This is a genomic window from Vibrio sp. B1FIG11, from assembly GCF_905175335.1.
In the GTDB taxonomy this organism is placed as follows: Bacteria; Pseudomonadota; Gammaproteobacteria; order Enterobacterales; family Vibrionaceae; genus Vibrio; species Vibrio campbellii.
Window position 1 is genome coordinate 1557129 of record NZ_HG992751.1, and the last position, 57671, is coordinate 1614799.

At 45.5% G+C, this 57671-nt stretch carries 50 protein-coding genes and 4 pseudogenes (2 of these 54 cut by a window edge); 35 read left to right on the forward strand and 19 right to left on the reverse strand.

Annotation, left to right across the window (positions count from 1 at the left end):
- Window positions 1–966, forward strand: the 3' portion of a protein-coding gene (locus tag KHO06_RS07030) for a carboxynorspermidine synthase (protein WP_005430654.1). It extends 288 nt beyond the left edge of the window; only the last 966 of its 1254 coding nucleotides appear in the window; the start codon falls outside the window, past its left edge; it ends in the stop codon at window positions 964–966.
- Between the two features lie 334 nt (window positions 967–1300).
- Complete coding sequence (gene nspC / locus KHO06_RS07035; protein WP_045421447.1) at window positions 1301–2434, forward strand: carboxynorspermidine decarboxylase; 1134 nt, start codon at window positions 1301–1303, stop codon at window positions 2432–2434.
- A gap of 104 nt (window positions 2435–2538) precedes the next feature.
- Here the strand turns inward: nspC and KHO06_RS07040 are convergent, their stop codons facing one another.
- Together KHO06_RS07040 and KHO06_RS07045 are read right to left on the reverse strand one after the other, a co-directional pair.
- Window positions 2539–3051 carry an ACT domain-containing protein gene (locus tag KHO06_RS07040; RefSeq protein ID WP_212582307.1) on the reverse strand — a complete coding sequence of 171 codons (513 nt, stop codon included), beginning with the start codon at window positions 3049–3051 and terminating at the stop codon, window positions 2539–2541.
- 241 nt (window positions 3052–3292) lie between these two features.
- Complete coding sequence (locus KHO06_RS07045; protein WP_045369213.1) at window positions 3293–4195, reverse strand: DUF3943 domain-containing protein; 903 nt, start codon at window positions 4193–4195, stop codon at window positions 3293–3295.
- A 199-nt stretch (window positions 4196–4394) separates the two neighbouring features.
- Here KHO06_RS07045 and KHO06_RS07050 point away from each other — a divergent pair, with 199 nt between their 5' ends.
- A complete protein-coding gene (locus tag KHO06_RS07050; protein WP_212582308.1) occupies window positions 4395–5627 on the forward strand; it encodes a CinA family nicotinamide mononucleotide deamidase-related protein in 1233 nt (410 codons plus the stop codon).
- 149 nt (window positions 5628–5776) lie between these two features.
- Here the strand turns inward: KHO06_RS07050 and yfaE are convergent, their stop codons facing one another.
- The 4 genes from yfaE to ubiG all read right to left on the reverse strand — a co-directional run bounded on the left by yfaE (window position 5777) and on the right by ubiG (window position 10760).
- Entirely contained in the window at window positions 5777–6055 is a 279-nt protein-coding gene (gene yfaE / locus KHO06_RS07055) for a class I ribonucleotide reductase maintenance protein YfaE (RefSeq protein WP_212582309.1), read from the reverse strand.
- The gene (gene nrdB, locus KHO06_RS07060) at window positions 6055–7188 is read right to left on the reverse strand and encodes a class Ia ribonucleoside-diphosphate reductase subunit beta (protein WP_005431220.1); all 1134 of its coding nucleotides are present in this window, start codon (window positions 7186–7188) and stop codon (window positions 6055–6057) included. The genes yfaE and nrdB overlap by 1 nt, the downstream gene beginning before the upstream one ends.
- Window positions 7189–7269: 81 nt before the next feature.
- Window positions 7270–9552: a class 1a ribonucleoside-diphosphate reductase subunit alpha gene (gene nrdA / locus KHO06_RS07065; RefSeq protein WP_038889977.1), complete on the reverse strand. Its 2283-nt coding sequence runs from the start codon at window positions 9550–9552 to the stop codon at window positions 7270–7272.
- Between the two features lie 500 nt (window positions 9553–10052).
- Window positions 10053–10760 (reverse strand): bifunctional 2-polyprenyl-6-hydroxyphenol methylase/3-demethylubiquinol 3-O-methyltransferase UbiG, encoded by a 708-nt coding sequence (gene ubiG, locus KHO06_RS07070; protein ID WP_005430651.1) that lies wholly within the window; start codon window positions 10758–10760, stop codon window positions 10053–10055.
- Window positions 10761–11069: 309 nt separating this feature from the next.
- Here ubiG and gyrA point away from each other — a divergent pair, with 309 nt between their 5' ends.
- From gyrA to KHO06_RS07085, 3 genes are all read left to right on the forward strand, one after another.
- Window positions 11070–13709, forward strand: a complete 2640-nt coding sequence (gene gyrA / locus KHO06_RS07075) for a DNA gyrase subunit A (protein WP_038889979.1) — start codon at window positions 11070–11072, stop codon at window positions 13707–13709.
- A 122-nt stretch (window positions 13710–13831) separates the two neighbouring features.
- Complete coding sequence (locus tag KHO06_RS07080; protein ID WP_212582310.1) at window positions 13832–14467, forward strand: hypothetical protein; 636 nt, start codon at window positions 13832–13834, stop codon at window positions 14465–14467.
- A 29-nt stretch (window positions 14468–14496) separates the two neighbouring features.
- Window positions 14497–15051 (forward strand): hypothetical protein, encoded by a 555-nt coding sequence (locus tag KHO06_RS07085; RefSeq protein ID WP_212582311.1) that lies wholly within the window; start codon window positions 14497–14499, stop codon window positions 15049–15051.
- Between the two features lie 88 nt (window positions 15052–15139).
- Here KHO06_RS07085 and nrfA read toward each other — a convergent pair whose 3' ends face one another.
- Window positions 15140–16567: an ammonia-forming nitrite reductase cytochrome c552 subunit gene (nrfA, locus tag KHO06_RS07090; RefSeq protein ID WP_212582312.1), complete on the reverse strand. Its 1428-nt coding sequence runs from the start codon at window positions 16565–16567 to the stop codon at window positions 15140–15142.
- A 450-nt stretch (window positions 16568–17017) separates the two neighbouring features.
- Between nrfA and nrfB the strand changes: the two genes are divergently transcribed.
- From nrfB to KHO06_RS07165, 15 genes are all read left to right on the forward strand, one after another.
- On the forward strand, window positions 17018–17620 hold the full coding sequence (gene nrfB / locus KHO06_RS07095; RefSeq protein ID WP_212582313.1) for a cytochrome c nitrite reductase pentaheme subunit: 603 nt from the start codon (window positions 17018–17020) through the stop codon (window positions 17618–17620).
- A 1-nt stretch (window position 17621) separates the two neighbouring features.
- Entirely contained in the window at window positions 17622–18308 is a 687-nt protein-coding gene (gene nrfC / locus KHO06_RS07100) for a cytochrome c nitrite reductase Fe-S protein (RefSeq protein WP_005430643.1), read from the forward strand.
- Window positions 18305–19276, forward strand: coding sequence for a cytochrome c nitrite reductase subunit NrfD (gene nrfD / locus KHO06_RS07105; protein ID WP_212582314.1), 972 nt, complete (start codon window positions 18305–18307; stop codon window positions 19274–19276). The genes nrfC and nrfD overlap by 4 nt, the downstream gene beginning before the upstream one ends.
- A 10-nt stretch (window positions 19277–19286) precedes the next feature.
- On the forward strand, window positions 19287–21194 hold the full coding sequence (gene nrfE / locus KHO06_RS07110; protein WP_212582315.1) for a heme lyase NrfEFG subunit NrfE: 1908 nt from the start codon (window positions 19287–19289) through the stop codon (window positions 21192–21194).
- The gene (locus KHO06_RS07115) at window positions 21172–21705 is read left to right on the forward strand and encodes a DsbE family thiol:disulfide interchange protein (RefSeq protein ID WP_212582316.1); all 534 of its coding nucleotides are present in this window, start codon (window positions 21172–21174) and stop codon (window positions 21703–21705) included. The genes nrfE and KHO06_RS07115 overlap by 23 nt, the downstream gene beginning before the upstream one ends.
- Window positions 21692–22102: a cytochrome c-type biogenesis protein CcmH gene (locus KHO06_RS07120; protein WP_045369184.1), complete on the forward strand. Its 411-nt coding sequence runs from the start codon at window positions 21692–21694 to the stop codon at window positions 22100–22102. The genes KHO06_RS07115 and KHO06_RS07120 overlap by 14 nt, the downstream gene beginning before the upstream one ends.
- Window positions 22103–22247: 145 nt before the next feature.
- Window positions 22248–22424, forward strand: coding sequence for a hypothetical protein (locus KHO06_RS07125; protein ID WP_005430632.1), 177 nt, complete (start codon window positions 22248–22250; stop codon window positions 22422–22424).
- 225 nt (window positions 22425–22649) lie between these two features.
- Window positions 22650–23297: a GTP cyclohydrolase II gene (ribA, locus tag KHO06_RS07130; RefSeq protein ID WP_012128311.1), complete on the forward strand. Its 648-nt coding sequence runs from the start codon at window positions 22650–22652 to the stop codon at window positions 23295–23297.
- Window positions 23298–23472: 175 nt separating this feature from the next.
- The gene (locus KHO06_RS07135; protein WP_038889990.1) at window positions 23473–24735 is read left to right on the forward strand and encodes an imelysin family protein; all 1263 of its coding nucleotides are present in this window, start codon (window positions 23473–23475) and stop codon (window positions 24733–24735) included.
- A gap of 92 nt (window positions 24736–24827) precedes the next feature.
- On the forward strand, window positions 24828–26210 hold the full coding sequence (locus KHO06_RS07140; RefSeq protein ID WP_212582317.1) for a di-heme oxidoredictase family protein: 1383 nt from the start codon (window positions 24828–24830) through the stop codon (window positions 26208–26210).
- A 10-nt stretch (window positions 26211–26220) separates the two neighbouring features.
- Complete coding sequence (locus tag KHO06_RS07145) at window positions 26221–27258, forward strand: imelysin family protein (RefSeq protein ID WP_212582318.1); 1038 nt, start codon at window positions 26221–26223, stop codon at window positions 27256–27258.
- Window positions 27239–28321, forward strand: a complete 1083-nt coding sequence (locus KHO06_RS07150; protein ID WP_212582319.1) for a DUF1513 domain-containing protein — start codon at window positions 27239–27241, stop codon at window positions 28319–28321. Before KHO06_RS07145 ends, KHO06_RS07150 begins: the two co-directional genes overlap by 20 nt.
- A 105-nt stretch (window positions 28322–28426) precedes the next feature.
- Window positions 28427–30019 (forward strand): L,D-transpeptidase family protein, encoded by a 1593-nt coding sequence (locus tag KHO06_RS07155; protein ID WP_012128305.1) that lies wholly within the window; start codon window positions 28427–28429, stop codon window positions 30017–30019.
- 172 nt (window positions 30020–30191) lie between these two features.
- On the forward strand, window positions 30192–30740 hold the full coding sequence (locus KHO06_RS07160) for a DUF882 domain-containing protein (RefSeq protein WP_212582450.1): 549 nt from the start codon (window positions 30192–30194) through the stop codon (window positions 30738–30740).
- A 129-nt stretch (window positions 30741–30869) separates the two neighbouring features.
- Window positions 30870–31526 (forward strand): MBL fold metallo-hydrolase, encoded by a 657-nt coding sequence (locus tag KHO06_RS07165; protein WP_045369171.1) that lies wholly within the window; start codon window positions 30870–30872, stop codon window positions 31524–31526.
- 24 nt (window positions 31527–31550) lie between these two features.
- Here KHO06_RS07165 and KHO06_RS07170 read toward each other — a convergent pair whose 3' ends face one another.
- A complete protein-coding gene (locus tag KHO06_RS07170) occupies window positions 31551–32219 on the reverse strand; it encodes a DUF2982 domain-containing protein (RefSeq protein ID WP_212582320.1) in 669 nt (222 codons plus the stop codon).
- Window positions 32220–32490: 271 nt separating this feature from the next.
- Here KHO06_RS07170 and KHO06_RS07175 point away from each other — a divergent pair, with 271 nt between their 5' ends.
- The 6 genes and pseudogenes from KHO06_RS07175 (at window position 32491) to KHO06_RS07200 (ending at window position 38448) form a co-directional block, all read left to right on the forward strand.
- Complete coding sequence (locus tag KHO06_RS07175; protein WP_005530411.1) at window positions 32491–32853, forward strand: hypothetical protein; 363 nt, start codon at window positions 32491–32493, stop codon at window positions 32851–32853.
- Between the two features lie 413 nt (window positions 32854–33266).
- Window positions 33267–34361: a TRAP transporter substrate-binding protein gene (locus KHO06_RS07180; protein ID WP_047480729.1), complete on the forward strand. Its 1095-nt coding sequence runs from the start codon at window positions 33267–33269 to the stop codon at window positions 34359–34361.
- Window positions 34362–34490: 129 nt separating this feature from the next.
- Window positions 34491–35030, forward strand: a complete 540-nt coding sequence (locus KHO06_RS07185) for a TRAP transporter small permease subunit (RefSeq protein ID WP_010447628.1) — start codon at window positions 34491–34493, stop codon at window positions 35028–35030.
- Window positions 35031–35042: 12 nt separating this feature from the next.
- A complete protein-coding gene (locus KHO06_RS07190) occupies window positions 35043–36329 on the forward strand; it encodes a TRAP transporter large permease subunit (RefSeq protein ID WP_005429710.1) in 1287 nt (428 codons plus the stop codon).
- A gap of 133 nt (window positions 36330–36462) precedes the next feature.
- Window positions 36463–37817 (forward strand): annotated as a pseudogene (locus KHO06_RS07195) (cache domain-containing protein).
- The gene (locus KHO06_RS07200) at window positions 37810–38448 is read left to right on the forward strand and encodes a response regulator transcription factor (protein ID WP_038889999.1); all 639 of its coding nucleotides are present in this window, start codon (window positions 37810–37812) and stop codon (window positions 38446–38448) included. The pseudogene KHO06_RS07195 and the gene KHO06_RS07200 overlap by 8 nt, the downstream one beginning before the upstream one ends.
- Before the next feature lie 56 nt (window positions 38449–38504).
- Here KHO06_RS07200 and cosR read toward each other — a convergent pair whose 3' ends face one another.
- On the reverse strand, window positions 38505–38981 hold the full coding sequence (cosR, locus tag KHO06_RS07205) for a MarR family transcriptional regulator CosR (RefSeq protein WP_005429716.1): 477 nt from the start codon (window positions 38979–38981) through the stop codon (window positions 38505–38507).
- A gap of 395 nt (window positions 38982–39376) precedes the next feature.
- On the opposite strand from cosR, the gene KHO06_RS07210 reads away from it, so the two are divergent.
- Window positions 39377–40948, forward strand: coding sequence for a BCCT family transporter (locus KHO06_RS07210; protein WP_005429718.1), 1572 nt, complete (start codon window positions 39377–39379; stop codon window positions 40946–40948).
- A 227-nt stretch (window positions 40949–41175) separates the two neighbouring features.
- The gene (locus KHO06_RS07215) at window positions 41176–43059 is read left to right on the forward strand and encodes a methyl-accepting chemotaxis protein (RefSeq protein WP_212582321.1); all 1884 of its coding nucleotides are present in this window, start codon (window positions 41176–41178) and stop codon (window positions 43057–43059) included.
- Window positions 43060–43151: 92 nt separating this feature from the next.
- On the opposite strand, the gene KHO06_RS07220 is transcribed toward KHO06_RS07215, so the two are convergent.
- Window positions 43152–43871 carry a 3'-5' exonuclease gene (locus tag KHO06_RS07220; RefSeq protein ID WP_212582322.1) on the reverse strand — a complete coding sequence of 240 codons (720 nt, stop codon included), beginning with the start codon at window positions 43869–43871 and terminating at the stop codon, window positions 43152–43154.
- Window positions 43872–43879: 8 nt separating this feature from the next.
- The gene (locus KHO06_RS07225) at window positions 43880–45769 is read right to left on the reverse strand and encodes a DUF294 nucleotidyltransferase-like domain-containing protein (RefSeq protein ID WP_005429722.1); all 1890 of its coding nucleotides are present in this window, start codon (window positions 45767–45769) and stop codon (window positions 43880–43882) included.
- A gap of 219 nt (window positions 45770–45988) precedes the next feature.
- Between KHO06_RS07225 and KHO06_RS07230 the strand changes: the two genes are divergently transcribed.
- Entirely contained in the window at window positions 45989–46630 is a 642-nt protein-coding gene (locus tag KHO06_RS07230; RefSeq protein WP_005429724.1) for an outer membrane beta-barrel protein, read from the forward strand.
- Window positions 46631–46744: 114 nt separating this feature from the next.
- Here KHO06_RS07230 and KHO06_RS07235 read toward each other — a convergent pair.
- The 4 genes and pseudogenes from KHO06_RS07235 to KHO06_RS07250 form a co-directional block, all read right to left on the reverse strand.
- Window positions 46745–47936 (reverse strand): annotated as a pseudogene (locus tag KHO06_RS07235) (amino acid aminotransferase).
- A gap of 181 nt (window positions 47937–48117) precedes the next feature.
- Window positions 48118–48612 (reverse strand): annotated as a pseudogene (locus KHO06_RS07240) (HD domain-containing phosphohydrolase); the annotation flags it as partial.
- An 86-nt stretch (window positions 48613–48698) separates the two neighbouring features.
- Window positions 48699–48998: a hypothetical protein gene (locus tag KHO06_RS07245; RefSeq protein ID WP_005429731.1), complete on the reverse strand. Its 300-nt coding sequence runs from the start codon at window positions 48996–48998 to the stop codon at window positions 48699–48701.
- Between the two features lie 200 nt (window positions 48999–49198).
- A complete protein-coding gene (locus KHO06_RS07250; protein ID WP_005429733.1) occupies window positions 49199–49429 on the reverse strand; it encodes a hypothetical protein in 231 nt (76 codons plus the stop codon).
- 179 nt (window positions 49430–49608) lie between these two features.
- Here KHO06_RS07250 and KHO06_RS07255 point away from each other — a divergent pair, with 179 nt between their 5' ends.
- From KHO06_RS07255 to KHO06_RS07265, 3 genes are all read left to right on the forward strand, one after another.
- The gene (locus KHO06_RS07255; protein WP_212582323.1) at window positions 49609–51000 is read left to right on the forward strand and encodes a PLP-dependent aminotransferase family protein; all 1392 of its coding nucleotides are present in this window, start codon (window positions 49609–49611) and stop codon (window positions 50998–51000) included.
- A 98-nt stretch (window positions 51001–51098) separates the two neighbouring features.
- On the forward strand, window positions 51099–51320 hold the full coding sequence (locus KHO06_RS07260; RefSeq protein ID WP_045378801.1) for a hypothetical protein: 222 nt from the start codon (window positions 51099–51101) through the stop codon (window positions 51318–51320).
- A gap of 30 nt (window positions 51321–51350) precedes the next feature.
- Window positions 51351–51764, forward strand: coding sequence for a hypothetical protein (locus tag KHO06_RS07265; protein WP_167424672.1), 414 nt, complete (start codon window positions 51351–51353; stop codon window positions 51762–51764).
- 127 nt (window positions 51765–51891) lie between these two features.
- On the opposite strand, the gene asnS is transcribed toward KHO06_RS07265, so the two are convergent.
- Both asnS and KHO06_RS07275 read right to left on the reverse strand, forming a co-directional pair.
- Window positions 51892–53292, reverse strand: coding sequence for an asparagine--tRNA ligase (gene asnS, locus KHO06_RS07270; protein WP_005530375.1), 1401 nt, complete (start codon window positions 53290–53292; stop codon window positions 51892–51894).
- A gap of 186 nt (window positions 53293–53478) precedes the next feature.
- Window positions 53479–55105 (reverse strand): annotated as a pseudogene (locus tag KHO06_RS07275) (methyl-accepting chemotaxis protein).
- A 500-nt stretch (window positions 55106–55605) separates the two neighbouring features.
- Between KHO06_RS07275 and queD the strand changes: the two are divergent.
- On the forward strand, window positions 55606–55968 hold the full coding sequence (gene queD, locus KHO06_RS07280; protein WP_005376896.1) for a 6-carboxytetrahydropterin synthase QueD: 363 nt from the start codon (window positions 55606–55608) through the stop codon (window positions 55966–55968).
- A gap of 169 nt (window positions 55969–56137) precedes the next feature.
- Here queD and KHO06_RS07285 read toward each other — a convergent pair whose 3' ends face one another.
- Window positions 56138–56923, reverse strand: a complete 786-nt coding sequence (locus KHO06_RS07285; RefSeq protein ID WP_045403023.1) for a LuxR C-terminal-related transcriptional regulator — start codon at window positions 56921–56923, stop codon at window positions 56138–56140.
- Between the two features lie 257 nt (window positions 56924–57180).
- Here KHO06_RS07285 and KHO06_RS07290 point away from each other — a divergent pair, with 257 nt between their 5' ends.
- Window positions 57181–57318: a hypothetical protein gene (locus tag KHO06_RS07290; protein ID WP_005534756.1), complete on the forward strand. Its 138-nt coding sequence runs from the start codon at window positions 57181–57183 to the stop codon at window positions 57316–57318.
- 71 nt (window positions 57319–57389) lie between these two features.
- On the opposite strand, the gene KHO06_RS07295 is transcribed toward KHO06_RS07290, so the two are convergent.
- A protein-coding gene (locus KHO06_RS07295) for a GNAT family N-acetyltransferase (RefSeq protein ID WP_045369146.1) crosses the window boundary here: on the reverse strand, window positions 57390–57671 show its 3' portion. The gene runs 186 nt beyond the window's last position; the window shows 282 of its 468 coding nt (coding positions 187–468); its start codon lies off the right edge, out of view — the gene reads right to left on this strand; it ends in the stop codon at window positions 57390–57392.

A 57671-nucleotide genomic window follows, 5' to 3' on the forward strand; every position in this document is an offset into this window, starting at 1 on the left:
ATGGAAGCGTGTTACCGAGCAAAAGTTTCATACCTAGATACATCAGTGGCCGTTGACCTATGTTCTGAAGGTCAGCAGGTGCCTGAAGCTTACGACTGGCAATGGGGTTACCGTGAGAAGTTCGAAGAAGCGGGCATCACGGGCATTCTTGGCGCTGGTTTCGATCCAGGCGTGGTATCAGTATTCGCGGCTTACGCAGTGAAGCACCTGTTTGATGAAATCGATACGATTGATGTAATGGATGTAAACGCAGGCGACCACGGTAAGAAGTTTGCAACCAACTTTGACCCAGAAACGAACATGCTTGAAATCCAAGGCGACTCGTTCTACTGGGAAAACGGCGAATGGAAACAAGTGCCTTGCCACTCTCGTATGCTAGAGTTTGATTTTCCGAACTGTGGTTCACACAAAGTTTACTCAATGGCGCATGATGAAGTTCGCTCAATGAAAGAATTCATCCCTGCAAAACGCATTGAGTTCTGGATGGGTTTCGGTGACCGTTACCTAAACTACTTCAACGTAATGCGTGATATTGGCCTACTAAGTCCAGAACCACTAACGCTACACGACGGTACAGTCGTTCAACCTCTACACGTACTAAAAGCGATGTTGCCTGATCCAACCTCTCTAGCACCAGGCTACACTGGCCTAACGTGTATCGGTACTTGGGTTCAAGGTAAGAAAGACGGTAAAGAGCGTAGCGTGTTTATCTACAACAACGCAGACCATGAAGTCGCGTACGAAGATGTTGAACACCAAGCGATCTCTTACACGACAGGTGTTCCTGCAATTACTGCAGCACTGCAATTCTTCCGTGGCAAGTGGGCTGATAAAGGCGTGTTCAACATGGAACAGCTAGACCCAGATCCATTCCTAGAAACGATGCCAACGATCGGTCTAGATTGGCATGTTCAGGAGTTGGAAGCAGGCCAAGGCTTACCGCTGATTCACGAACTGAACAAATAAGTTTAATCATTAAACTTGTTTAGATAATTTGAGCAGTCATGGCGTAAAGTCGTGGCTGCTTTTGTCGTATTTGAGGTTAACCCCTCCCAGCCTCCCCTTAAAAAGGGGAGGAGCAAAGATAGGCCGAGCTTAGTTTCAAATCTTCCACTTTTAAAAGAGGGGAAGTTGAGGCAAACCGAGTACAGTTTCCACTTTCCTTTTTAAAGGGAGGAGCAAAAACAGACTGTTCGTGGCTTCAATCTTTCCACTTTTTGGCAAGAGTAGAGGTGGCTTGGTTTAATCCTCCTTTTTAAGGGGGAGTTAGAGGGGATTAATCGTTGATAAATGGTGAGTTATGAGCAAAGAACAACTTAAAACCCCGTACTTCATGATCAATGAAGACAAGTTGGTTGAGAACCTAGAAAAAGCAAAGCAGCTAAAAGACATTTCTGGTGTGAAGCTGGTATTGGCACTGAAGTGCTTCTCAACATGGGGCGTATTCGACATCATCAAGCCTTACTTAGATGGCACGACTAGCTCTGGCCCGTTTGAAGTGAAGCTTGGCTACGAAACTTTCGGTGGTGAGACTCACGCATACAGCGTTGGCTACAGCGAAGACGATGTGCGTGAAGTAGCGGATATCTGTGACAAGATGATTTTCAACTCGCAGTCACAGCTAGCAGCTTACCGTCATATCGTTGAGGGCAAAGCATCTATTGGTCTTCGCCTGAACCCTGGCGTAAGCTACGCAGGTCAAGACTTAGCGAATCCTGCTCGTCAGTTCTCTCGTCTTGGCGTACAAGCTGACCACATCAAGCCAGAAATTTTCGATGGCATTGATGGCGTGATGTTCCACATGAACTGTGAGAACAAAGACGTAGACGCATTTATTGGTTTGCTTGATTCGATTTCAGAACAGTTTGGCGAGTACCTAAACAAGCTAGACTGGGTAAGCATGGGCGGTGGTGTATTCTTCACATGGCCAGGCTACGACATCGAGAAATTAGGCCTAGCGCTGAAAGCCTTCTCTGAAAAACACGGCGTACAAATGTACTTAGAGCCAGGAGAGGCAATCATCACAAAAACGACCGACCTTGTCGTGACCGTGGTAGATATTGTTGAGAACGTGAAGAAGACGGCGATTGTTGACTCAGCAACAGAAGCGCACCGCTTGGATACCCTTATCTACAATGAGCCTGCGTCTATCCTAGAAGCATCAGAAAACGGCGAGCACGAATACGTGATTGGTTCTTGCTCTTGCTTAGCGGGTGATCAGTTCTGTGTGGCGAACTTCGAACAGCCATTAGAGATTGGCCAGCGTCTGCACATTCTGGACAGTGCGGGTTACACCATGGTGAAGCTAAACTGGTTTAACGGTCTGCGCATGCCATCTGTATACTGTGAGCGTTCAAGTGGCGAGATTCAAAAACTGAACGAGTTTGATTACTCAGATTTCAAACGCTCTTTATCTCAATGGTCAGTGAAGTAGTTATCTTTGCTTGACGTAAAAAGTGGTTGAACGTGAAAAGAGCAGCACAACGCTGCTCTTTTTTATTTGGGCATTGATATTGGAATGTGCATCGGGGGCGGAGGTTAGCCTTCCACAATCACACGGGTATCTTCACTGAGTGATTCCAGCTCGTTTGCCACATCATCGATTTCTAATTCACTAGGCAGCTTGATGGCCATCTTCGCACTGAATAGGCTAGAACTGACCCCACCACCGCCGGCAATGAACACACGTTGGCAGTCCATATCTAAGATTGAAATCCCTTGTCCATCGAGCACGTGAGTAATCTCGTTGACAATACCGGCGCGGTCATTGGCGTCGAGACGTAATTGGAAAACCGTATCTTCTCGATGAGAGTACGGTTCAGAATCGACGAACTTGACGATAAGAGTCTGGCAAGCGGAAAACGCGTCTTTTACTGTGTCGGCGTTTTCTTCAGGAAGCTCCACTTTGATTACGCCAGCGACTTGGTCTTCAATAAAGTTCACTTTACTGATGAGCCATTTTCCCTCGTTTTCATGTGTAACAGCAGCAAGTTGTTTGATGGTCGCTGGTGATGCCTGACCGACGAAATTAACGATAAACACAGTGTTCATAATGTCCCCTCCCGGAATAAGGTTTGGACGCGGCACGGGTAGACGTATCGCTATAGTTATTTGGGCTTAAGGTTCAAGAACTTAAGTTATTGGAATTTTTTCTTAATTTCAGTGTAGGTGCTGGGGGAGGGTTATGTTTGACAGAGGTCAATTTTTGACGCTAATTCGTGACGCAAATAATGAAAACTTTGCTTGGGGCACAAAAAAAGCAGCTCGTGAGCTGCTCTTTAACCGTTTGGTTTTAGAAGGTTACCTTCATTTCAAAACCGTAGAAGACATTGTCGTAGCTTGCGCCAGAGTCCATCGCGAATTTCGCGGCGTCCTGGTTACCGAACCAAGGCGATGAGCTGAATTGGAATTCTGCGCTACCACCCCAAGCATCGGATACCCAGTAATGGATATGGCCAACTGGGTTAAGGAAGAACAAAGATACGTCACCCATCGTCTCTGAACCCATTACTTCACCGCCGCCAGCAATAATGTCTTGCTCAGCAGTTAACATCATTTCACCGACCACAGCACCAAAAAATGGAGTAATAAACAAGTCTTGCCATGATGGGATTTCCGCAAATGCTTCTACGCCGTATTCCCAGAAGAACGTCGACATGGTCGCAGAGTACAGGAAGGATTCAAATTCGTTGTAGCCCGCGTGGCGTGCTGCTGTATAGTAAACACCACCGAAGTAAGGGTGCATGACGTAGTTTAGGAAGTGTTCGTCACGATCCCAAACCGGACCGCTAGAAACGTTGTCTTTCCACTTACTACCGAGTTTGCTCATGTCACGATCTTCGTCGTCCCACTTAGTGATGCTTTCAGGCAGCAATGTCATCAAACCCACAGTCGCCACACTCAAACCAAGAATGGTGTAAGTTTGACCCATAAGGTAGTCCCAATCTTTGTCTTTTGGAACGATAAGATGCTTTGGTTGAAGACCTGCGTCGAGATTTAAAGAATCATCGCTATCTAACCCCATCGCATAGCGAGGATTTTGTGGCTCGAAGCTATACAGAGTGGTTGTTTCGCAGTAACCTGACAGGCAATCAGGCGTGTAAGAAAACTCGATATGGTTACTCATATCGTACTGGCTCGCATTTGCCGCAGCAGACGCAGTCAGAACAAGACCACTTAGCGTTTTCTTGAACATGGATGATTTTGACACAGAGGTCTCCGAGTTATTGGTTTGATGATCGGGCTCACAATTATCCCTTAAAAGAACAGCCATTTAAATACTTGACCTAAATTTAATCTCAACAAATTCACTAAGAGATTAGTCTAATAAAATGAAAACGATATAGGCATAATGTCGAAAAAATGTGGATTTTGCCTATTTTCAGGAGTCAGTTGTGAAAATTGCTATGCTTAGTACCGGAGAAGAAGTCCTTCACGGTGACATTGTTGATACAAATGCAGCTTGGCTGTCGAGTTTGTTTTATCAGCATGGATTTGGCTTAACCAAGCGCTCGACCGTTGGTGACAAACAGTCGAGCCTTATCGAAGAATTCCTTATGCTCAGCTTCAATAACGATGTCGTGATCGTTAATGGTGGTTTGGGCCCAACTACAGACGACATGAGCGCCGCTGCAGCGGCAAAAGCTGCCGAATGTAAGCTAGTGCTATTCAAAGGCTGGCTAGAGCATCTGGAGGCGATGTACGCTCGTCGTGGTATCCCAATGCCGGATAATAACCTCAAGCAAGCGATGTTGCCAGAGACAGCCGAAATCGTGGATAACCCAATAGGCACGGCATGTGGCTTTAAAATGCTGATTAATGACGCGGTGTTCTACTTTACGCCGGGTGTGCCAAGCGAATTCAAACTGATGGCAGAAACGCAAATTCTGCCAGACTTGAAGAAGCTATTCCCTGAAGTTGAGAGCGCATCTTGCAGTCGTATTTATACCTTTGGCCTGTCAGAGTCTGGTATCTCAGACAAACTAGACCAAATGAAATTGCCACAGGGTTATGAGCTCGGTTACCGCTCTTACTTGCCGTTTATCGAGGTGAAGCTGTTTGGTCCTTCCAATCAGGTAGAACAGCGAATGAAGCTGATGCAACTGATTCACAAGCACCTTGAAACCAATACGGTGAGCGTAGACGTGCCGATGGTTGAGCATGTAGGCCAAATGCTGTCAGATAAAGGACTGACCTTGTCCGTTTCAGAGAAAAGCAGTGCAGGCCACTTAACCTATTGGCTTAACAGTGATGAGAACGTCGAAAAGCAGTTTGGTCATGGTTGGGTATTAGCAGGTCAAAGCCAAACCATTACCGACGAGGGAGACCCATTAGCAGCGACCTTTGCGCTGGCGGGTGCGACGCGTGAGAAGTGCGGCACGGATTTAGCGCTAGTGACCGGAAAGCTTGAAGAGGGAGTATTTTCCGTAGCCCTTTCTACCTCAACAGGCGAGTGGGGGGCGTTATATAAGTTATCGAGAAAATATCAGCGCGACGACCAAGTGAAAGTTATCAGTGCGGCCGCGTTAGACCTGTTACGCCGTTACCTAGAACGTAAACCAATGTCGGCTCAATATGCTTTCTTAGAGAAAGTGAAAGAGATGCATATCCCGAGCAGTGCGATTTGAAGCATGCTTTAACTGTTTTCGCCCTTAAACCGCAACATTATTGCGTAAATACATTTAAGGGCGAGATACCCATCTCAGGACGAGACGACAGATAGCAAAAAGCCAAGGCGGTTGCCTTGGCTTTATTGTATTTGCTTAGCTGGTTTGGACTAGGCGCGTTTTTCTTTCATCGCATAGTTCACACCGTTCAGGGAAACGTCTGATTTCGCCTTACAAATACAAGGCAGTATCTCATCAGGCTGAGTATAAGCCATGGCAAAACCAACGTACTCCACTTCACCCGACTCCAACTTACAACGACAAGCACCACAGTGGCCGTCGCGACAGTTGTATTCAGGTAATAAGCCTGCTTGTTCCATCGTCTCCAAAATCGTATTGGATGGGTTGGACTCAATGCTAACGAGTTTGTTGATTTTGATATTTGGCATTACAGCTCAAATCCTTCGAAGTCGTCTGCACTTACTTCATTGTCAATCTGACCAACAAGGTATGAAGAGATTTCTGCTTCTTGCGGTGCAACCTGAACGTTATCCGATGACAACCAAGCGTTGATCCATGGGATAGGGTTTGACGTTGCTTCAGGGTACGCTGCTGGTAGACCTACTGCTTGCATACGGATGTTAGTGATGTACTCAACGTATTGGCTCAGGATGTCTTTGTTCAGACCGATCATTGAACCGTCTTTGAATAGGTACTCAGCCCACTCTTTTTCTTGCTCAGCCGCTTCTTTGAATAGGTCAAAACACTCTTGTTTTGCTTCTTCAGCGATTTGCATGAATGAGAAGTCATCTTGACCGTTACGTAGCAGGTTGATCATGTGCTGCGTACCGTTCAAGTGAAGTGCTTCATCACGAGCGATCAGCTTGATGATTTTCGCGTTACCTTCCATTAGCTCACGTTCTGCGAACGCAAATGAACATGCGAAACTTACGTAGAAACGGATTGCTTCAAGCGCGTTTACCGACATCAGACAGATGTACAATTTCTTCTTCAGATCGTACAGGCTAACTTTAACCGTTTCACCATTCAGAACATGTTCACCTTCACCGTAACGGTGGTAGTCGTTTGTCGCTTGAATTAGGTCATCGTAGTAGTGTGCAATGTCTTTCGCACGCTTAAGGATGTGTTCGTTTTCAACGATATCGTCAAATACAACACTTGGATCATTCACGATGTTACGGATGATGTGTGTGTACGAACGAGAGTGAATCGTTTCAGAGAAAGACCATGTCTCAATCCATGTTTCTAGCTCAGGCAGAGAAACAAGTGGAAGCAGTGCAACGTTAGGGCTACGGCCTTGAATTGAGTCAAGCAGCGTTTGGTACTTCAGGTTTGAGATGAAGATGTGCTTCTCGTGCTCTGGTAGCTTGTTGTAATCGATACGATCGCTTGAAACGTCAACTTCTTCTGGGCGCCAGAAGAAAGACAGTTGCTTTTCGATTAGTTTTTCGAATATCTCGAATTTTTGTTGGTCGTAACGAGCAACGTTCACTGATTGACCTAGGAACATTGGTTCCTTTAGCTGGTCGTTTTTGTTCTGGTTAAAAGTACTGTAAGCCATAATGCCTCAATTCCTTTTAGACCTCCCCAAAAGGGGAGGTATTCGATTGTTTGTTTCTACGGATTGTTAGGGTGCGGGAGATTAAATCTTACAACCGCCGCCTGCACAATCGTCATCTTGTGGTTGAACTGCGTCTTTCTGGTCGTCTTTCGCGCCGTCACGAGTGTTATGGTAGTAAAGTGTCTTCACACCAAACTTGTACGCAGTTAGAAGGTCTTGAAGAAGTTTCTTCATTGGAACCTTACCGCTCTCGTAACCAGAAGGGTCATAGTTTGTGTTTGCAGAGATCGCTTGGTCAACGAATTTCTGCATGATGCCCACAAGGTGTAGGTAACCGTCGTTAGAACCGATGTTCCAAAGCAGTTCGTAGTTGTCTTTCAGCTCAGCAAAATCTGGCACAACTTGCTTCAAGATGCCGTCTTTCGACGCTTTAACAGACACGAAACCACGTGGTGGCTCAATACCGTTTGTTGCGTTAGAGATCTGAGAAGAAGTCTCAGATGGCATTAGCGCAGTCAGTGTTGAGTTACGTAGGCCGTGCTCCATGATTTCTTGACGTAGGCTGTCCCAGTCGTAGTGCAGCTCTTCTTCACAAATGAGGTCAACGTCTTTCTTGTAAGTGTCGATTGGCAGTAGACCTTTCGCGTAGTTCGTTTCGTGGAACGAAGGACACTTACCTTGCTCTTTCGCAAGCGCTACAGAGGCTTTCAATAGGTAGTACTGAATCGCTTCAAATGTACGGTGAGTTAGGCCGTTTGCGCTGCCGTCAGAGTACTTAACGCCATTCTTCGCTAGGTAGTACGCGAAGTTGATAACGCCAACACCCAGCGTACGACGGTTCATTGTCGACTTGTAAGCTGCTGGTAGTGGGTAATCTTGGTAATCAAGCAGAGCGTCTAGCGCACGAACTACAAGCTCAGATAGCTCTTCGAAATCATCTAGCGATTTGATAGCGCCAAGGTTAAACGCAGAAAGCGTACACAGTGCGATCTCACCTGAATCATCTTCAACGTTTTTCAGAGGCTTAGTTGGCAGAGCGATTTCCAAACATAGGTTTGATTGACGAACTGGCGCAACTTCTGAATCGAACGGGCTGTGAGTATTACAGTGGTCCACGTTCTGAATGTAGATACGGCCTGTTGATGCACGCTCTTGCATTAGCAGAGTGAACATCTCAATTGCTTTAACGGTCTCTTTCTTGATTGAAGGATCGTTTTCGTATTTCACGTATAGACGTTCGAATTCTTCTTGGTTTTCAAAGAATGCGTCGTATAGACCAGGTACGTCAGACGGTGAGAATAGCGTGATGTTGCCACCTTCCACTAGGCGTTGGTACATCAGTTTGTTCAACTGAACACCGTAGTCCATGTGACGAACACGATTCTCTTCTACACCACGGTTGTTCTTAAGCACCAATAGTGAGCGAGCTTCACCGTGCCATAGCGGGTAGAACACCGTTGCTGCGCCGCCACGAACACCACCTTGAGAACAACATTTCACTGCTGTTTGGAAGTATTTGTAGAATGGAATACAACCTGTGTGGAATGCTTCACCACCGCGGATTTCAGAACCTAGCGCACGGATACGACCTGCGTTGATACCGATACCTGCACGTTGAGAAACGTAACGCACGATAGAGCTTGCTGTTGCGTTGATAGAATCAAGGCTATCGCCACATTCGATCAGTACACATGAGCTGAACTGACGAGTAGGCGTACGTACACCAGACATGATCGGTGTAGGCAGAGAAATCTTAAATGTCGATGTCGCATCGTAGAAACGCTTGATGTAGTCAAGACGCGTTTCTCTCGGGTAGTTAGCGAACAGGCAAGCAGACACTAGAATGTAAAGGAACTGAGCACTTTCGTAGATCTCGCCTGATACACGGTTTTGTACAAAGTACTTACCTTCTAGCTGTTTTACGGCCGCGTAAGAGAAATCAAGGTCGCGCTTGTGGTCGATGTACGCATCAAGCTCGTCTAATTCCGCTTTTGTGTAGTCTTCTAGGATGTGCTTATCGTACTTACCCATATCAACAAGACGAGCTACGTGGTCATGCAGCGTTGGCGGCTCGTATTGGCCGTATGCTTTTTTACGTAGGTGGAATACCGCTAGGCGAGCAGCTAGGTATTGGTAGTCCGGTGTCTCTTCTGAAATCAGGTCTGCAGCAGACTTGATCATCGTCTCGTGGATATCTGACGTGGTGATGCCGTCATAAAACTGGATGTGAGCACGTAATTCTACTTGTGATACTGAAACGTTGTTAAGACCTTCGGCAGCCCAAGTAATAACGCGATGGATTTTCTCCAGATCGATAGTTTCTTTGCGGCCATCACGCTTAGTGACGGTAAGTTGTTGGTTCATTCTGCTTTATTTCCCTAAGAAAACTGATAAAAGCCGTGTTTTTGTTTGTTTATGTGCAAAATTTGTAAAACTTGCGGCGGCTTTGTGATCAAAGTCTATCTATATATTGTAGCTTAAACACAACATATAGGGGTTCATTTGTTTGCGAGTTACAAGATAGTGCTGTTACCCCAATTTTTCAAGGTACAGATTTGGGATGACTTGTGGATAACTAACAAAATTAAAAAAATCAGTAAGTGGACACTAACCGATGAGAAAAGGGCTGACTTGAATGGGGAAAATTACGTTTTTCAGATCGGTTCATAAATAACCGCATGTAAAAATATTTTCCTTGATCTTTGACAGTTTTTGTTTGTTAAAAATAGATTGGTCAAAATGGAATCTAGAGCACTTTTTTTCTACAGAAATTGACAAAAAAAGCGGCGCTCATGTGCTACCGCTTTCCCATAAATTTCATATCGAGTTTTGCCTAATCACGAACAACGCCGCGATCCAAAAAATCAATATTTAGTAGTGTGAACGATGTAGTTTACATCCACATTACGACCGAGCTTGTAGCTGTCGTTAAGAGGGTTGTAGTGCAAACCTGTGATGCCCATTTCGGTTAGGTCAGTTTGATCAATCATCTTCATCATTTCTGCTGGTTTGATGAACTTCTCATGGTCGTGTGTGCCTTCCGGAACGATTCTCAGCAGTTTCTCTGCGCCGACAATAGCAAACAGGTAAGATTTCATGTTGCGGTTTAAAGTTGAGAAGAAGACATGGCCGCCTGGTTTCACGAGCGCTGCACAAGAACGAATCACAGAAAGAGGATCTGGCACGTGCTCAAGCATCTCCATACAAGTCACCACATCATAGGTGCCAGCATTTTCAGCGGCGTGGTCTTCGATTGTGCTTTGGATGTAAGTCAGTTTAGTACCCGTCTCTAGTGCGTGCAGGCGCGCGACTTCTAGAGGTTCTTTACCCATATCTAGACCGGTAACGACCGCGCCTTCTTTTGCCATGCTTTCCGCAAGGATACCGCCGCCACAGCCAACATCGAGCACCTTTTTGCCAAATACACCGTCAGCTTTCTCTAGGACATAGTTCAAGCGAAGCGGGTTAATTTGGTGAAGTGGTTTGAATTCGCCTTCTAAATCCCACCAACGGGAAGCCATCTCTTCGAATTTCTTAATTTCACTTGGGTCGACGTTTTGTGCTTTTGTCATGATAGTAATATCGCTTCGCTAATAGTCCTTTGGAAGGCGTGATTATACTCCAATGGTACGATACGTTAAAACTGCTTCTTTTCTCACAATCGCTACAGGGGAGATTTTTGAGCGGTGTTGGTGGAAATGTAGTCAGTTTTCAGAAAGATATGGGATGAATGTGCAAATTCTCTTCATTTAACTCATAACGAAGCTCACAACCTGATAAAACGAGTGGGAAAGTGATGCCCCGTTGATGAATTGTGTGTTATATTTTTGCACCTTACACGTATCGTAATTACGATCAGATAATAGAGGGATAATGGCTCTATGAGCGATTTAGCTAAAGAGATCACGCCCGTAAACATTGAAGATGAGCTTAGAGGTTCATACCTAGACTACGCGATGTCAGTAATCGTGGGTCGTGCTCTTCCAGATGTGCGTGATGGCCTAAAACCAGTACACCGCCGCGTTTTATTCGCGATGAACGTACTAGGCAACGATTGGAACAAACCATATAAAAAATCAGCCCGTGTTGTCGGCGACGTAATCGGTAAATATCACCCACACGGTGATAGTGCTGTGTACGACACAATCGTACGTATGGCTCAGCCGTTCTCACTTCGTTACATGCTGGTCGATGGTCAAGGTAACTTTGGCTCGATCGATGGCGACTCTGCTGCGGCAATGCGTTATACCGAAGTACGTATGGCGAAAATTGCCCACGAACTTCTGGCTGACCTAGATAAAGAAACCGTGGACTACGTACCTAACTACGATGGTACGGAGCAAATCCCAGCGGTTCTTCCAACTAAAATTCCTAACCTATTGGTAAACGGTGCTTCTGGTATCGCGGTAGGTATGGCAACCAACATCCCACCGCACAACCTTGGCGAAGTGATCGATGGCTGTCTTGCATTCATCAATAATGAAGAAATCACGATTGATGAACTAATGGATTACATTCCTGGTCCTGATTTCCCAACGGCAGCGCTAATCAGCGGTCGTAAAGGCATCGTAGACGCGTACAAAACTGGTCGCGGCAAGATCTACATGCGTTCAAAAGCGGAAATCGAAGTGGAGAAGAATGGTAAAGAAACCATCATCGTCACTGAAATCCCTTACCAGGTAAACAAAGCTCGCTTGATCGAAAAGATCGCTGAGCTAGTTAAAGATAAGAAAGTAGAAGGCATCAGTGCGCTACGTGACGAGTCTGATAAAGACGGTATGCGTATCGTAATTGAATGTAAGCGCGACGCTGTGGGTGAAGTGGTTCTAAACAACCTTTACGCACAAACTCAGCTTCAAACGACTTTCGGTATCAACATGGTTGCGCTAAACAACGGCCAGCCACAGCTATTCAACCTAAAAGACATGTTGAAGTGCTTCGTTGACCACCGTCGTGAAGTTGTCACTCGTCGTACTATCTTCGAACTACGCAAAGCGCGTGAACGTGCTCATATCCTTGAAGCACTGTCTCTTGCTCTTGCAAACATCGATGAAGTTATTGAGCTAATCAAAAACGCACCAACACCAGCAGAAGCAAAAGTTGGCTTGGTATCGCGTGGTTGGGATCTTGGTAACGTAGCATCAATGCTTGAGCGTGCTGGTACTGATGCAGCTCGTCCTGAATGGCTAGAAGATCAATACGGTATCCGTGATGGTCTGTACTACCTAACTGAGACTCAAGCGCAAGCTATTCTAGAACTTCGTCTACACCGTCTAACCGGTCTAGAGCACGAGAAGATTCTTGATGAATACAAAGCACTTCTAGATGAAATCGCAGAGCTAATGCACATCCTTGCAAGCACTGAGCGTCTAATGGAAGTGATCCGCGAAGAGCTTGAAGCAGTTCGCGATGGTTACGGCGATGCTCGTCGTACCGAAATCACAGCAGCTACCCATGACATCGACATGGAAGAGCTGATTGCTCGTGAAGACGTAGTAGTAACTCTGTCTCACGAAGGTTACGTTAAGTACCAAATTCTAAGCGACTACGAAGCTCAGCGCCGTGGTGGTAAAGGTAAGAGTGCAACTAAGATGAAAGATGAAGACTTCATCGAACGTCTACTTGTTGCAAATACTCACGATAACATTCTGTGTTTCTCTACTCGTGGTAAGACTTACCGTCTGAAAGTTTACCAGTTGCCTCATGCAACTCGTACTGCACGTGGTAAGCCAATCGTAAACATCCTTCCTCTAGAGGAAGGTGAACGTATCACTGCAATTCTTCCTGTTGATGAGTTCTCACCAGAGAAATTTATCTTCATGGCGACAGGCGATGGTACGGTTAAGAAGACCCCACTGAACCAGTTTGCAAACGTACGTTCAAACGGTCTAATCGCTGTGAACTTACGTGACGATGACTCACTAATTGGTGTTGATATCACAAACGGCGATAGCGACATCATGCTGTTCTCTAAAGCAGGTAAAGTGGTTCGCTTCAGCGAAGACAAAGTACGTGCAATGGGTCGTACAGCGGCAGGTGTTCGCGGTATGAAACTAGCAGACGAAGACCAAGTTGTTTCTCTAATCGTTCCGTCTAACGAAGGCGATATCCTAACGGTTACACAAAACGGCTACGGTAAGCGTACTGAACTAGCGGAATACCCAACGAAAGGTCGTGCAACTCAGGGCGTTGTGTCTATCAAGGTTTCTGAGCGTAACGGTCCAGTTGTTGGCGCAGTACAAGTAGAAGAAGGCGACGAGATGATGATGATCACCGACGCTGGTACTCTAGTTCGTACTCGTGTTGCGGAAGTGAGCCAAGTTGGTCGTAACACCCAAGGTGTGACACTTATCCGTACAGCTGAAGACGAATCAGTGGTTGGCCTACAACGTATCGATGAAGTTGAAGAAGTTGAATTGCCAGAAGGCGAAGAAGCAGAAGCAACAGAGGCGAACGCAGAAGGTCAAGCTCCTGAAGTGCCAGCAGCAGACGATGCAGCTGAAGGTTCAGAAGAAGAGTAAGCTTCTTCTTAATCGCTAAATTTGAAAGCCGAGCATAACGCTCGGCTTTTTTTGTATCTGTATCAACGCAATCGAGACAAGAAATGCGTACACTGGCGTTATCTTTATTGAAAGGATGCGTTATGTCTGTTTGGTTCTTTGTTGCCATCTCCTTGATGGGGTTGTTCATTGTTCTCTTGTCTTTGAGTGCATCAAAAGTGAAACCTGCTCAGTGGTTTGGCTTTTGTTTGTTGGTACTCGTCGTGACCAGCGCAAGTTTCTTATTGCTGCGTCAGACACCGCCTCAACCAATCCAAGCGGAAATGTCTCGAATGATGACTGCTCGCGACATAATGCAGGAAATCCAAGATCAACTGAGTGAAGACCCAAACAACGCTAAGTTATGGTTTCAGTTAGGGCAGGGCTATCTGCTAGAAGGTGAGTTGGATGGTGCGTTGATTTGTTTTGATTACGCGATCCAACTTACTGAACCTGTCAGTGCCACGCAACTTGCTGCGAAGGCGACCACTTTATACTACATCCACCAACAATCTATGACGCAAGAAGTCAGCCTGCTTCTGGAACAAGCTCTACAGATAGAACCGCACAATGAAGCAGCTTTGTCTTTGATCGCAAATGACCATTTTCTGTCATTCCGCTTTCAGGAAGCCATTGATACTTGGGTACTATTATTAGATTCTAATGATCCAAATTTAGATAGAGTGCAAATCATTAACTCTATCAACAAGCAAAAGAGCTGTTGTAAGCGTACAATTTAATAAGCAGTAGAGGGAAAGGTGGGCAACGAATGAAAAATAAGGCACTAAGCATATTGGTTTTGCTGTGCGGCTCTGTATTGGCGGGTTGTAGCTCTTCCGATCATTCTGGTTCTTCCTCTTCGGTTTATTATTCTTCAGGTTATTACGATCCTTGGTGGTACGATCATGACGACTACTGGATTTATTACTATCCGGGTTGTTGCGACAACGATGACGAATACAAAGAGAAGCTGGAAGAATGGTGGAATGGCTTGGATGAAGACCAACAGCAGTCCATCAAAGACAAAGTCGAAAATTGGAAGGACGATGATATGTCCGCCAACATCGATAACATGAAGCGCCAACTTGATGATCATTGGCAATCACTGCCTGAAGAGCAAAAGCAAGAGATTCAAACTAAGTGGGAGAATCGTCCAGAACGTATTGAGCCAGCGGCTTTACAAGACAAAGCGGTGAAAGAAAAGCTGCAACAAAGAAAAGCACTGCCTGAGACTCAAATCCAACGTCCTGCTACAAGACCTAATGTGCAAATGCCTAAAACGCGGCCAAATATTCAGCCTAGACCGAGGCTGCCTCGTCGCTAGTTTATTTTTTCTATCTCTTTATTAAAAGAAAAGGGCGCCTTCTGCGCCCTTTGTTTTATCTGTGTAACCTTACTGCAATCGATACTGATCAGTATGTAGCTTCGCGTTCGGCCGCGGCTTTATCCCAGTCCGGAACGACAGTCTCTAGGAAGTGTTTCTTATCTTTGTTCATTTTTTCCATATCCATACCAAGTGCTTCTTGTGCTTTCGCTTTGGTCGAGATATCTGGAATTTGTACTGGTTCAGTAATGCCCTTGGTTGCCAGTAAACGAACTAGCTTGGTTCGGGCATCTGCTGCACGGTCAACTGCAGTACCCAGTACTTCAAGTGCCACCTCAGGTGCATGCATGTGGACACCGTGAGAAGCAATTGCGTAGTCCCAACGCCATTGGGCATGACGAATATCTTGTAGGATTGGCTGCATTTCATCTTCTGTAGCACCTGCTTTCCACGCTGCGCCTGCTTCAAAGTGTGCCGCTACGATTTGCTTCTCGGCGGTTAGCTTCATGTTCAGTACTTGCGCTTTGCGAGTCGAAACGATGCCTTGTAGCTGCTCTTTAGTTTGGGTATGACATTGTGCACAAGTGTCTTCGAAGCGGTCAAATGGGTTACCCACTTTGTGGTCTGTGTACACAGTGCCGTCTTCTTTGGTCACTTTAGGCATATGACAGTCCACACACACCACTTTGTTTTTACCATGGATGCCATCACGCCACGTTTCGTAACCTGGGTGTTGTGCTTTTAGCATCGGAGCTTTAGATACTGCATGCGTCCAATCTTTGAAATTCAACGCGTCGTAGTATTTCTCCATGTCATTAACGGTGGTGCCCATATCCCATGGGAATTTGACCGCTTTAGTCGGGCCGGTGAAGTAGTATTCAACGTGACATTGAGCGCAGACCGATGCTTGCTTATCTAGGCGAGATTGTTCATCAAAGTTTTTACCAATAGTATCAAAAGCACGCTCGACATAAGGGCGAGTTACCGCCAGTGCTGGTTCGCCTTTCTTAAATTCTTCAGAGCGAGTGTCGTGACAGTCAGAACAACCAATAGGGTTGACGATTTCTGAGCCCAATCGTGCCCATTTACCTTCGAAATAACCGTCTTCACCACGTTCATCAATCACGCGAGCAACGTCAGGGCTTTTACAGCTCCAACAGGCCATTGGCATAGGGCCAGATTTTTCATCAGTCGGTGCGCCAGTGCGTAAGGTTTGGCGAACATCGTCAAGTGCGTAAAAGTGACCGCGTGCTTTGTTGTAGTCTTTAGCAAAGCCGTAGCCTGCCCACAAGATCACCATGTTTGGATCTTCACTTAGAGCATCTTCAATGTGTTCGCTTTCAGAGGTTGCTTTCCAAGAGTGGTATTGATCAGGGTGGTTCTGTTCAAAGACGTCATTTCGAGGGTCGACGAGGCCTTTATCTTCTGCTGCCAACGGAGCGCCGACCAAAAATAATTGGCTGGCGAATAAGGTCGCAACCGCGATGGGTGCGCTCATCCAGTGTTTTATGCTCACGGTGTTATCTCCATATTCGTTTTTATTAGCAGCGTTGTGAGGAGCTATTCCAAATAAGAACTGGAGATCTGTATTTAATATTATTGTTTATTCCAATGGATGAAATAGTGAGCAGAACTTGTCTTGTTTTAGATCAATTTACACCAGTGATCTCAATCATGTTTAAGTTTTTATACCTCTAAAGGGGTAGTAGTTAATGTCTTTGATTGCAAGATGTTAGGATTTAACCACTTCAAAAATAGGGTGATTTGGTTCGCTTTTTAAGCAGTTGTTTCTACCTCTTATGAATAATAGAGGTATTATAAATATAGGTTTAGCGTTGTGGCTTTCCGAAATAAGAATTGATGTCATTTGAAGATTTGGAAAAATATCTTCAGAGGAAATTAATTGTCGCTCAAATAAATAATTGAGAATAGTTATCAATTATTGTCGAGCTAAGGAAAGAAAAATATGGGCAATATAAAATTGACCATAGAGACAATGCTGAAATTTCTCTTCGTCTTTGCCATCTATGGTTTCTCCATCGCCGCCCATGCGACTTCTTCAGAGCCGATTGAAGGTGCTCAAGCTGAGCGTCATCAAGTCGAGTTAATCCGAGACAGAGACTACAAATGTCTCCAATGTCATGAGGATGCCAAAGAGACTCTGAACCTTTCGCATGATCCGCAAGCGTTACTCAGCAAAGGTAAGCAGCTTAATTGCACCAACTGCCACAGTAACATCGGTCCTGATCACCGTGAAGGTGCACCGGATGTGATTAAGTTTTCTGCCGCGCAATCGAAAGAGGTACACGACAAAGTGTTCCTTGAGCCAAGCATGATTCTTAAAGCCAACAGCAAGTGTGTGGATTGCCATGCCCCTACCAAGCTCAGAGAAAAACACTGGACGCATGATGTTCATGCAAAGAATCTTACTTGCGCAAATTGTCATGATGTTCATGCTGCAAAAACCAAAGCCCTCTCTTACGACAGAAAACAGTTGATCAAGCAGTGTGTGGATTGTCACTCTGAGTTTGCCATCGAACCTGAACTTGCAAAAGAAGAGGAGAGATAGCATGAAATGTTCTAGAAGAAACTTCCTCGCCGGCAGCGGCGCGTTGATATTGACCACAGGCGTTGCAGGCACTTCCGTTGTTAGCTCCTCTCTTTATGCCAGTGATAGTCAGCAAGCAAAGCGTATGGGAATGGTTCACGATGAAAACGCCTGCATTGGCTGTACTGCTTGTACCGATGCTTGCCGTGAAGTGAACAACGTTCCTGAAGGCGTTACCCGTCTTAAAATTCATCGTAGTGAACCGATTGGCGAATTCCCAGATGTGGAATACCAGTTTACTCGCGAATCCTGTCAGCACTGTGACAACCCACCATGTGTGTACGTTTGCCCAACAGGTGCAGCATACAAAGATGAAGCGACAGGCATCGTGGATGTTCACAAAGAGAAATGTGTAGGATGTGGTTATTGCTTAGCTGCTTGCCCTTACCAAGTGCGTTTCTTTAATCCGGTCGATCATTCTGCGGATAAATGTAACTTCTGTCGTGATACCAATCTAGCGCAAGGTAAGCAGCCGGCTTGCGTGGAATCTTGCCCAACGAAAGCACTCATCTTTGGTGATTTAAATGATCCAACTAGCGAGGTGAGCAAAGCTATCGAAAGTCATGTTGTCTATCGCGATAAATCGCATTTAGGTACGCAACCTAAACTGTACAAAATTCCGCATAGCAAAGGGGAGGTGTCATCATGAACGGCTTCGAAAGTGCATTCCACTTTGACTCGTTAGTTTGGGATTGGATCATCGCAATCTATTTGTTTTTGGCGGGAATGTCCGCTGGGGCGGTAATGATCTCCATTTATTTAAAACGCAAAGTTATCGAGGGTGACCCAGCAAACAATGGCATCATGAAAGCAATGGCTTGGCTAGCACCGTTTGGCATCATTGCCGGCCTCGTAATTTTGATTTTTCACTTAACTAAACCGCTCGAGTTTTGGAAGATCATGATTTACTACAATCCGACTTCCGTGATGTCGATGGGCGTTATTTTGTTCCAAGTGTACATGGTCGTGTTGTTTGTCTGGATCGGCGTCATCTTCCGTCATCAAATCATCAGTTTCTGTGAAGGAAAGCTTCCGAGCAAACTGTTGGATTTTGTTGATAGCATCTTAATCAAGGCGGGGAAAACGAACAACGCCATTGAGTTGTTCTTGGGTTTCTTAGCCATCGTGCTTGCGGCATACACTGGCTTTCTATTGTCTGCGTTGAAGACTTACCCAATGCTAAACAATCCAGTACTGCCAATCTTGTTCCTGTTCTCTAGTTTGTCCTCGGGCGCAGCTGCTTGTTTGATGTTTGGCATCTTGGTGTTTAAAGAGTCGACCAGCAGTCCAAGTGTGTCTTGGGTACATGGGTTTGAACGTCCAGTAGTATTGTTCGAGCTGTTTGTCTTAGTGACCTTCTTTACTGGGCTTATCTTTAGTGGTGGTCAAAATGAAGTCGCGGCTTGGAATGCCATTTCTAGCGGGTTTTGGGCTCAGTGGTTCTGGGGTGGGGTAGTGCTCATCGGTATGCTCACACCGTTAACGCTGAACTGGTTCACGCCTTCTGAAGTTCGCCACAAGGGAAGCTACGTGTTTGTGGTGACGACGCTAAGCCTTGTTGGCGTCTTAATGCTGCGTACTTTCATTCTCTATGCCGGTCAAATGACCGTAGTATAAGGGGGCAAAAATGGAGGCTGAGCTAGGATTCTTCTTAATGATATTGGTGGCTGTAACATCCACTTGTGCATCGCTGCTACATTGGATACGTCGCGCCCTAGGTAAGAAGGCGACATTGCCGCATCAAGTCGCGATGTCCCACATCATTAGTTTAGCTTCCATCATTTGTTTAATACTTCTGATCGTCTGTTTTGTGCAAGACAACTTCGCGCTGGAATATGTTGTGACACATTCCAACAGTCAACTTCCGGTGGCGTTCAAAATTGCTGCCGCTTGGGGCGGACATCAAGGCTCCATGTTGTTTTGGGTCGTCACATTGAGTTTTTGGGCGTCGTTTATTGCATATAAGTCTCCGCTCAACGCCCAATATACTTGTGACTGTTTAGGAATCATGAACGTTCTGATTGCGACGTTTGCATGGTTTACGTTAATGACCTCTAACCCGTTCGAATATGCCCAAGTATTGGCGTCGGAAGGGCGAGATCTAAACCCAATGTTGCAGGATGTTGGGCTTATCATTCATCCTCCGTTGCTTTATTTAGGTTATGTCGGCTACTCGGCTATATTAGCTTTTGCGTTAGCGGCTCTTTTAAGTAAACAACCGATGAGCGATTGGTATACGGTTGCTCGTGGCGCTGCGTTTTTTGCATGGGGAATGCTCACTGTTGGGATCTTAGTTGGCTCTTGGTGGGCCTACAATGAACTCGGTTGGGGCGGCTGGTGGTTCTGGGATCCTGTCGAAAATGCTTCTTTGCTTCCTTGGCTTACCGGTACTGCTTTGTTGCACAGCGGTGTTGTCGCAACACGTAACAGAGGCGCAATTTGGAGCACCTATGCACTAGCGTTTGCTACGTTCAGCCTAAGCATTTTAGGGACATTTGTTGTGCGCTCTGGTGTGCTGACTTCAGTGCATGCGTTTGCGGTTGATCCGACTAAAGGTCTTGTATTACTTGGCGTGTTGAGCCTGCTTGTCATTATCACTTTTGGCGTATTGATAGTGCGAGGAGAGCAACTTCCCCGTTTCAAACTTCAATCTTTAGCCAGTCGAGCTTATACCGCATACATCGCTATTGGCTTGCTCGCTATTGCAACTGCCATCGTTTTTCTTGGCACTTTTTATCCTATGGTTTATCAACTGCTCGGCTTAGGGAACATTTCAGTTGGCGCACCTTACTTTAATAGTCTGATCTTCCCATTGAGCATAATGGCTCTGATTGCCTTAGCTTTGATGCCGGTGCTGAAATGGACAAAAGGCACAGTTCCGAGTCTAAGCGGTGATATCGCCATCAGTATTGCGTTATCACTAGTCTCTGGGAGCGGGTTTATGTTCTCAGTGAACGTACTGCATTTCGAAGTATTGCTAACCATAACGTTGGCTACTTGGGTGATTGTGGCGCATCTCGTTATGCTGTTTCGCTGCGCCAATAAGAGCAAATTCATGCCAATCGTGATGGCACATATCGGTTTTGCACTGGCGGTGAGTGGGGCTGTATTCAATAGTCACTACTCTTATGAATACAATTTACGTGTCGAACCCGGTAGCTCGCTCCATAGGGCGGGGATCACCATCGATTATCATGGTATCGAGTGGCTATTAGGTCCTAACTACACCTCTGAGCAAGGGCAAGTCACCTTACGCTTGCAAGATGGGAGCGCCCTCAATTTCAAACCAGAAAAGCGCCACTATCCTGTGCGGGTAATGAACATGACGGAGCCTGCGATTCGTTCATTATGGCATGGTGATTACTACGTTACATTGGGTGATAAAGTGGAAACCCATGCTTATGCAATCAAGGTTCAGTACCGTGCTGGTATTTGGTGGATATGGTCAGGCGGAATATTAGCAGTGTTTGGTGTGCTTATGATAGGTGTAAAGAGAAGGAGAGAAGCTATCCATGAGATCGAGAAATTCGCTTAAACTCGCAGGTCTCGTTACGGCTGTCGCTGTGTTTTCGGCTGTGACCGCGATTGGGTTATCTGAGCGACCAAATGTAGAATTGTCCCAACAGCGAAATTTAGAGATTCCTAATTTTAGTTCAGAATCTTTGATGTCTGGTGAGATGATTTCGCAACAGTTACTTAAAAGTGACGGATATAAATTATTGAATGTTTGGGCATCTTGGTGCGGAGTATGCAAACGAGAGCACGAGGAGCTATTGCAGCTATCAGAACTCGGTATACCTATCGTTGGACTTAATTACAGAGACCAAAAACAAGCTGCACGCGAATATTTGAGCTCTAAACGAAATCCATATATTGAAGTGATCAGTGATCCAAATGGAAAGCTCGCTGTTGAACTTGGTGTGATTGGAACACCTGAAACCTACTTGATTGATCAAAATGGTCGTGTGTTGATCAAATATCGTGGGGAGTTAACAGCAGATAAATGGAACGATATATTTTCAGGATATTTGAATGTTTCGATTTAATTATCTTCTCTTGGGTTTAATGGTGTTTTTGTTATTTTCTCCGCTTACAAAGGCGGGAGATTTACAACAGAATGTTGATCTGTTTGAGTTTCATTCTATTGAAGTGCAACAGCGCGCAACCTCGCTAGCCAAGACTTTACGCTGTCCTCAATGCCAGAACCAAAACTTGGTTGAATCCAACGCACAGGCGGCAAAAGACCTGCGCTTAAAGGTGTATACGATGGCGAATGAGGGCAGTTCAAACCAAGAAATAAAGGACTATCTCGTTGCTCGTTATGGGAATATTGTTCTATATCAGCCGCCATTTAATTATTCCACTGCGCTACTGTGGATCTTTCCGCTGCTATTTTTGATCTTTTTTTTCTTATATTCGATCCGAATGGTAAAGCGTAATTAATGTGACCACTATTCCACTATTAGAAATAAATTGTGCACATAACAAGCAGAATGTTATCATTTTCCCGAATTTATGAAGGCTTCAGTGAATATCAGACCATAAAAATTGAGCTGGAGAAGTAATAAAGAACGAATAGGTGTACGCAGTGGATTCAGTTATATCGCAATTAAAAAAGGACTTTTATTCGCAGATTCGTGCGTTCCAGTCACCGAAGCTGCCACAAGTCACTTCGACTCTCGCCGTTTTAACCGACGAGGAAATTCAAGAACTCGAAGCCGTTTGGATTGAGCTTGCCGTTTGGAAGCGCAGTCAAACGCATTAAAATCAAACGCTTTATCGACTCATTCGAAACCCCAGGCAAATTTGTCTGGGGTTTTTTATTGTAGTTAGTTTTAAATGTTATATTATAACAATTGTAGAGTCGGCCAGCGGGTTTCATCCTCTAGGATTTCCAGCTTGTCACAATAAGAATAGGGCTCGTTGTGATCTCAACATTGAAAAATGCGGTATCAATCCCCATAGTTGAAGAGCAAATGAGAGCAATCCCATGAATGCGATAACGAAAATGCATCAAGCAATAAATCGAGTGAGTGTAGATATGGCGGAAGTACGAGCCAGAGTAGATTTTAAAGTCGGGGCAAAAAGTAACATTGATGCCGAAATCCTGTCTTTCCATGGTCTAAAGACAGATAAAGAGCATGTTGCGATTATCTTCAAACAAGCGGACCAGACACAGGAAATGCCTTTAGTCCGTATGCACTCTGAGTGTTTGACTGGCGATGTTTTCCACTCTTCACGCTGTGACTGCGGCGAACAATTAGAAGAGACCATCAACCGCATGGGCGAGTCTGGCGGCATTATCCTTTATCTTCGTCAAGAAGGCCGTGGTATCGGGCTTTACAACAAGATCGACGCGTACCGTTTACAAAGCCAAGGCATGAACACGTACGAAGCAAACAATCATTTGGGCTTCGACGACGACCTACGTGATTTCACGGAAGCGGCGCAAATGTTAGAAGCATTGGGTGTGAATAAGATCCGCCTTGTGACAAACAACCCTAAGAAAATCCGCGAGCTGTCGGAATACGGGATTGAAATCTCAGAAGTTGTCAATACGTCTGCCCACATCAAAGATGGTAACGAAAGCTATCTTAAGGCGAAAGTTTCTCACGGGAAACATCACCTAAAGGTTTAATCCTAAAGATAAAACTGACAATAAGACATTCTAAAAGCTCATTTTTATGAGGCTTTTTTTGTATCTGGAGTTGCAAATAAATTGTAAATTTGTATTATCTCGGGACTAAAAGTGCAAATAAGAATAATTAGCACTACTAATACGATAATTAAATTGCTCAACAAGGATGCTTCAGATGAATGCAAAAACAGTTTTAGTCCAATCTATTGCTGCATCACTTCTCATTGCCAGTGGTTCTACGGTTGCTGCTACAGTAACTAAACAACAAGTTGTCGAACATTATGCAGACGTGGCGCACGCTGTGTTTGCCGATTCTTTAACGACTGCTCAAACGCTCGACGTAAAAATTGACGAATTCCTAAAATCGCCATCAGCGAAGAAGCTTGAAGAAGTAAAACAAGCTTGGCTAGATTCTCGCGTGCCTTACCAACAGTCTGAAGTTTTCCGTTTTGGTAACGCGATTGTTGACGATTGGGAAGGCCAGTTAAACGCGTGGCCACTTGATGAAGGTCTGATCGACTACGTAGCGGCTGATTACCAATACGAACTAGGTAACGAAGGTGCGGCTGCAAACATCGTAGCAAACACTAGCTTACAGATTGGTGCTTCTAAGCTCGATGTTTCAAAAATTACGCCAGAGCTCATTGCAGACTTGAATGAAGTGGGCGGCTCTGAGGCAAACGTAGCCTCTGGTTACCACGCAATTGAATTCTTGCTTTGGGGTCAAGATCTTAACGGCACAAACGCAGGTGCAGGTCAGCGCGCTTACACAGACTTCGTTGTCGGTTCTGAGTGTACGAATGGTCACTGTGACCGTCGTGGTGAGTACCTGAAAGCGGCAGCCGATCTACTGGTTCAAGACCTAGAGTGGATGGAAAAGCAGTGGTCTGCAGACGTGAAAGGTAACTACCGTGAAGAGCTACTAAATGACTCAGCGGATAACGGTTTGCGTAAGATGCTATTTGGTATGGGTTCTCTTTCTCTAGGTGAGCTAGCGGGTGAACGTATGAAAGTAGCACTAGAAGCGAACTCTACAGAAGATGAGCACGATTGTTTCTCAGACAACACGCACAACTCTCACTACTACAATGAGCAAGGCATCTACAATGTTTACACCGGTACTTACAAAGGCGTAAGCGGTAAAGAACTGTCTGGCCCAAGTATTGCTGACCTTGTAGCTCAAAAAGACAAGAAAGCAGCGGAAGAGATTCAAAAGCAGTTTGATACGACACGTAGCCAAGTCGGTGAGCTAGTGACTTCAGCAGAGAAGAACAACCAGCATTTCGACCAGCTAATTGCGGCGGGTAACGCACAAGGTAACGCACTAGTTAACGACACTATCATGTCGCTGGTAGCGCAAACTGGTGCTATTGAGCGTGCGGCGAACATTGTCGGTATCGACAGCCTAAGCCCAGATACTGCTGACCACGAGTTTTAATAAGAAAACCATAATAAATAAGGGCTCTTTGTGAGCCCTTTTAACGTTTGAGCTCGTTGTTATCACCCTTGTTGTATATGTAGAGCAATGATATGAAGCCATACCTAATTTCAGCGCTAGCCGCGCTCCTTTCTTCTTCTGCCATGGCTTATGATGTTAAGTCTGGTGGCAAAACCAGTGTTAAAAAAGACGGCGCAAACGCCTATTCTCTTCCCGCTGCTAACTTACCAATGAGTAAGCGCCTTGATTTCAGCGTGGGCAACAGTTTTTTCCGTAATCCTTGGGTGCAAGCGCCAGCATCGACAGATGCTCGTGATGGCCTAGGCCCATTGTTCAACACCAATGGTTGCCAGAACTGTCACATCAAAGATGGCCGTGGTCATCCACCTGAAAAAGACGATTTACATGCGGTGTCTATGCTAGTGCGCTTGAGTATCCCCGCAATGACGCCAGAACAAAAGACAGCGTTCATCAAAGATGGTGGCATACCTGAGCCAACTTATGGTGGCCAGCTTCAAGACTTCGCCCTGCAAGACCAAACGCCAGAGGGCAAAATCGAAATCACTTATACCGATGTGCCAGTGACATTTAAAGATGGCACGACAGTGACGCTGAGAAAGCCGCACCTAAACATTACCGATTTAGGGTATGGCGACATGCATCCGGATACTGAATTTTCAGCGCGTGTGGCGCCACCAATGATCGGCCTTGGCTTGTTAGAGAGCATTCCAGACGAAACACTGTTGGATTGGGCTGATGAACACGATGCCAACAAAGACGGCATCTCAGGCAAAGCAAACAAGGTTTGGGATATTGAGAAGGACGACTTCTCGATTGGCCGTTTTGGGTGGAAAGCCGGACAGCCGACGCTAATGCAACAAAATGCCGCGGCATTCAATGGCGATGTCGGTTTGACGAGCCATTTATTCCCGAATGAAAACTGCACCTCGAATCAAAGCATTTGTGACGACATGCCAAATGGCGGTAAGCCGGAAGTGAGTGAGAACATTCTCGACTTTGTGGAGTTTTACAGCCAGCACCTGGCAGTGCCAATTCGTCGTAATGTGGACGATCCTAGCGTGAAACTTGGTCAGAAAATCTTTGCGACTTCTGGTTGTGAAAGCTGCCACAAGACCAATGTGAAAACGGCCAAGCGACCAGAGTTGCCAGCGCTTTCTGAGCAGTTAATCCACCCATACACCGACATGCTTCTGCATGACATGGGAGAAGGCTTAGCCGATAACCGTCCAGAATACTTAGCAAACGGCCGTGAATGGCGAACGGCGCCGCTATGGGGTATTGGTTATACCGAAGAAGTTAACGGACACACTTACTTCTTGCATGATGGTCGCGCTCGTAACTTGATGGAAGCGGTATTGTGGCACGGCGGTGAAGCGGAAACCGCTAAACAAAATGTTTTAGCTCTGAACAAAAAAGAGCGTGACGCTCTCATTGCGTTTCTGAACTCTCAATAAGGATCCAACCATGAAAAATACACTGTTAGTGAGTGCGATTGCCTCAGCGTTAAGTTTGGTTGGTTGCCAATCGACAACGGGAACAACCCCGACCAAGCCGGAGAGTAGCAGCCATATTTCGCAAAATGTTTACGAAGTGGAGTTTAACGCTGCACAGGCATTTTTAGCGCAGACAGGTGAGTTAGAGCAGAGCTTTGCAGATTACTGCGCTTCAGAAACGAAAGAAGATACACAAGTAAAACAGCAGTGGCATCAAACCATGCTTGCATGGATGGCATTGCAAGGGCAAGAGCGTGGTCCTGCGACGGCATTAGAGCAAAGTTGGAATGTTCAGTTCTGGCCAGATAAAAAGAACACCACTGGTCGTAAAATGTCTGCACTAACGAAATCTGCCCAAACTTGGAGTGCGGAAGATATCTCTACGCAAAGTGTTACCGTACAAGGTTTAGGCGCATTGGAATGGCTGCTTTACGATCAGGCATCGACTTTATCTAGCAACAGTAATACCTGTGCGACGGGGGTTGCGATTGCAGAAAACCTCGATAACAAAGCGCAGATCATCGCGGATTCTTGGGCAGAAAACCCGTGGAAATCGTTAGAGATGACGGAATGGGAATCTGAGTACATTTCACTGCTTTCTAATCAGCTTGAATACAGCATGAAGAAGTTGAGTCGCCCATTGGCGAAGATTGGCAAGCCTCGCCCTTATTTCTCAGAATCGTGGCGTTCAGAGACGTCGCTTTCGAACTTGAAAGCGAACCTTACCGCAATGGAAGCACTCTATTTTGCCGACGGTAACGGGCTAGATGCGCTATTAAGAGAACAAGGTCATGCGGATTTAGCTGATCGTGTTGTTCATCAGTTCGAGATGGCGTTAGATACATGGCCGGAAGATAAGAGCTTGTTTGCCGCACTGCAAACAAAAGAAGGCTATCGGATGGTGCTAGCGCAATACAACAAACTAGAGCAATTGAAGTACTTGATCCACGAAGAAGTGGCTATCGAGCTTGGTGTGGTTATAGGATTTAATGCAACTGATGGTGACTGATCAAACCCGCCGAACCTTACTGAAAGCCGCTCTTTTCGGAGCGGCGGTTCCTGCTATGCCATTTGGTTGTGCTTCCACAAGCTCTCGTGAGCCAGCGTTGATCGGCTGTTCTATTATCGGCCGAGACAAATACGCGGCGGTGGTGGCCGATGAGCATGGCATGCCGCTCTCTTTGCTGCCTATTCCCGCGCGGGGTCATGGCGTGGCGACAAACCAGCAAGGCCATGCCGTGGTTTTTGGTCGACGACCTGGCACCTTCTTTATGGTGTTTGATTATCGCTCAGAGCAAATGATCAAGCTGCAACTGGCAAAACCGAATCGCCATTTCTATGGCCATGGTGTTTACTCTCATGACGGCACGTTGCTATTTGCGACAGAAGGAGAGAGGGGAACAAGCCGGGGGATCATTGGTGTTTATGATGTGCAAAAGCAATATCAAAAAATCGATGAGTTAACCGGTTTTGGTCTAGGGCCTCATGAAGTGATCATGATGCCTGATGGTGCACTTGCCATTGGCGTTGGCGGCGTACATACCAATGGTCGTCAACCGCTCAACCTTGATACGATGAAGCCAAGTTTGAGTTACTTGTCTCAACAAGGTGAGTTATTGGATCAAGTCTCTCTACCGGATCATAAGCTGAGCATTCGTCACTTAGCTCACGACGGTACGGAGACGGTACTTTGTGGTCAGCAATATCGTGGAGAACCGGATGAGTATCCAGCATTGATCGCCATGCACACCCGCGGTGGTGAGATGCAAGATCTACAAGCAGAGCCTGAAGAGTGGGCGCGATTCAATCATTATGTAGCGAGTATTGCTGCAACCGATGAATGGATCCTAGCCACTTCGCCACCGGGCAGTTGTTACGGGATTTGGTCCAAATCAACGGGCAAATTGGTCGAACTAAGTGCCTTACCAGACGCTTCAGGTGTGGTGATCTACGGTGACGAGTTTCGAGTCAGTTCTGGGGCAGGTAAAGTGGTTGAACAAAGGCCTACGGAGTCCAAAAATACCTTTGCTAGTGGTGTGCAGTGGGACAACCATTGGTCCAGAATTATTTAGAAAGATCATTGAGTAATCGTTTATTGAGAGTATTGTTGTCGTTTTCGTCTGCAGATTCTTAATTTTAAAGCTGCAACACGTGAGATATTTGCCATACTTTTTTTAATGGCATGTGACGGAAGGATCGTTTCAGTGATTGCTAGATTTCTTATGATAACGGCACTTTTGGTGCCGTTTTGCAGCTTTTCAACCGTAGTTTCTCTTGATGCGTCTGCACAAACAGAGCAAGAGGGCGCGGTCGAAAAGCTCTCTGTTGAGAAGATGATCCATTACCCAGAGGTCATCGATCAACTCTATCAAAGCACAAATTATCGTCTAAATTGGGAAAATGAAGATGATGTTGCGCAGCTTATTTTCCAAATGGAGCTGGTGACATTAGCAGATGTAACCCAAGAGTTTGACAATCAATTGCGTCGTATAGAACAAGTCCGTGAACAAGGTGATCAGCTCGATTTTGATCTTGTCATGACCGATTCTTTGCTTATGTACCTTTCCTATCTTGAGCAAGTACCGGAAGAAGGCATCAACTGGTTATTTGCCAACAAGGTTCACGTTAAGTTTCCTGCACCAAGTATTGAAACCTTGTCGTTGTTAAGCAATGAAATTACGGTCGGTAAACTGGATCAGTTTCTTACCGATCTACGCTCTCCATTGCAGATGGACGAATCATTCAATACCGCTTTTTCTTCACTATCTACTTACGCGAAATTTGAGTTTCCTCTTTATCAGCAAGATCAAAGGCTAGCGCGTGTAGGTGATGAGCTGTTTGATAAGTCTAGCTTGATCGCTCGGATGCAAATTGTTGGTGTTGAAGTTGGACATTTGGATACTGAAACCACGCTTTATGATGAAAACCTAGAGCTGGCTGTGATGGAGTTTCAGCGTATTCATGGTTTGAAACAAGATGGTATTATCGGCCCAAATACTTTGCGTTGGATTAACTTCTCACCGCAGCAGCGCTTACATTCATTAGCATTAAACGCCGAGCGATCTCGTATCTGGTCTAAAGAGCGTGACAATGTGGTATTTGTCAATGTACCTGGATATGAAGTGACGTATTGGCACGATGGCCAACCACTGTTTGAATCTAAAGTTGTGGTAGGGAAGGCGTCACGCAAAACCCCAATCATGACCGGTACTATGGATTCTGTCATTCTAAACCCAACTTGGAATGTGCCTTGGAAGATCATGGTGAAAGACATTATCCCCAAGGTAAAACGCAACCCAATGTACCTGATGGAGCATAACATCCAGATCATTCGCTCTTGGACATCACGAGAGATCATAGATCCAACGACTATCAACTGGGCTACGGTAAACCCAAGAACATTCCCTTATCGAATGAGACAGTCTTCTGGGTCCCACAATGCGTTGGGTCTGTATAAATTCAACATGCCGAATCCACAAGCGATCTACTTGCATGACACGCCAAGTAAAAATCTGTTCAATCAGGATCGTCGAGCGTTTAGCTCAGGCTGTGTACGTGTTGAGCATGCCGATCAATTAGCGGAGCTACTGTTTAAGACGCAAGGTCTTGAAGAGCGGTTGGCGAAGAAACGTCAAAGTGGCCGCCGCTCAAATACTTCTGTACCACTGACTGAACGTATTCAAGTGCACATTATTTATCAAACCGCTTGGTTAGAAGAGGGTACCTTGTACTACCGTGATGATATTTATCAATATGATCATCAAGGGTGAGGTTCGTCCTTAATTTAAAAAAATTTACAATTCATAAAATCTGGTTCCTGTTCAATAAGTAAACAGAAAATCCAGCCTAAAAGCGACAAGCCGGACCGATTTATGCATTTGACGCATCAAATTGGTTTCGGTAATGTCCGCTGCTCGTACAGTAATTGAGCAGTATTTTCTAATGGTAAGTCGTAATTTTTCTCGTCGTGATTTTCTTAAAATGACCGCTGGTGGTGTTGTGGTTGCTTCAACCATGCCGTCGGTGTCTTGGGCGTCATTACCCGACGAGCCTCGTGTACTTGCGATGAATAACCTCAATACTGGTGAATTACTTGAATCGTGTTATTTCAACGGTTCGAGCTACGTCGATGAAGAGCTAAAGCGTCTTGATAAGTTCTGCCGTGATCATCGCCGTAATGAAGTTCATCCAATGGATCGACGTTTGTTCGACCAAATCAGCCAAATTCAAAAACTGATCGGTACGGAAGCTGAAGTGATTGTGATTTCAGGCTACCGCTCACCGTTAACCAACGCGTCCTTGCGAAACAGCTCTTCCGGTGTTGCAAAGAAAAGCATGCACATGGAAGGAAAGGCGATCGATTTCCGTTTAGATGGCGTAAAGCTGTCGACTGTCCGTGAGGCGGCACTGAGCTTAAAAGCGGGTGGGGTAGGTTATTACCCGCGCAGTAACTTCGTCCATATCGATACCGGTGCCGTTCGCTCTTGGTAACCGCGCTCTAAGCGGTTGTTTTTCCCTTTAGACAGCCGCTATTCCCCGATGTGCAAAGCTTGAAGTCGCTAGGGCTTAGTGTCATAGTTGCGGCAGTTTTCATGCAAATTTATTCGGTATAGGTTATCTATGGCTCTGAAATACCAAGTTGTTCCAGTAACATCTTTCTCTCAAAACTGTTCTATCGTCTGGTGTGATGAAACCATGAAAGGCATTGTGGTTGATCCAGGCGGTGATGAAAAACAGCTTGCGATGCTTATCAAAGAGCTCGGTGTTGAAGTCGTGAACTTAGTACTAACACATGGTCATTTGGATCACGTGGGTGGCACTGAGCCGCTGTCTACACTGCTTGGTGGTACTGAGATTGTTGGCCCTCATAAAGCGGATAACTTTTGGTTACAGGGCCTAGAAGGTCAGAGCCAAATGTTCGGCTTTCCACTAACAGAAGCGTTTGAACCGCATCAATGGCTGAATGAAGGTGACAAGGTCACTTTTGGCAATCAAACTCTGAATGTTATTCACACTCCGGGACATACTCCGGGTCACGTTGTGCTTTACAGTGAAGAAGCGCGTTTGGCGTTTGTTGGTGATGTTTTGTTTAACGGCAGCGTTGGTCGTACAGACTTCCCACAAGGTGATTTCAACACGCTTATTAGCTCTATCAAAGAGAAGCTATGGCCACTAGGTAATGATGTTACTTTTGTCCCAGGCCATGGCCCGCAATCGACGTTTGGCCACGAACGAAAAACGAACCCATTCGTTGCTGACGAAATGCCGCTTTACTAAGCCACTAGCAAAGGCATCGATGTATTAAACATCCGGCTCGGCGGCCGCTAAGTAACGTCGAGCCAATCCCACAAACTCTTCCGCTTCTCTATCTAAGTCACTGGCTGAGATAAATACGTCATAGCCGTAAAATTGTCTCTGATATTTCATCCTGTTTGCTAACATCGCTAACAAGCCGTCGTAATGAATGCCTTTTTGATTAATGTACGGCGCGGGATCGAGCACCATATCCTCAAACTTTGTTTCGCAGTTATTTTGTCTTGCGCCCAAGTAGAGTAAAGCCCTTTGCCCAAGCAAGATTTCTGTGGCGATGCGTGGACAAATCGCATTTAAGTAAGGAGAGTAGTGCTTTAATCGAATGCCTATCCAAGGTAAAGGCTGGTGCCAACCTTCTTGTTCGTAGGTACAAATACCAATGGAGTCAATATCTTGCCATCGAACTACCCAACCGCCTTTAAAGAGGTGTTGTTGAAAGTGGGAGGAGGTCAGGGTAAAGGACACCTGGCTCTTTTTGATCATTACGATGGAAAAGCCGACAATGATGGCCATCAAGACCACTGATAACATGGCTTGTTTCCACCCAGGAGCAATCAGTACAAGAAACAAAGTGATCAGCACGACCAAGAGCATAATCAATTTGTTAATGGGCGAGTCAGATTTGAAGTGTGAGTTAGTCAGATGCAGCGTTTCCATGCTTTCAGCCTCAATGAATATTGGGTAGGAGGTATCGCTTTCTTAATATTCACCAATGTGCTTATTAAGTATTTAAAACCTCTGTTTTTATACCCAGTATTCAATAAATCCGTTCACAATTTATCTGATTAAATAGTAGACGTTCTATGCAGTCAGCGCATTTTTCATCGCGTTTCGCCGCTAAAACCTACAAATCGCTAATGAATTTTGGTATAAAACGCGCTTCAAATTTTCATCCCTGCTGAGATGCAGTGAACTGGAGAAATATTCAATGAGACTTGCTCATAAGCGTAAAGTGCAGATGAAACTGCAAAAACGCATTAAAGCGACAGTAGCAAATGTAGCTGCGGCACCTAAAGCAGAAAAACCTGTTGCTGAGAAAGCAGTAGCTGAGAAGAAAGTAGCTGCAGCGAAAACTGTTGAGGTTGCACTTACTCCTAAGCAACAACAAGTATTAGATATCGTTGTTGCTAATGCTGAAGGTATCAACCCTAAAGGTATTGGTCTAGCTGCTGGTCAAGAAGAAGCTAAAGCGGCATCATGGGCTACTGGCGCACTGAAGAAGCTTCTGGAAGAAAACCTAGTTCAAAAAGAGCAGTTAGCAGGTAACAAAGTTATCTATAAAGCAGTTTAATTACCGCTGTAATTCTGTTTCTTAATTGAATACCTCGACTTCGGTCGGGGTATTTTTTTGCCTGTACTCTGTCTTTTCTCGATTTCTAATTGAGAATTCTAATGATACAAAGCCGTCATTTGTCACATTTTATTAAATACTGTGTAAATTCTTCCGCAGTCAACTACTTAAGTAGTTCCTCAACCTTACTGTTCTTGTTGCTTGTCTAACTGCCTGATTTATCGTTTATTCAAAATATACTCATCATATAGACTACGTATTAGTACGTAATACCAATGGCTAACATTCGCTTAAAAGCGCAAATTTGTGCGTGTTCATGCCCATTTCTTACTTCCATCTAATGTCCCATCTTCTATAGCGAATCCTTATGTAATGGATGACAACAATAACCTTGGTGACAAAGGACGTGAACGATGAGTCTTATCCAAAAATCTTTGAAACGAGTGCTCAAAGCGACAGCGATGGTTGCGACCATGGCATTCGTAGCGACTTCTGCTAACGCTGCTGACGATAAAGTATATCGCTTGAAACTGGCGGAAACGTGGGGACCTAACTTCCCGATCTTCGGTGATGCGACAAAGAACATGGCAAAAATGGCAGAGGAAATGTCAAATGGCCGTCTGCAAATCCGTATTGATTCTGCAAACAAACACAAAGCGCCACTTGGCGTGTTTGATATGGTGAAGTCCGGTCAATACGACATGGGCCACTCTGCTTCTTATTACTGGAAAGGCAAAGTGCCAAACACCCTTTACTTTACCTCTATGCCTTTCGGTATGCTGCCTACCGAGCAATACGCTTGGTTCTATTACGGTGGTGGTATGGAGTTGATGGAAAAGGTTTACTCGCCACACAATTTATTGTCATTCCCAGGTGGTAATACTGATACGCAGATGGGCGGTTGGTTCCAGAAGGAAATCAAATCAGTCGACGATCTGCAAGGTCTGAAAATGCGTATCCCGGGCTTTGCAGGTGAAATCCTTGCTGAGCTAGGTGCGAAACCGACCAACATCGCACCGGGCGAGCTATACACTTCGCTTGAGCGTCGTACGATCGATGCGTTGGAATGGGTAGGTCCATCTCTGGATTTGCGTATGGGCTTCCACAAAATTGCACCTTACTACTACACAGGTTGGCATGAGCCAGGCACTGAGCTGCAATTCCTCGTCAACAAGCGTACTTGGGAGCGTCTACCGGATGATCTGAAAGCGATTCTTCAAGTGGCGATGAAAGCAGCAGCGTACGACATGTACACGCAATCTAAGCATGAGAGTGGTAAAAACTGGGCGTCTATCCAATCAGAGTACCCAGACGTTCAAGTGAAAGACTTCCCACCAGAGGTGATTGCTGCACTGCGCGAAGCAAACGTTCGTCTCCTAAAACAGCATGCAGAAAAAGATGCTTTAGCAAAAGAAATTCAAGAATCGCAAGCTAACTACATCGAGCAAGTACGTCCTTGGTCTGATATTTCACACCGAGCTTACCTAAATAGCCAAGCTCAACAATAACTTCATCAAGTGGGTGATATCGAGAGATTGAGCCTACAAATGAAGCCCAAGAAAAACTTCTCTTAGAGAAGACCATAAAAGTGCTCCGCGAACCAGCGGAGCCAATCCACACGTTCCATGGAGTACGGAATGAGAAGCCTTATTTATATTGAGCGAATCTTTAACCGCTTCGGTGATTTTTTGGGGTGGTTATCTAGCATCCTATTCATTTTGTTATTAGCGAACGTGGTGTACGACGTTGTCATGCGTTACGTGTTTAATGACGTGTCTATTGCCTTTCAAGAGATGGAATGGCATTTATTCTCCGCTGTATTTCTACTCGGTGTCCCTTACGCAATCAAATCGGGCGGCCATGTACGAGTGGATATTTTCTACGAGCGCTTGTCCTACAAAGCGCAATCCATCATCGACATCCTGGGCACTTTACTTTTCTTATTCCCGTTCTGCCTATTGGTTGCTTGGTTTGGTATCGACTTTGCCAAAGAGAGCTATGCCCTTGGTGAAACGTCCGGTGACCCGGGAGGCTTACCTTATCGATGGATCATTAAAGGCATGATCCCGCTGTCATTCTTATTTATGGCGGTCAGCGGTGTTGGTTTGCTGCTTCATTCCATCAATAAAATTGTTAACCCTCATCTTATCTATGCCGGTAACAACGGTAAGTCGTAAAAGGAAGTCAGTATGATCGGTATAGTGATGTTTTTTGTAGCTCTGTTTGCGCTACTGCTTGGTTTTCCTGTTGCCTTTACCTTTGGTGGCATTGCATTAATTTTCGGCGTATGGGCAGAAGGCATTGAGATGTTTGCATTCATGCCATATCGCATTCAATCCATCATGGAGAACACGGTGCTGATGGCAGTACCGCTGTTTGTATTCATGGGGCTGGTATTACAAAAGACCCGATTGGCTGAGCAACTGCTTGAGTCGATGGGACGTTTGTTTGGTGGTATTCGTGGCGGTATCGCTATCTCTACCGTTTTAGTGGGCGCGCTGCTTGCGGCATCGACGGGCGTGGTCGGTGCATCGGTTGTTGCGATGGGCCTAATCTCTTTGCCGGTGATGCTTAAGTACAACTACGACAAAGGATTGGCCTGTGGCACCATTTGTGCGTCCGGCACGCTAGGCCAAATCATCCCGCCTTCAATAGTCTTAATTTTGCTCGGTGATGTATTAGGCGTACCCGTAGGTGACTTATTCCAAGCGGCTGTATGGCCGGGCTTAATGCTGGTGGGGGCTTACGTTGTCTACATTCTGATCTATGCCAAGCTTAACCCGGAGGCCGCTCAACCTATCGAGCGTGATGAATCCATCAGCCGCCAACAAGAAGTGATAACCGCGCTTAAAGCCGTATTGCCACCACTTGCACTGATTATTGTGGTTCTAGGTTCTATCTTTGCGGGTATTGCTACTCCGACCGAATCTGCGGCGTTGGGTGGCGCAGGTGCGATAGTGCTTTCTCTGCTTTACAGACAGTTCAGCTGGTCGATGGTGTATGAGGCGTCTAAAGAGACCGTAAAAGTGACCGCGATGGTGTTTGCAATCTTGCTTGGTGCGACGGCATTCTCAATGGCATTTACCTACACGGGCGGTGACTACCTTGTTGAAGAGTGGATGCTTCAACTTCCGGGTGAGAAGTGGGGCTTCTTGATCATTACCATGTTGGTGATTCTGATCCTCGGTTTTTTCATCGACTTTGTAGAAATCTGTTTCATCATCGTTCCTATTATTGCACCAGTGGCAGAGCTTATGGGGATCAACATGACGTGGTTTGCGATCCTGATTGCCATGAACCTTCAGACGTCATTCCTCACACCACCATTTGGTTTTAGCTTGTTCTATTTGAAGGGCGTGGCTCCTGCGGGTGTAACAACGCGAGATATCTACCGTGGTGTGATGCCATTCATTGCGATTCAAATTGTTGTGCTTGCTTCATTGTTACTCTTTCCGGGCTTCTACGGCATGTCGTAATTCGACTAGTCTAATGTGATGTGCGTAATGTAAGTGGGAGTGGCGAATTTGTGAGCTGAGAGTTTTTACCTTTTGAGACAAGTTGTTAAGCTGGTTATCAATTGTGCTAGGCAGCGTTTCATGGAGGGAAGGGATGCCTCTAAAAGCTAAACTCATCTTGCTGGCGTTGATCCCTGTGTTGTTGGTGTCAGCAAGCATCAGTTGGATTTCCATTTACCAAGCAAAGACGTTAGGTCAGCGTGAAGTGGAAATCTTTCATAAAAGCCTGATCAAGTCTAAAGAAGTCGCATTGAAAGATACCGTTGATCTGGCTTTCGATGCGATTTCCCATATCTACAACGATCCCTCGATAGAAGAGCATGTGGCTAAAGCGCGCGTGAAAGCGATTCTCAATCGGCTTCGCTATGGCTCCGATGGTTACTTCTTTGCTTACGATAAACATGGTACCAACTTAGTTCATCCCATTCTTCCTGATTTAGTTGGGCAAAACCTGCTGCATATTCAAGATGAAAACGGTGACCATCTTATTGAAGCGCTGCTCTATCAAGCCCAATTGGTGGTGGCTTCCATCAATACCTTTGGCAAAAGCCTTCTACTGGAGAAGTTGTCCCCAAATTGAGCTACGCCGCCTGGCTCGATAAATGGGAATGGATGATTGGTACTGGCTTGTATATTGAAGACGTAAGTCACGAGGTCGCCAATATGCGCGCCGCCGTTAACCAGAATATCGAGACGACCTTTTTTACTGTTGTCGTGATTCTTGTTGTGACGGTTGCGGTGATCATCGTTTTAACGTTGGCAATCAATTTACACGAACATCGCTTAGCGGATAAAAACCTCAAGGAGCTTGCCCACAAAACCGTGATGTTCCAAGAAGACGAGAAGAAGCACCTTGCTCGCGAATTGCATGATGGTATTAACCAACTGCTTGTATCGAGCAAATGTCATTTAGATTTGATGGGGCATCGAATCGAGGATGAAAAGCTCAAATCCCACCTTGATAAATCTCAACGCTCGTTGATCACCGCAATTAATGAAGTACGACATATCTCGCACCAGCTACGTCCAAGTGCCTTGGATGACATCGGCCTAGAAGCGGCGCTTTCGACCTTGCTGCAAGACTTTCATTCTCACTCAGGTATGGATATCGATAGCCATTTTGATACGGCACAGCTCAAGCTGAAATCGGAAGTCGCGACCACGTTGTACCGTGTGGCACAGGAGTCTTTGAATAATATCGAGAAACACGCCAAGGCAAAAAAGGTCACGGTAATTTTGCAAAAGATGGGCAATATGCTGCAATTGATCATACGTGACGATGGCATTGGCTTTATGGTCAATCAATCTGTACACCGCCAAGGCATCGGTTTGCGTAACATGCGTGAGCGTGTTGAGTTTATTGGTGGTGAGTTTGAATTGATGAGTGAACCGGGGCTTGGGACAGAAATCACCGTATTGTTAGATTTGGATGGATTAGTTTATGGATAAACCAATTAGTGTGGTGATAGTGGATGATCATCAGGTCGTGCTTGATGGGTTTATGGCGCGTCTAGAGTTGGAGCCTGATATTGATGTTATTGGTACCGCGAGCAATGGCCTTGAGGCGATTGAGGTATCCAAATTGCTCAATCCCGATGTGATTCTTATGGACATCAGTATGCCCATCATGAATGGCATCGAAGCCACGGGTGTGATTAAGGAAGAGCGTCCAGAAAGCAAAATTTTGATGTTAACCATGCATGATAACCGTGAGTACATCATGAAGGTGATGCAAGCTGGCGCTGTGGGCTACATGCTGAAAGAAATCTCAGCCGAGAAGATGGTGCAAGCAATTAAAACCGTTAATCAAGGTTCGACTTACTTTTGTGAATCGGTCACTCAAACCTTGTTTACGCAAGATGTGGTACCTGCGGCACAAAAGCCCAACCCACTGAGCCGTCGTGAAGAAGCAGTATTAAAATTGGTCGCGCAAGGGCATAGCAGTAAAAAGATTGCTACGCTTTTGGATATCAGTTATCGAACGGTAGAGACGCATCGTCATAACATCAAACACAAATTGGATTTGCACTCGACAGCTGAGTTGGCGAAATACGCGTTTGAAACGGGATTAACGGAGTAGGGAAGGGATAACAAAGCGCTCATCGGGGAAAGAGTGATAAGCGCTAAAGAAGAAGCTTATTCTGGCTTGGTGATACTTCCAAGCTCGAGCATTGGCGCAACATCAATGTCTTCGGCATTCATCATAGTCGAGATACGCTGAACAGAAGAGAGCAGTAAGCTCTGTTCCCACTCTTCCAGCTTCTGGAAGCGATTGATGAAGTGCTCTTGCAGCGGTGTCGGTGCTTGTTTTAGTGCCTCTTGGCCTTTCTCAGTCAGTAAAGCATGCACTTTACGTTTGTCTTCTACGCTACGGCGGCGTTCGACAAACTGGTTGCGTTCTAGGCGGTCCAGAATGGTCGTTGCAGTTGCCTGACTCATATTGGTATGGCTAGACAATTGCTTAATCGTGACATTGTCTAATTCACTTATGGCACGCATCAGAATTAGCTGAGGAGCCGTCAAACCAGACTCTTTGCTTAACTTCTTTGAGTGTAAATCAATAGCGCGGATGATCTGACGAATCGAGACCAAGACTTCTTCGTACTTTTCCAATTTCGTAATCCAGTCATTAAGGGATCATATAACGAGGCGACACTAACTCAAAAACGCTGTTATTTAAAGGGCTACGTTAGGGATCGCGACACCAATTTTAAATAATTTGCCTTAGCTCTCCTTATTACTTTTAAGGTCTTTCTGAGAGGAAAAAAGGCACGACTAGAATTATTATAGTAATAAATGTTTGTGGTCTAATTATTGTTGTGGTTGTTTTCGCTTTTTTTGGTGGATTTTTCTGATTGAAAAGTAAGTTATTGGATTTTTTATCAGCAAAAGATAGACAAAAACGCCTTAAATGGTAGGATCTTCCACTTTCATGGAAAATAAAATGTATCGTGTTCAAATGATTTTTAATGCCTTGTTAAAAATATTGAATGCAAAAGAGAGGAACAATGACAAAAGGTATAGATAAGTACAGTATCGACAGTACCGACTATACGGTTGGTCAAGACAACGTGCAAAAATGGGGTTTTGACGTACATAATCCTGTTTTTGGTATTAGTGCGGGCTTCATTGCGCTATTTCTAATTGCTGCACTTGTGCTGGATGCACACACCGCGAAAGCGGCACTGGATGGTCTTAAGTGGAAGATCATCGGTTCTTTCGACTGGCTATTCATCATTTCTGGTAACATCTTCGTTATCTTCTGTTTGGTACTGATCGTATCGCCAATGGGTAAAATTCGCCTTGGTGGTAAAGACGCGGTTGCCGATTACTCATTTGTATCTTGGTTGGCGATGTTGTTCGCGGCAGGTATGGGTATCGGTCTGATGTTCTGGAGTGTGGCTGAGCCAGTGGCTTACTTCACTGGTTGGTATGAAACCCCGCTAGGTGTAGAAGCAAACACGCCAGAAGCGGCTAAGCTTGCACTGGGCGCGACGATGTTCCACTGGGGTCTACACCCATGGGCAATCTACGGTGTCGTAGCACTTTCCCTTGCTTTCTTCACATACAACAAAGGCTTGCCTCTATCGATGCGCTCGATCTTCTACCCATTGCTGGGCGATCGCGCATGGGGTTGGGCTGGTCACATTGTTGATATTCTAGCGGTACTAGCAACGCTATTCGGTCTAGCTACGTCTCTAGGTCTAGGTGCACAACAAGCGGCGAGTGGTATTCACCACGTGTTCGGTGTTGAGCCAGGTCTTGGCCTGCAAATCGTGGTAATCGCAGTGGTAACCCTGCTTGCAGTAGTATCGGTAATCCGTGGTATTGATGGTGGTGTAAAAGTCATCAGTAACATCAACATGGTTATCGCATTCTTGCTACTGATTCTTGTTGGCTTGATTGGGTGGGCGGTAACGCTGGGCTCTATCCCAACAACGCTAATGGCTTACCTAGAAAACTTAGTGCCGCTAAGTAACCCGTTTGGTCGTACTGACGAAGCATGGTTCCAAGGTTGGACTGTATTCTACTGGGCTTGGTGGATTTCATGGTCACCATTCGTAGGTATGTTCATCGCGCGTGTATCACGTGGCCGTACGGTTCGTGAGTTCATCACTGCTGTTCTGATTGTACCAACCGTCGTGACGCTGATCTGGATGTCTACATTTGGCGGTCTAGCAATCGACCAAGTGATGAATAATGTGGGTGAGCTAGGTGCGAACGGTCTTACAGACGTTTCATTAGCCATGTTCCAAATGTTTGATGTTCTGCCATTTGGTAACATGCTGTCTATCATTGCCGTTGTGTTGGTATTGGTATTCTTCATCACTTCATCGGACTCTGGCTCACTGGTTATCGACAGTATTACCGCTGGTGGTAAAGTGGATGCGCCTGTTCTACAACGTGTATTCTGGGCATTCATGGAAGGTGCAATCGCGGTTGCGCTACTTTGGATTGGTGGGTCAGAAGCGGTTCAAGCGCTACAAGCTGGTGCCATTTCGACAGCATTGCCATTCACGCTTGTATTGCTTGCAATGTGCGTCAGCCTATTGATGGGTATGAGAACAGAGCGTCAATAATTGATGTGATTTATAAATGTCGTTAGATATTAACGAGTTAAAAAGCCAGCGAAATGCTGGCTTTTTTTGTGCAGTTTTTCTGACGCTTGCCAAAAAAATGGCGAAGTAAATTCTTTATTTTACAACACTTTATAGTCTCAATTTTGTGAATGATCTTCGTGATTACTTTGTAAAATGCGTGTAAGATTCAGCCACCTAAACTGTTCTCCCAACCCTTTATAATAATTATGAAATTATCATTAAAACAAAAGCTAATTGGCGCAAGCCTGTCTGCTGTTGTTGTGATGGCAACAGCACTCACTTGGCTGTCGGCTGATCAACTTTTTGATCAGACGCGTTCAGGTGTCTATTCACGAGCGCAAAGTCTTAGCAACGCCGCTTCAGAAGGTATTTCTGATTGGGTATCGATTCGCAAAGACATTGCTAAGGCTTTCAACGACTACTCAACAGAGCAAGACGTTGTGCCTTTCCTACAACAAGCACGCAAAGCGGGGGGCTTTGACGATATCTTCCTAGGCACACCAGAAGGTGGCATGTACCGTTCTCATCCAGAGCGTAACCGTGCAGATTACGACCCACGCACTCGCCCTTGGTATAAAGACGCCAATGCTGCGGGCAAGCAAATCATCACTGAAGCGTATCAAGACGCGATCACAAATGCATTGCTAGTGACTATCGCAGAACCTGTGATGAAAAACGGTAAGTTCATTGGTGTGGTTGGTGCGGACGTACTGATCGATCAGCTAATTAACGACGTTATCAATCTAGATGCGGGTGAAAACGCGCATGCAATGCTGATCGACATGAACGATGGCACTTTCCTTGCGCATCCAAACAAAAGCTTAACGCTTAAGCCCATCACTGACCTTACTCAAGAGTTTTCGAAGGGTTCTATTGAGCGTGCTGCAAATTCTGGAACCATTGAAACAGCAACGATCAAAGGTCAAGAGAAGCTTTTTTACTTTAGCAAAGTGCCGGGCACAAACTGGATGTTCGCTATCGAGATGGATCGCGCAACGGAAGAAGCAAGCCACGCGCAACTTCTACGTGAGATGGTTATTACCGCGGTATTGATCACTATTGTGGTGATTGTTGCAGTATCTTGGTTGGTAGGCTTCTTGTTCCGCGACCTTGGCCGAGTATCACAAGCACTGGAAGAAATTGCTTCAGGTGAGGGTGACTTGACGCAACGTCTGGAACCTCGCAGTGATGATGAAGTGGGCAAACTTGCCGGTAACTTCAACCGCTTTGTAGGCAACATGCACACCATGGTGACCAAACTGAGTCATGTCTCTTCAGCCTTGTCAGAACAAGCGCGTACCACGGCACAACAAGCTGAAGAGCGTAGTCAGCGTATCTCTTACCAGCAAGATGAAATCAACATGGTTGCGACTGCCGTTAACGAGATGGCTGCAGCGACGCAAGAGATTGCAGGTAACGCAGATAACACTGCATCAAGCTCTGAAGAAGCAGTACAAGCATGTGTGCATGGCTCTGGCCAAGTAACGCAAACTCAAGGTTCTATCCAAAACCTAGCGCAAGAAGTGCAAGTTGCGACCAATGTTATCCAAGAACTGGAAGCACACGGTAACGCGATCAACACCATTCTTTCGACCATCCAAGGCATTGCAGAGCAAACTAACCTGTTGGCACTGAACGCGGCGATTGAGGCGGCACGTGCAGGTGAACAAGGTCGTGGTTTTGCTGTCGTGGCGGATGAGGTTCGTGTATTGAGCCAACGTACTCACGCATCAACGCAAGAGATCCAAGAGACAATCGAAATGCTGCAAGGCACAACGGCGAAAGCGGTGGGTATCATGGATGACAGTCGTCGTCTTGCTGACACCAGTGTCGATGATGCAAACTCGGCAGCGGTAAGCTTGACTCAAATCCACTCTGCGGTTGAGCGTATTAGCGACATGGCAACGCAAATTGCGTCTGCGGCAGAAGAGCAAGCGTCTGTAACGACAGAAATCACTCGCAACACCGAAGGCATTCGTGACGTGTCTAACGAGCTTTCTGTTGAAGCACACCAAGCAGCAGAGCAAGCGGCGCATCTGTCTGAGCTTTCTCATGAGCTAGAGCAAGAGATCAAACGCTTTAAACTGTAATTGGTTTTTAAGTATGAAAAAGGAGCCGCTTGGCTCCTTTTTATTTATTGGTAGAAAATGCTCTCGCTTCTCTCTTCTCTCTTCTCTCTTCGCTATAACCACAAACTGCTGATCGGCTGATCTGCTTGGTAGTGGTGTGCGATTTGCGCTTGCAGCAACTCGGCGGTAGCAATCGCATCGGTTAACGCGTGATGCGGCGTGTAATCTGGCAGTCCATAACGTCGACGAGATTGAGCCAAACGCAACGATTTCGGCTTATTGCCTTTGAGTTTATTCCACAAGCCGCCAGAGGTTCTCTGTTGGATGTCTTCTTCAATCTGCAGTGTATCTAACACCGGAAACTCAATACCCTCACCAATACGAGTACGAAGAGCCTGATCAAGAAACTCTCGTTCTATACGGCGGTAATGCACCACGACAATCTTACCCGCTAAGCTCTCCAATAATGGGCCAAGGATCTCACCCAAATCGGGCGCATCAATCAGTTCACTATGGGTAATGCCGTGAATGATGACGGAGTCTTCATCGAGCTTTTCTTGAGGGCGAACCTTCCAGTGTTTCGCTTGACGCAAGAAAATACGATTGAGATTAAACGGCACCAAACCAATGGTAATAATGCCGTTTTTTTGCGGGTTTAAACCTGTCGTTTCGAAATCTAATGCGACAAATTCCACCTGAGAGAGCGGAGTCTCCGGAGCAGGTAATTCCTTACCGTAAAAGGCGACCAAGCGCTCGTCTGTAGCACGTTCCAACTTTTGCTGGAACTTCATCGTCCACTGGATGCTAGGCTTTTGAAACAACTTTTTGATCATTCCACGCCTCACTTAAATTTGTTGCTGGCCTGATAACGGAACTTCAAGAAGTTCTGACCATTGCTGAGGATTTGGAACGCATCTTTTAGGTTTCGGCGTTCGAAATCTGACAGGTTTTCAGGCTCAATGTTGTTATCCGGCTCAGTACCTAACTCAACATCCGTAGCTTGGTGGCGGATACGTACCATAGAGATGAACTCCATCGCATCCTTCAAGTCTTGCGCACGGCCTTTTGGCAAAATACCGGCGTCGATGATGTCATCAAGGCGTTCAAATGAGTTTTGAGCGCGGGAGCCGACTGCAAGCGAGTGAACGCGAATCAAGTCCACCAAAGGTGCTGTGCCTCGGCGTTTTAGGTTGATCGAGTTCTTATGCTGGCCATCTTTCTCCATCACGAAGTCTTTAAAGAAGCCGAGCGGTGGAGTTCGGTTCAACGCGTTGCGTGCTAAACATGCCAAGAATCGGTTGTTCTTACGAGCGCGACGCACGATGAAGCTGGTTAACTGTTCTGCCCATTTCAAACGTCCATAGACACCGTCTAAATCGAAGAAGATAGAGGCGTTGAGTAGCGCTTTCGGGTTTGGATCATCAATCCAATCGGCGAAGCACTCCTCCCACTGTGAACGTGTCATCCGCCACATTGGATTGGTTGCCATAATGTCGCCTGTACAGTACTTATAGCCACATACGTTCAAGCCATCGCTGACGTATTGTGCGAGTGCTTCAAAGTACTTGCCATGCTTTTCTTCTTTATAGGTGTCATCAAGAATGATGGCGTTATCTTGGTCGGTAACCAGAAGTTGTTCGTCACGGCCCATGGAGCCGAGAGCAAGAAAGCAGTAGGGAATAGGTGGTGGGCCTAATTCTTCTTCTGCCATTTCGAGTAGACGTTGTTTGAAACTTCGGCCAATCACCGACATGGCACTGCCGACCATGTGCGAGTTGGCGTCTTCGTTGACCAAACGCACGAAGCTGCTTTTCACTTCTTCTGCAACAATGGCTAAGTCTTCGATGGTTTGTTGTTGGAAGATACTACTCACCAGTAACAAGGAGTTCTGCGACTCGTAACGAACGATATCTGTCGCTTCTATGATGCCAATCGGCATTTGCTCTTTCACTACCGGCAAGTGGTGCACATTGTAACGAAGCATGGTTAGCATGGCTTCATACACGTATGCGTTGTGGTCCAGTGAGATAACTTCGGTCGTCATCACTGTCGATACTTCATCGAGCGGTGATAGACCTTCTGCCAAGACGCGAGTACACAAATCACGGTCCGTGATAATACCAACGACTGGCGATTGCGGATCTTCTTCATCCAGCACAAAATCTGGGTCTACAATCAACAGCGAAGAAACGTTGTCTTGCGCCATCAATTGTGCCGCTTCTTGGATTGTCTGGCCGCGCTCAATGGTAGGTGCTTCGCGGGTAAGGAGCGTTTTGACTTTAGAAGTGGTTAAGTCATTTGCATCGTTGTTTTCAGATACCGTTTGGCGAAGACGTGCGCTGTTTTCTACTTCGACAAAATCAGCGAATGAGTCGAAGTTATCGTAAAGCTCTTGGAAGATATCTTGCGGAATACAGTAAAGTAAGGAGTCTTCAATCGCTTTTACAGGGAAGCGAACTTTGTTGTTGGTAAGAAGACCCATTTGACCAAAAAGGTCGCCCTCGTCGAGTCGGTTATACAGCTCACCTTTACGTCGGTAGACTTCAACCACGCCGCTGCGAACCATGTATAGGTCATTGATCTGGTCGCCGAAGTGAATGATAGGAGTGTCTTGACGGTAGTAAGAGATTTCGATGTTCTCTGTCACTTTGGTGAGCGTTTCTTCCGGAAGCTCGTTGAATGGGGGATACTTGGCGAGAAAGTTATATATCTCGAGAAGTTCTGCTTCCATTAAGGTGCCTTTTGGTTTGCAAGTGATAGGGTAATCTTAACTTAGTTTTAAAACAGAATCTTATCGGATCACTGTTTTTCGTGCGCAATGATAAGATTCAGACAAGTCGCACGGCAATTCGTTATTATTTCGGCTACGCTGTCATCAAGATGCCGAATTAAATCAATACAATGGGCGTATAAAGAAGAGTTTTGGATGACACTCATGGAAGGAAGTAGAATGGTAAGACTATTATTAGCTGCACCTCTTGTAGCATTACCAATAATGAGCGTTGCCTCAGAGTCAGAACAAGTCGATAAATTTGGCTACGAGCACATCAATCTAGACATCGGTGCTGGTACCACAAATGAAGAATGGCTAGATAATTCCAACGCGACGACGTTGGGCTTGGGTGGTAACTATATGTTCACCGACAACTGGCTGTTTAATGTCGATTACTCCGCGCAGTTTTTCCACCCAGACGATTTCACTTTGCGTATAGACCGTTTGATGTTTGGTGGTGGCTATCGCTACGGTATTAATGAACAGTTTGATGTGTATGGTATCTATGGACTTGGTGCGATTAAAGCCAAAGCGACCGACGACAATACCGACCGAACGCTTTCATCGGATAGCGAGTTTATTCAAGGTGTGACGATTGGTGCTAATTACTTATTCAGTGAAAAGCTGATGGCAACGGCAGAAGTTCACTTAAATCGCAGTGATATTGTGGATGAGAACAACTACAAGATCGCGTTTAACTACCAATGGCACCATGTGATTGGTACTGGGCTTTACTACCAGTTCCGCGACACTGATTATCAAAGCCGAGAATCGGATCACATCAACGAAGTGGGCATCAGCTTTAAGTTCGTTTATTGAGTCGTGTGAATCCTCGTTGTTTGAATCAGAACCGTTCGAATTCAAACAGATGTACGAAAAAGGTCAGCAATTGCTGACCTTTTTTATTCCGGCTTGTTTGAGCAAGAAGGGCGATTATAGAACCGCCGCAATGCCTTTACATAGAGGACCCATGTTTGACTTCGTCATGCCCGCTACACTGATGCGGCCAGAGCCAACAATGTAGATAGCAAACTCTTCTTTCAGACGGTTTACTTGTTCTTTAGACAGACCAGAGAACGAGAACATGCCGTTTTGACGCTCGATGAAGCTAAAGTCTGCGTCGACACCTTCTGCTTTCAGAGTTGCTACAAACAGTTCACGCATCTCTTGGATACGGTCACGCATTTCTGCTACTTCTGCTTCCCATTCTGCACGCAGTGCTGCGTCACCAAGAATATGAGTTACAACCGCACTGCCGTGAGCTGGTGGGTTAGAGTAAATAGAACGGATGATTGCTTTGACTTGTGAAAATGCTGTTGTTGCCACTTCTTCTGATTCTGCAACTAAAGTGAATGCACCAACACGCTCGTTGTAAAGGCCAAAGTTCTTAGAGAAAGAGCTCGCTACTAGGATCTCTTTGTTGTACTTAGCGAAAGTACGTAGACCTGCTGCATCTTCTTCTACACCTTTCGCGAAACCTTGGTATGCAAAGTCGAATAGAGGAAGTAGTTTTTTATCAGCAACCAGCTTAGCCAGTGTTTCCCACTCTTCTGCAGTTGGGTCGATACCTGTTGGGTTGTGGCAGCAGCCGTGCAGTAGAACCACGTCGCCTTCGGAAGCAGACTGAAGATCAGTCAGCATTGCGTCGAAGTCTTTGTCTTTGGTTTCTGCGTTGTAGTAGCTGTATTGTGCTGTCTCAATACCTGCGGCAGTGAATACGCCATTGTGGTTAGCCCAAGTTGGGTTACTGATCCACACTTTAACGTTACCAAGTTGGCGCTTAATAAATTCACCTGCGACGCGTAATGCACCAGTACCACCTGGAGCTTGTGCTGTTTTAGCGCGTTTGTCTGCGACGATTTCAGCATCAGCACCGAAAAGCAGTTTTTGCACGGCAAGGCCGTATTCTGCAGTACCTTCGATGGTCAGGTAAGATTTGGTTTTTTCAGTTTCAATCAGTGCGGCTTCGGCTTTTTTTTACAGTCGCAAGAACAGGGGTTTCACCTTGTTCGTTCTTGTAAATACCAACGCCTAGGTTGATTTTTTCAGCGCGAGTATCTTTTTTAAACTCTTCAGTTAGTCCAAGAATAGGGTCAGCCGGAGCGGCAACTACTTTTTCAAACATAATCTTCATCCATGTTAATCGAAGGGGTCTGCAGACATTTATACCTTTCAGCAATATTCGTTACAACAGTTAGTGAACAGAAAACTTAAAATAATTTTGATTTGAAACAGAAATCTAACATAACGAAGGCTTTTGATATAAAAACCCCTCTTAACAAGCGTTTTAAGAGGGGGATAATTGGCTAAGCGGCGATGTTTTGTTCATCTTGATATTGATGAGCGATACGTTGGAATTCTGCTTCGACCGCAAGAAATGCAGCAACAATTTGTGGTTCGAAATGCTTGTCTTTGCCTTCCAGAATGATGGCTTTCGCCTTGTCATGACTGAACGCTGGCTTGTAAACACGTTTAGAAATCAGTGCGTCATATACATCCGCTAACGCCATTAGTCTGCCGGAGAGCGGAATTGTTTCAACAGAAAGTTGGTTTGGATAGCCACTTCCATCCCACTTTTCATGGTGTGTTAGCGCAATCTCTTTTGCAACTCGTAAAAAGGAACTACTTCCTAGCGGTTTTTCTGCAATTGACAGCGCTTCGGCACCAATTTCAGCATGACCCTTCATGATCTCAAACTCTTCGTTGGTCAGCTTTCCTGGTTTGAGTGACACGTTGTCAGGTACACCGACATTGCCTACATCATGCAATGGGACAGATTGGTAGAGTAATTCAATGTGATTTTGTTATGTATTAGGCGGAATTTACAAAAAAGCCCCGACAGTGCGGGGCTTGGGGTCAATCATAGTAGATGAAGCTCGTACTGAGCTTACTTCTTCAGGTTCATCTCTGACTCAACGGCGTTGGTTTCGATATCTGGGTTAGAAGACAGTTTACCCGTCGCCCAATCATTCACATGCTTTAAGATTGCTTTTAGTGCGTGTTTTTCAGTCGGTGCTTCAGAAGATTCTACTTCTAGTTTTTGCTTAGGGTGTGAACCCGTTGCATCTTCAGCAACGTGCAGCCAATCTGGGTGCCAGTAATAAGGTTGGCCTGATGGTGTGCTCCATGCGTGAACACCATTAGTTTCGCCTTTGTATTGGATATCGTTTTCGTTGTACTTAGTCATTATTATCGTCTCTCATAGTCATGAGTTGAGGTGTGCGTCACCATTACTCTATAAATGTAACAGATGTTATCGGAATTAATGTGATTGCTATCTATTTATCTTGTTGATAAATAATCCATTCCGTTGCACAGCTCTCATTCAGATAGATTTATTGGCACTTCGCTACAATAACCATCTGATAAATAGGTATTAAACGTGCCTTATTGTTCATTTAGGTGCTTGATAATCGCCGCTTTCGCGTGCTCTTCTGTGGCCGTTTCCCCATCAGGTACTTCAAGTTCCGCTTTTGGGTGAACGCCTAATGCGTCTTCAGCAATATGAAGCCAATCAGGATGCCAGTAATAAGGGTTATTGCCCTCTGGGTGATCCCAGCTGTGAACCCCTTGGTGTACACCTCGGTAGGAGAGGTCATCCATCGTAAACATTTTCATCATTTTCTCCCGCAAGAAATTTCATGCCTTTGAAAGTATGGAACATAAATTCTCATTTCGTAACGGCAATTGATATCACTAAGATTGATTAATTACGTTTCGAGTTTGATAACTGTGACGTCGGTATATCGGTGTGAAGTATGCTAAGGTGCGCTCGGTAGGAACGTAACGAGGGATGCATGAACCGATACCGCCAATTGGCTGAGCTGTTTAAAACTCAGATCCAGCAAAATACATGGAGAGCAGGAGAAAAACTGCCATCTGTTCGTGTAACGAGTCGCAGCCATTCAGTCAGTACTGGGACAGTATTGCAAGCTTATCAATTGCTAGAAGCTCAAGGTTGGGTGACGGCAAAACCGCAATCGGGGTACTTTGTTACCGCTGATCTCGAACGATTGGAAATTTCAACGTCAGAAAGTCATCCGCTGCGAGTGTCGGTTAATGATGAGTTGTATGATTTTCTTAAACATCAAGCGTCACCAGAGGCGACAAAACTTGGCTCAGCATTTCCTGATCCGACTTTGTTTCCGTTAGACGTATTAAACCGAAACCTTGCCAGCTCTGGGCGGAAAATGGGGCCAGATACCTTGCTCGATAATCTTCCTCCGGGTAGCGAGTCACTCCGCCGCTTGATTGCTCAGCGCTATATTCAGCAGGGCATGAACTTAACTCATGATGACATTGTGATCACCTCGGGAGCGTTAGAAGCGCTCAACCTTAGCCTGCAAGCTGTTACTCAACCCGGCGATATTGTAGTCGTTGAGTCACCGACTTTTTATGGTGCGCTACAAGCTATTGAACGACTCGGTTTGAAGGCGATAGAAGTTCGCGTGGATGCTAAACAGGGCCATTCATTAACTCAATTAGAAAGTCTGTTTGAGCAGCACGATGTGAAAGCATGTTGGCTCATGACCAACTTCCACAATCCGACAGGCACATCGCTTAGTGATGAGGAAAAACATCGTGTTGTCGATCTTGCTAATCAGCACGATGTGTATCTAATCGAAGATGACGTTTATGCTGAGCTGTACTTTGGTGAGAAGAAGCCAACGTCACTTAAAAGCTTTGATACTCACGAGCGAGTGCTCCACTGTGGTTCATTATCAAAAAGCCTTTGTCCAGGTTATCGTTTAGGTTGGGTAATCAACAAACGCTTCAATGAGCCGATTCAAAAGTTGCAATTGATGTCGACTTTGTCAGGCAGCGCTCCTATTCAACAAGGCGTGGCGCATTACCTTCAAAATGATAGTTACGACAACCATCTAAGAAAGCTGCGTAAAACGCTCCAGCAGCGCCAACAACGATTTATTGCTCTTCTTGAACAGCATCTTCCCGCGCAAGTTGATTTCTATGTACCGCAAGGTGGGTATTTTCTGTGGTTGACACTGCCAAAAGGCACCAGTAGCAAAGCGCTCTATCACGCATTGCTTGCTGAACAGGTGACCATTGCTCATGGCAAGCTGTTCTCCTTGGATGCACATTTTGAAAACTGTCTGCGGCTTAATACCTCTTTAGCGATGGATGAGCACGTTGAACAAGCCATTCGCAAATTGAGTGATTTACTTCGCTAATGGAACTGTTTGATCTTTTTTCGGCCTAACTGTATCAGAAACATTCAGAAAGGCTGTGTTTCACTCTTCCACAGAGTCATCGATAAGGAGGAGTGACAATGAAAAAGCAGTTGATAAAACACGAATTGAGGCTCATCGCCGTTGCCATTTTTAGCGCATTTTTACTCGTGTTTGCGCATCTTATTTTGGCGAAGTCTTTCTCTCATATGGCGTGGACAGAATACACCGCCGCCGTTATCCCTTTTATTATGTTTGGTTTGTGCGTATTGGGTGTTAAGTACGCCGCTCATGCAGATAAAGATGAGGGTAACGACTCATAAAAGACATAACTACAACTAGGAATAAAGTGAATGAAGAATTCAATCTTGCTTGCACTATCTATGTTCACGTTCGGTTGCGCTGCTAATCAGGACGTTGAACCTAAATCGGTCACTCTGATTTATGATCAATCTAAATTGACGGCAGAGATCCAAGCCGATAATCATTTTGAGGCTCATGTAGACAATGAGAAAGAGCGCATCGATTTATCGGGGACGGTGAAAAAGCTTCATCCCGACTACCAGCTAGATGTCTCGGTGATTAAAGCAAGCAAGGTTAAACACGCAACAAATCAGATCAACACGTCGTTGGTCATTAAGCAGAGAGACCTTGAAAAACCGGTTCTGATTGGCGGAGTCTATGATCATACGGTAGTGACTGATGAGAATGACAATGTGGAAGTAACAGAGTCTGCAAGTATTATGAGCGTAAAGTTGAGCCAATAGCGCAAAGTACACGAAAAAGCATTACGCGCAGTATTTGCCTTAATCAATACAAAATAAAAGACCTCCATAAGGGAGGTCTTTTTTGATTCGATATCACGAAGACTTGGTTAAAAGTACTAAAGCGTGATTAGAAGTTCGCAGAGCGAGGTGTACGTGGGAATGGGATCACGTCACGAACGTTGCCCATACCTGTTACGTAAGAAACTAGACGCTCGAAGCCTAGACCGAAGCCTGCGTGTGGCACTGTGCCGTAACGACGTAGGTCGCGGTACCAGTTCATGTGCTCTGGATCGATGCCGATTTCACGCATACGCTCATCTAGAATGTCTAGACGCTCTTCACGTTGAGAACCACCGATGATTTCGCCGATGCCAGGAGCAAGAACGTCCATCGCAGCTACCGTTTTACCATCGTCATTTAGACGCATGTAGAATGCTTTGATGTCTTTCGGGTAGTTCTTAACGATTACAGGCGCTTTGAAGTGTTCTTCAGCAAGGAAACGCTCGTGCTCAGAAGACATGTCGATACCCCATTCAACAGGGAATTCGAACTCACGACCAGAATCAAGAAGGATTTGGATTGCGTCAGTGTAGTCTACTTGAGCGAAGTCAGAAGAAACGAATTTCTCAAGACGAGTGATTGCTTCTTTGTCGATACGTTGAGCGAAGAACTCTAGGTCATCACGACACTCTTCTAGTGCTGCTTTAAACACGTACTTAAGCATGTCTTCAGATAGTTTCGCAATGTCGTTTAGATCTGCGAATGCTACTTCAGGCTCAACCATCCAGAATTCTGCTAGGTGGCGGCTAGTGTTTGAGTTTTCAGCACGGAAAGTAGGGCCGAATGTGTAAACTTTGCTTAGTGCACAAGCGTAAGCTTCACCGTTAAGCTGACCAGATACCGTTAGGAACGTTTCTTTACCGAAGAAATCTTCGTTGTAGTCTACTTTGCCTTCTTCTGTGCGAGGTAGGTTTTCCATGTCTAGCGTAGAAACGCGGAACATTTCACCAGCACCTTCAGCATCTGACGCAGTGATCAGTGGCGCAGATACCCAGAAGTAACCTTGCTCGTGGTAGAAGCGGTGGATCGCTTGAGATAGACAGTTACGTACACGTGCTACTGCACCGATTACGTTTGTGCGCGGACGTAGGTGCGCTACTTCACGTAGGTACTCGATAGAGTGACGAGTTTTTGCCATTGGGTAAGTGTCAGCATCTTCAACCCAGCCAACTACTTTTACGTTAGTTGCTGCTAGCTCGAAGTCTTGACCTTTCGCTGGAGACTCAACAATCTTACCAGTTACTTCAACAGAACAGCCTGTAGTTAGCTTAAGAACTTCGTCGTCGTAATTATTAAGATTATTAGGGACCACGGCCTGAATCGGGTCGAAACAAGAGCCGTCATAAATGGCAAGGAAAGAGATTCCAGCTTTGGAATCACGACGTGAACGGATCCAGCCACGAACAGTTACTTCACTGTCTACTGCTAGCTGACCTTTCAAAACGTCTGATACAGGCGCGTAAGTCATGTTTTCAATATTCTCCATTGAGGTAAAAATTCAACTCAACACTTAAAAGTGCCTGTCTCTAAACAAAATTGTGCAAAAAACAAGCGAAGTGTTGAGCTGGATAGAATTTTTTAGATTCAACGAAACATATTACCTGTCAAATCGTCAGCTTCAACCTTTATATTCATTTTGAAGGAGAGATTTTTCTTATTTCCGAGTCCTTTGTTCCTCTGACAGGGTAAATTGGTTAAGTAATGACTCCAAACGCTCAGAAAGATGCTCTAAATCAACACTGATTTCGCGAGTATGGGACGCCGATTGCGAGGTGTCATCCGCGTGTAAGGTAATCGTATCGACTTTGCTTTGGATATGTTTGCTCACACTTGACGTGGTTTGAGTTTGTTGTTGGATGTTTTCGGCGTGTTTTAATACCTGATGCATTTCATCCACCACATTGCGCATGGTCTCTGACAAGTTTTCTACATCGACAGAGCGCTGGTGGGCAAACTGACACACGTTGTCGACGGAGGTAAGTGATTCTTCACTGCCTTGCTGGAACTGAGAAATAATGTTCTCAATATTGCTGGTGGCTTCTGCTGTGCGAGAGGCAAGATTTCGCACTTCATCGGCAACAACAGCAAAACCACGACCTTGATCACCGGCGCGAGCTGCCTCTATTGCTGCGTTTAGCGCAAGTAGGTTCGTCTGTTCGGCTATGCCTTTGATAACGCTAAGTATCGAGGACACTTCTTCCGTTTGCTGATTCAAGGTTGCTATCTTCTCACGGACCTTGTCGATATCTGTTACTAAGCTCTTGATGTCTTCGCTTACATGATGCGCTTGGCCTGCGCTGGTGGTGGCGACATCAACGGTATGATTAACCAAGGTAGTGGCATCGATAGTCGCTTGCTCTACGACATCTTGTTGCTCCAGCATGCCGCTAATATTAGTTTGCACCTCATTGGTTTCGACCTGCTGATTGTCTGCCGCTTCATCGGTAGATTGGGCAACATCAGTGAGCCTCCCTGCAGAACCAGCCAGAGAATGGGAGGTATCTCGCACACGCTCTAAGCTCTCTGATACGGTATCCATAAAGGAATTAATGGAATCAGAAAGTTGGCCCACTTCATCACGCTGTTTGCATTCAAGTCGTTTGGATAAGTCTTTACTTGCACTGACGTTAGACATAAAACGCGATGTATTTTGAATCGGGCGAACGATGATTTTGCGAATTAACCCCATCGTAATGAGGAAGCCAACAAACGCAATCACGGACATGATCCCCATAGCGAACATCGCTTGCTTGTTAATTAGGGAGTTCACATGGTTCATGTTGTACTCAAGTCGAATCGCACCTAGCACTTCACCTTCAGGAGCAATATGGCAGGCAACGCAATTGGTGCCGCGATAGTTTTCACTCGATTTCATTGGTAGTGCTACGACCAAACCTTTACCCCAGTCAGCACTGATAGGCTCAATCACTAACTCGCCATTGAGCGCACGTTGGTCAATATCATCCACTGGCTTTTGATTGGCATCGCCAGGCCCATAAAATTTGGAAACCGCCTCGGCGCGCAAGACGCGTACTTGCTCGATGCCTTCTTGGGCTAAGGCTTTTTGTCGCAATGTTTCTTTTTGCGCCATGGTGCCTGTCAGCATCATCATGTTGAGGCTGTCGAAGTAGTTGCTGGCTTTATCATGCAGTTGTTCACTCAGTACGTTATTGATCAACGTTTTTTTGTTGATAGTACTGATAGCCCGTCGACACCGCGAGTACGCACGTGAACACCGCGATAAGAGCAAGTAGGAGTTTGAAGGTAATGGTTGAGCGCATATTTTTATAAGTGTTATTGGAACGAACGCCACAATATTAAGGGGTTAGCGATGCATCAGCGATAAGTTGCCTGAATGAATGTGACCCCAAACAGAGTGGGGTTATGTAAATGTGATGTAAGTGGCGTGTAATCAATAGTTTGGCGTTGTGCCAAAAAGGCGACGATCAGAGAAATTTAGTGAGAGTTCGCATTTGTTTTTATCGTTAACCGTCCGTTAACCATGCATTGGATATTCTTAGCGCCGTACTCTCCGAGTCTTACATCTCAGGGTGAGGGAGAGTGCTTTACTAGCCAATCACCCTGTTTCATTTTCCTAAACCATTTTCTGGAACCTCCGGATTTGGCAATCTTCGTTACCCTCGAGGATTGCCCTTTTTTTCATTCACTTTTAATCTCGTTATGGTTAAACGTTTTCCCTCTCTTTACTCTATTGATAAAGGTTGTCATTAAAGGGTGAATTCCTTAGTATTGCGTGTCTTTTTAAAGCCTGAGAATCAAGATGAAAACAGAATTGTACAAAGAGTTTATGTTCGAAGCGGCACACCACTTGCCACACGTACCAGAAGGTCACAAGTGTGGACGCTTACACGGGCACTCTTTCCTTGTTCGTCTTTATGTAGAAGGTGAAGTAGACCCACATACGGGTTGGGTTGTTGATTTCGCAGAGATCAAAGCGGCATTCAAACCAATCTACAACCGTTTAGACCACTACTACTTGAATGATATTGAAGGTCTAGAAAACCCGACTAGTGAAGTATTAGCAAAATGGATTTGGCAACAACTTAAGCCAAGTCTTCCTCTATTGAGCAAAGTAGAGATCAAAGAAACTTGTACAGCGGGTTGTATCTACAAGGGCGAGTAAGTTCCCTTAGCATTCCTATTAGAAAGGCAAGCCAGACGGCTTGCCTTTTCTTTATCTGTTTATCCAGAACCAGTCTCTGTTTAGCAAGACCAAATGGTTTAATAAAAGTAAATAGTTTAACCAGACCAAATGGTTTTAATGAGACTCAATGCCGACAGTGTAAAGAGCGCTAGTAACCTATGCCATTACGAAGCGCAAACTGCACCAAATCTGCATGGCTGTCGAGTTCTAACATATCTAACAATCGATATTTGTGCGACTCGATGGTTCGGGGGCTGAGGTTCAACTCGGTCGCAATCTCTTTTGCCGATAAGCCTTTTGCCAATAACCCCAACACATCGCATTGACGATGACTTAAACGCAGCATGCGATGGTTTTCGTTATCCGTCTTCATATCTGGCCGATGCAAACTGCGGTGAAGCTTTGAGTGTTGCCAAAAGGAGAGCCACATATGGGAGATGAACGTAACCTGTTCAATCTGGTTTTGTGTTAAGCCGCATCCCTTGCTCCCGAATAAAGTGAAGGATAGGCCTCCCCAGCGTTGTCCAAACTGAACCAGTGGGATGGTGTAATGGCAGCAAGCCCCTTGTGCGGAAAGCATGCGTAAGACGACAACGTCACTACTGGCGAGTTTGTCTTTATCGAAGATTTGAATCTCTTCAGAATTACCAATCAGGCGTAGGTAACGCTCGCCGTCTTCCACACCCACTTGGTCAGCGGTCAGTACTTTGTGCGGGGCTCGCGCAACGGAAAGGGTTTTACCTTGATTGAAGAAAAGCATGGAGTTTGGGAACATTGTCATGCGGTCGATCTCAAACCAATTCATAGCTTCAAGCATGAATTGTTCAAGTTGGCTTTGGCATTCATCTGCATGAGAGGATGTCAGGCTCTTCGCTTGACGAATCATGAGTGCTTCAAAACTGGTTTCGGTCGTTTTACCTATATCGCTGCCCATAAAATCTGGCTCATCTTATCATTTTTTATAAATGCAGTATTTTTACTCTACATCCTGTTCATATCATTCTGCAAAATGGCGCCTGCATTATTTCGAGGTTTGTGGAATAACATACACTATATCCATTTAATCTCAAGGAGAGAGTTCAAGCACGTATGCGCAAAGGGCTCCACTGCGTGGATATCAGTTTTTTTATTATAGTTTAGGTGAATGGTGAGTAAGCCTCAGTCTATTGGGCATTATTCGGAGAGGTTTGAATGAAAATGATGAAACTGCGTTACCGCGCAGGCTCATACAGTATGTGGGTTGAAGTTGTCGTTTCGACTTTTGTGGCTAACGAACTAGCGAAAGAGTATTTAAGCTACGGTTGGCAAGCAGAAGTGATGGCAGTGTGACCGGGTTAATGAGTTAATTAGTGAATAGGCAGGCTTACAAAGAACCTGCCTATTTTCGTTTAAGGGGTAAATCAGCCTAATGCATGGCGCAAGATCAGCGCTTTTCCACTCTCTTCATAAATGCTTTTAAGGGTGTTCTCAAAACCCGCCGATTCAAATAGCTTGATGCCGACTCTATTTTGGCTTGCGACAGTTGCGCAAATCGAGCTGCTTTCTGCATCAATTGCGTAGCCATACATCATCAACTTTTTCAGCGTTGCAGTACCCACGCCTTGTTGCTGAAAACGCTTGTCGATCATGATGTAGCTTAATCCAAGCTCATGCCGTTTTGCGAACGGCGCATGCTGAGAAAA

What these genes read in the sequence shown, in the direction of transcription:
- nspC (WP_045421447.1), top strand. Translation starts at nt 1,301, where the DNA reads ATGAGCAAAGAACAACTTAAAACCCCGTACTTCATGATCAATGAAGAC.
- KHO06_RS07040 (WP_212582307.1), bottom strand. Translation starts at nt 3,051, where the DNA reads ATGAACACTGTGTTTATCGTTAATTTCGTCGGTCAGGCATCACCAGCG.
- KHO06_RS07045 (WP_045369213.1), bottom strand. Translation starts at nt 4,195, where the DNA reads ATGTTCAAGAAAACGCTAAGTGGTCTTGTTCTGACTGCGTCTGCTGCG.
- yfaE (WP_212582309.1), bottom strand. Translation starts at nt 6,055, where the DNA reads ATGCCAAATATCAAAATCAACAAACTCGTTAGCATTGAGTCCAACCCA.
- nrdB (WP_005431220.1), bottom strand. Translation starts at nt 7,188, where the DNA reads ATGGCTTACAGTACTTTTAACCAGAACAAAAACGACCAGCTAAAGGAA.
- nrdA (WP_038889977.1), bottom strand. Translation starts at nt 9,552, where the DNA reads ATGAACCAACAACTTACCGTCACTAAGCGTGATGGCCGCAAAGAAACT.
- ubiG (WP_005430651.1), bottom strand. Translation starts at nt 10,760, where the DNA reads ATGACAAAAGCACAAAACGTCGACCCAAGTGAAATTAAGAAATTCGAA.
- gyrA (WP_038889979.1), top strand. Translation starts at nt 11,070, where the DNA reads ATGAGCGATTTAGCTAAAGAGATCACGCCCGTAAACATTGAAGATGAG.
- KHO06_RS07080 (WP_212582310.1), top strand. Translation starts at nt 13,832, where the DNA reads ATGTCTGTTTGGTTCTTTGTTGCCATCTCCTTGATGGGGTTGTTCATT.
- KHO06_RS07085 (WP_212582311.1), top strand. Translation starts at nt 14,497, where the DNA reads ATGAAAAATAAGGCACTAAGCATATTGGTTTTGCTGTGCGGCTCTGTA.
- nrfB (WP_212582313.1), top strand. Translation starts at nt 17,018, where the DNA reads ATGGGCAATATAAAATTGACCATAGAGACAATGCTGAAATTTCTCTTC.
- nrfC (WP_005430643.1), top strand. Translation starts at nt 17,622, where the DNA reads ATGAAATGTTCTAGAAGAAACTTCCTCGCCGGCAGCGGCGCGTTGATA.
- nrfD (WP_212582314.1), top strand. Translation starts at nt 18,305, where the DNA reads ATGAACGGCTTCGAAAGTGCATTCCACTTTGACTCGTTAGTTTGGGAT.
- nrfE (WP_212582315.1), top strand. Translation starts at nt 19,287, where the DNA reads ATGGAGGCTGAGCTAGGATTCTTCTTAATGATATTGGTGGCTGTAACA.
- KHO06_RS07115 (WP_212582316.1), top strand. Translation starts at nt 21,172, where the DNA reads ATGAGATCGAGAAATTCGCTTAAACTCGCAGGTCTCGTTACGGCTGTC.
- KHO06_RS07120 (WP_045369184.1), top strand. Translation starts at nt 21,692, where the DNA reads ATGTTTCGATTTAATTATCTTCTCTTGGGTTTAATGGTGTTTTTGTTA.
- ribA (WP_012128311.1), top strand. Translation starts at nt 22,650, where the DNA reads ATGAATGCGATAACGAAAATGCATCAAGCAATAAATCGAGTGAGTGTA.
- KHO06_RS07135 (WP_038889990.1), top strand. Translation starts at nt 23,473, where the DNA reads ATGAATGCAAAAACAGTTTTAGTCCAATCTATTGCTGCATCACTTCTC.
- KHO06_RS07140 (WP_212582317.1), top strand. Translation starts at nt 24,828, where the DNA reads ATGAAGCCATACCTAATTTCAGCGCTAGCCGCGCTCCTTTCTTCTTCT.
- KHO06_RS07145 (WP_212582318.1), top strand. Translation starts at nt 26,221, where the DNA reads ATGAAAAATACACTGTTAGTGAGTGCGATTGCCTCAGCGTTAAGTTTG.
- KHO06_RS07150 (WP_212582319.1), top strand. Translation starts at nt 27,239, where the DNA reads ATGCAACTGATGGTGACTGATCAAACCCGCCGAACCTTACTGAAAGCC.
- KHO06_RS07155 (WP_012128305.1), top strand. Translation starts at nt 28,427, where the DNA reads ATGGCATGTGACGGAAGGATCGTTTCAGTGATTGCTAGATTTCTTATG.
- KHO06_RS07160 (WP_212582450.1), top strand. Translation starts at nt 30,192, where the DNA reads ATGGTAAGTCGTAATTTTTCTCGTCGTGATTTTCTTAAAATGACCGCT.
- KHO06_RS07165 (WP_045369171.1), top strand. Translation starts at nt 30,870, where the DNA reads ATGGCTCTGAAATACCAAGTTGTTCCAGTAACATCTTTCTCTCAAAAC.
- KHO06_RS07170 (WP_212582320.1), bottom strand. Translation starts at nt 32,219, where the DNA reads ATGGAAACGCTGCATCTGACTAACTCACACTTCAAATCTGACTCGCCC.
- KHO06_RS07175 (WP_005530411.1), top strand. Translation starts at nt 32,491, where the DNA reads ATGAGACTTGCTCATAAGCGTAAAGTGCAGATGAAACTGCAAAAACGC.
- KHO06_RS07180 (WP_047480729.1), top strand. Translation starts at nt 33,267, where the DNA reads ATGAGTCTTATCCAAAAATCTTTGAAACGAGTGCTCAAAGCGACAGCG.
- KHO06_RS07185 (WP_010447628.1), top strand. Translation starts at nt 34,491, where the DNA reads ATGAGAAGCCTTATTTATATTGAGCGAATCTTTAACCGCTTCGGTGAT.
- KHO06_RS07190 (WP_005429710.1), top strand. Translation starts at nt 35,043, where the DNA reads ATGATCGGTATAGTGATGTTTTTTGTAGCTCTGTTTGCGCTACTGCTT.
- KHO06_RS07200 (WP_038889999.1), top strand. Translation starts at nt 37,810, where the DNA reads ATGGATAAACCAATTAGTGTGGTGATAGTGGATGATCATCAGGTCGTG.
- KHO06_RS07210 (WP_005429718.1), top strand. Translation starts at nt 39,377, where the DNA reads ATGACAAAAGGTATAGATAAGTACAGTATCGACAGTACCGACTATACG.
- KHO06_RS07215 (WP_212582321.1), top strand. Translation starts at nt 41,176, where the DNA reads ATGAAATTATCATTAAAACAAAAGCTAATTGGCGCAAGCCTGTCTGCT.
- KHO06_RS07220 (WP_212582322.1), bottom strand. Translation starts at nt 43,871, where the DNA reads ATGATCAAAAAGTTGTTTCAAAAGCCTAGCATCCAGTGGACGATGAAG.
- KHO06_RS07225 (WP_005429722.1), bottom strand. Translation starts at nt 45,769, where the DNA reads ATGGAAGCAGAACTTCTCGAGATATATAACTTTCTCGCCAAGTATCCC.
- KHO06_RS07230 (WP_005429724.1), top strand. Translation starts at nt 45,989, where the DNA reads ATGGTAAGACTATTATTAGCTGCACCTCTTGTAGCATTACCAATAATG.
- KHO06_RS07245 (WP_005429731.1), bottom strand. Translation starts at nt 48,998, where the DNA reads ATGACTAAGTACAACGAAAACGATATCCAATACAAAGGCGAAACTAAT.
- KHO06_RS07250 (WP_005429733.1), bottom strand. Translation starts at nt 49,429, where the DNA reads ATGAAAATGTTTACGATGGATGACCTCTCCTACCGAGGTGTACACCAA.
- KHO06_RS07255 (WP_212582323.1), top strand. Translation starts at nt 49,609, where the DNA reads ATGAACCGATACCGCCAATTGGCTGAGCTGTTTAAAACTCAGATCCAG.
- KHO06_RS07260 (WP_045378801.1), top strand. Translation starts at nt 51,099, where the DNA reads ATGAAAAAGCAGTTGATAAAACACGAATTGAGGCTCATCGCCGTTGCC.
- KHO06_RS07265 (WP_167424672.1), top strand. Translation starts at nt 51,351, where the DNA reads ATGAAGAATTCAATCTTGCTTGCACTATCTATGTTCACGTTCGGTTGC.
- asnS (WP_005530375.1), bottom strand. Translation starts at nt 53,292, where the DNA reads ATGACTTACGCGCCTGTATCAGACGTTTTGAAAGGTCAGCTAGCAGTA.
- queD (WP_005376896.1), top strand. Translation starts at nt 55,606, where the DNA reads ATGAAAACAGAATTGTACAAAGAGTTTATGTTCGAAGCGGCACACCAC.
- KHO06_RS07285 (WP_045403023.1), bottom strand. Translation starts at nt 56,923, where the DNA reads ATGGGCAGCGATATAGGTAAAACGACCGAAACCAGTTTTGAAGCACTC.
- KHO06_RS07290 (WP_005534756.1), top strand. Translation starts at nt 57,181, where the DNA reads ATGAAAATGATGAAACTGCGTTACCGCGCAGGCTCATACAGTATGTGG.